50 protein-coding genes and 1 other RNA gene (1 of these 51 running past the window's edge) are annotated in these 57,671 nt (G+C 41.6%); 44 read left to right on the top strand and 7 right to left on the bottom strand.

The annotated features are described in order from the left end of the window. Positions 1 to 332: 332 nt before the first annotated feature. The 21 genes from G631_RS0112235 to G631_RS0112335 all read left to right on the top strand — a co-directional run bounded on the left by G631_RS0112235 (position 333) and on the right by G631_RS0112335 (position 23,304). Positions 333 to 1,106: a methyltransferase domain-containing protein gene (locus G631_RS0112235; protein ID WP_026489696.1), complete on the top strand. Its 774-nt coding sequence runs from the start codon at positions 333 to 335 to the stop codon at positions 1,104 to 1,106. Positions 1,107 to 1,161: 55 nt separating this feature from the next. After that, entirely contained in the window at positions 1,162 to 1,854 is a 693-nt protein-coding gene (locus G631_RS0112240) for a DNA alkylation repair protein (RefSeq protein ID WP_026489697.1), read from the top strand. A gap of 111 nt (positions 1,855 to 1,965) precedes the next feature. Next, the gene (locus G631_RS0112245; RefSeq protein ID WP_026489698.1) at positions 1,966 to 3,057 is read left to right on the top strand and encodes a PTS transporter subunit IIC; all 1,092 of its coding nucleotides are present in this window, start codon (positions 1,966 to 1,968) and stop codon (positions 3,055 to 3,057) included. Between the two features lie 47 nt (positions 3,058 to 3,104). Further along, positions 3,105 to 3,596: a restriction endonuclease gene (locus G631_RS0112250; RefSeq protein WP_026489699.1), complete on the top strand. Its 492-nt coding sequence runs from the start codon at positions 3,105 to 3,107 to the stop codon at positions 3,594 to 3,596. Positions 3,597 to 3,632: 36 nt separating this feature from the next. Continuing rightward, positions 3,633 to 4,475 (top strand): DNA-3-methyladenine glycosylase family protein, encoded by an 843-nt coding sequence (locus G631_RS0112255; RefSeq protein WP_035789794.1) that lies wholly within the window; start codon positions 3,633 to 3,635, stop codon positions 4,473 to 4,475. Between the two features lie 329 nt (positions 4,476 to 4,804). Then, entirely contained in the window at positions 4,805 to 5,884 is a 1,080-nt protein-coding gene (locus G631_RS0112260; RefSeq protein WP_051197213.1) for a GntR family transcriptional regulator, read from the top strand. Positions 5,885 to 5,936: 52 nt separating this feature from the next. Then, positions 5,937 to 7,532, top strand: a complete 1,596-nt coding sequence (locus tag G631_RS0112265) for a xylulokinase (RefSeq protein WP_026489702.1) — start codon at positions 5,937 to 5,939, stop codon at positions 7,530 to 7,532. Between the two features lie 85 nt (positions 7,533 to 7,617). Then, entirely contained in the window at positions 7,618 to 8,313 is a 696-nt protein-coding gene (locus G631_RS0112270; RefSeq protein ID WP_026489703.1) for an L-ribulose-5-phosphate 4-epimerase, read from the top strand. Between the two features lie 164 nt (positions 8,314 to 8,477). Further along, a complete protein-coding gene (locus G631_RS0112275; RefSeq protein WP_026489704.1) occupies positions 8,478 to 9,311 on the top strand; it encodes a transketolase in 834 nt (277 codons plus the stop codon). Positions 9,312 to 9,321: 10 nt separating this feature from the next. Then, positions 9,322 to 10,263, top strand: coding sequence for a transketolase family protein (locus G631_RS0112280; protein WP_026489705.1), 942 nt, complete (start codon positions 9,322 to 9,324; stop codon positions 10,261 to 10,263). A 2-nt stretch (positions 10,264 to 10,265) separates the two neighbouring features. Next, positions 10,266 to 10,925: a ribulose-phosphate 3-epimerase gene (gene rpe, locus G631_RS0112285; RefSeq protein WP_026489706.1), complete on the top strand. Its 660-nt coding sequence runs from the start codon at positions 10,266 to 10,268 to the stop codon at positions 10,923 to 10,925. Between the two features lie 121 nt (positions 10,926 to 11,046). Then, positions 11,047 to 12,162, top strand: a complete 1,116-nt coding sequence (locus tag G631_RS0112290; RefSeq protein ID WP_026489707.1) for a phosphate/phosphite/phosphonate ABC transporter substrate-binding protein — start codon at positions 11,047 to 11,049, stop codon at positions 12,160 to 12,162. Between the two features lie 101 nt (positions 12,163 to 12,263). After that, positions 12,264 to 13,796, top strand: coding sequence for a bifunctional metallophosphatase/5'-nucleotidase (locus tag G631_RS19095; protein ID WP_035789795.1), 1,533 nt, complete (start codon positions 12,264 to 12,266; stop codon positions 13,794 to 13,796). Between the two features lie 64 nt (positions 13,797 to 13,860). Further along, positions 13,861 to 14,736 (top strand): methionyl aminopeptidase, encoded by an 876-nt coding sequence (locus tag G631_RS0112300; RefSeq protein WP_026489708.1) that lies wholly within the window; start codon positions 13,861 to 13,863, stop codon positions 14,734 to 14,736. Between the two features lie 38 nt (positions 14,737 to 14,774). Further along, positions 14,775 to 16,817 (top strand): methionine--tRNA ligase, encoded by a 2,043-nt coding sequence (gene metG, locus G631_RS0112305; RefSeq protein ID WP_026489709.1) that lies wholly within the window; start codon positions 14,775 to 14,777, stop codon positions 16,815 to 16,817. A gap of 201 nt (positions 16,818 to 17,018) precedes the next feature. After that, positions 17,019 to 17,969: an alpha/beta fold hydrolase gene (locus G631_RS0112310; RefSeq protein WP_026489710.1), complete on the top strand. Its 951-nt coding sequence runs from the start codon at positions 17,019 to 17,021 to the stop codon at positions 17,967 to 17,969. Between the two features lie 52 nt (positions 17,970 to 18,021). Continuing rightward, entirely contained in the window at positions 18,022 to 18,441 is a 420-nt protein-coding gene (locus G631_RS0112315) for a GNAT family N-acetyltransferase (protein ID WP_035789796.1), read from the top strand. A gap of 19 nt (positions 18,442 to 18,460) precedes the next feature. Further along, positions 18,461 to 19,324, top strand: coding sequence for a YesL family protein (locus G631_RS20315; RefSeq protein WP_051197215.1), 864 nt, complete (start codon positions 18,461 to 18,463; stop codon positions 19,322 to 19,324). A 26-nt stretch (positions 19,325 to 19,350) separates the two neighbouring features. After that, positions 19,351 to 20,769: a GGDEF domain-containing protein gene (locus G631_RS0112325; RefSeq protein WP_026489712.1), complete on the top strand. Its 1,419-nt coding sequence runs from the start codon at positions 19,351 to 19,353 to the stop codon at positions 20,767 to 20,769. A 199-nt stretch (positions 20,770 to 20,968) separates the two neighbouring features. After that, the gene (locus tag G631_RS0112330) at positions 20,969 to 22,078 is read left to right on the top strand and encodes an ABC transporter ATP-binding protein (protein ID WP_026489713.1); all 1,110 of its coding nucleotides are present in this window, start codon (positions 20,969 to 20,971) and stop codon (positions 22,076 to 22,078) included. A 140-nt stretch (positions 22,079 to 22,218) separates the two neighbouring features. Beyond that, positions 22,219 to 23,304 (top strand): PucR family transcriptional regulator, encoded by a 1,086-nt coding sequence (locus G631_RS0112335; protein ID WP_026489714.1) that lies wholly within the window; start codon positions 22,219 to 22,221, stop codon positions 23,302 to 23,304. A gap of 40 nt (positions 23,305 to 23,344) precedes the next feature. Here G631_RS0112335 and ffs read toward each other — a convergent pair. Further along, an RNA gene (gene ffs, locus G631_RS20740) (signal recognition particle sRNA small type) lies at positions 23,345 to 23,444 on the bottom strand. A 93-nt stretch (positions 23,445 to 23,537) separates the two neighbouring features. After that, entirely contained in the window at positions 23,538 to 23,957 is a 420-nt protein-coding gene (locus tag G631_RS0112340; protein ID WP_026489715.1) for an RrF2 family transcriptional regulator, read from the bottom strand. Between the two features lie 129 nt (positions 23,958 to 24,086). On the opposite strand from G631_RS0112340, the gene tadA reads away from it, so the two are divergent. From tadA to G631_RS0112375, 7 genes are all read left to right on the top strand, one after another. After that, positions 24,087 to 24,626, top strand: coding sequence for a tRNA adenosine(34) deaminase TadA (tadA, locus tag G631_RS0112345; RefSeq protein WP_334291288.1), 540 nt, complete (start codon positions 24,087 to 24,089; stop codon positions 24,624 to 24,626). Then, positions 24,626 to 26,158 (top strand): hypothetical protein, encoded by a 1,533-nt coding sequence (locus G631_RS0112350; protein WP_026489717.1) that lies wholly within the window; start codon positions 24,626 to 24,628, stop codon positions 26,156 to 26,158. The genes tadA and G631_RS0112350 overlap by 1 nt, the downstream gene beginning before the upstream one ends. A 92-nt stretch (positions 26,159 to 26,250) precedes the next feature. After that, the gene (locus G631_RS0112355) at positions 26,251 to 28,539 is read left to right on the top strand and encodes a hydratase (protein WP_026489718.1); all 2,289 of its coding nucleotides are present in this window, start codon (positions 26,251 to 26,253) and stop codon (positions 28,537 to 28,539) included. A 60-nt stretch (positions 28,540 to 28,599) separates the two neighbouring features. Continuing rightward, on the top strand, positions 28,600 to 30,168 hold the full coding sequence (locus G631_RS0112360) for a glycoside hydrolase family 9 protein (protein WP_196803863.1): 1,569 nt from the start codon (positions 28,600 to 28,602) through the stop codon (positions 30,166 to 30,168). 123 nt (positions 30,169 to 30,291) lie between these two features. Continuing rightward, positions 30,292 to 31,080 carry an alpha/beta fold hydrolase gene (locus G631_RS0112365; protein ID WP_026489720.1) on the top strand — a complete coding sequence of 263 codons (789 nt, stop codon included), beginning with the start codon at positions 30,292 to 30,294 and terminating at the stop codon, positions 31,078 to 31,080. Between the two features lie 14 nt (positions 31,081 to 31,094). Further along, positions 31,095 to 32,750, top strand: coding sequence for a Mur ligase family protein (locus tag G631_RS0112370; protein ID WP_026489721.1), 1,656 nt, complete (start codon positions 31,095 to 31,097; stop codon positions 32,748 to 32,750). A gap of 85 nt (positions 32,751 to 32,835) precedes the next feature. After that, positions 32,836 to 34,041, top strand: coding sequence for a D-alanine--D-alanine ligase family protein (locus G631_RS0112375; RefSeq protein WP_026489722.1), 1,206 nt, complete (start codon positions 32,836 to 32,838; stop codon positions 34,039 to 34,041). 95 nt (positions 34,042 to 34,136) lie between these two features. Here the strand turns inward: G631_RS0112375 and G631_RS0112380 are convergent, their stop codons facing one another. Continuing rightward, positions 34,137 to 34,865, bottom strand: a complete 729-nt coding sequence (locus G631_RS0112380; RefSeq protein WP_026489723.1) for a lysophospholipid acyltransferase family protein — start codon at positions 34,863 to 34,865, stop codon at positions 34,137 to 34,139. Between the two features lie 159 nt (positions 34,866 to 35,024). Between G631_RS0112380 and G631_RS0112385 the strand changes: the two genes are divergently transcribed. The 3 genes from G631_RS0112385 to G631_RS0112395 all read left to right on the top strand — a co-directional run bounded on the left by G631_RS0112385 (position 35,025) and on the right by G631_RS0112395 (position 38,141). Then, positions 35,025 to 36,347 carry a dihydroorotase gene (locus G631_RS0112385; protein ID WP_026489724.1) on the top strand — a complete coding sequence of 441 codons (1,323 nt, stop codon included), beginning with the start codon at positions 35,025 to 35,027 and terminating at the stop codon, positions 36,345 to 36,347. A 32-nt stretch (positions 36,348 to 36,379) separates the two neighbouring features. Beyond that, positions 36,380 to 37,165: a dihydroorotate dehydrogenase electron transfer subunit gene (locus G631_RS0112390; protein ID WP_026489725.1), complete on the top strand. Its 786-nt coding sequence runs from the start codon at positions 36,380 to 36,382 to the stop codon at positions 37,163 to 37,165. A gap of 70 nt (positions 37,166 to 37,235) precedes the next feature. Then, a complete protein-coding gene (locus tag G631_RS0112395; protein ID WP_026489726.1) occupies positions 37,236 to 38,141 on the top strand; it encodes a dihydroorotate dehydrogenase in 906 nt (301 codons plus the stop codon). A gap of 88 nt (positions 38,142 to 38,229) precedes the next feature. Here G631_RS0112395 and G631_RS0112400 read toward each other — a convergent pair whose 3' ends face one another. Next, positions 38,230 to 38,859 (bottom strand): hypothetical protein, encoded by a 630-nt coding sequence (locus G631_RS0112400; protein WP_026489727.1) that lies wholly within the window; start codon positions 38,857 to 38,859, stop codon positions 38,230 to 38,232. Positions 38,860 to 39,095: 236 nt separating this feature from the next. Between G631_RS0112400 and ispE the strand changes: the two genes are divergently transcribed. Next, entirely contained in the window at positions 39,096 to 39,965 is an 870-nt protein-coding gene (gene ispE, locus G631_RS0112405) for a 4-(cytidine 5'-diphospho)-2-C-methyl-D-erythritol kinase (RefSeq protein WP_026489728.1), read from the top strand. 59 nt (positions 39,966 to 40,024) lie between these two features. After that, a complete protein-coding gene (locus tag G631_RS0112410; RefSeq protein ID WP_026489729.1) occupies positions 40,025 to 40,477 on the top strand; it encodes a DUF1934 domain-containing protein in 453 nt (150 codons plus the stop codon). A gap of 33 nt (positions 40,478 to 40,510) precedes the next feature. On the opposite strand, the gene G631_RS0112415 is transcribed toward G631_RS0112410, so the two are convergent. Continuing rightward, on the bottom strand, positions 40,511 to 40,987 hold the full coding sequence (locus G631_RS0112415) for a hypothetical protein (RefSeq protein ID WP_026489730.1): 477 nt from the start codon (positions 40,985 to 40,987) through the stop codon (positions 40,511 to 40,513). 212 nt (positions 40,988 to 41,199) lie between these two features. Here G631_RS0112415 and tig point away from each other — a divergent pair, with 212 nt between their 5' ends. The 10 genes from tig (at position 41,200) to G631_RS0112465 (ending at position 52,791) form a co-directional block, all read left to right on the top strand. After that, entirely contained in the window at positions 41,200 to 42,510 is a 1,311-nt protein-coding gene (gene tig / locus G631_RS20320; protein ID WP_026489731.1) for a trigger factor, read from the top strand. Positions 42,511 to 42,569: 59 nt separating this feature from the next. Further along, complete coding sequence (gene asnS / locus G631_RS0112425) at positions 42,570 to 43,955, top strand: asparagine--tRNA ligase (protein WP_026489732.1); 1,386 nt, start codon at positions 42,570 to 42,572, stop codon at positions 43,953 to 43,955. Between the two features lie 165 nt (positions 43,956 to 44,120). Beyond that, the gene (locus tag G631_RS0112430; protein WP_026489733.1) at positions 44,121 to 45,443 is read left to right on the top strand and encodes a C40 family peptidase; all 1,323 of its coding nucleotides are present in this window, start codon (positions 44,121 to 44,123) and stop codon (positions 45,441 to 45,443) included. Positions 45,444 to 45,729: 286 nt separating this feature from the next. Next, positions 45,730 to 47,292, top strand: a complete 1,563-nt coding sequence (guaA, locus tag G631_RS0112435; protein ID WP_026489734.1) for a glutamine-hydrolyzing GMP synthase — start codon at positions 45,730 to 45,732, stop codon at positions 47,290 to 47,292. Positions 47,293 to 47,825: 533 nt separating this feature from the next. Continuing rightward, the gene (locus tag G631_RS0112440; protein ID WP_026489735.1) at positions 47,826 to 48,626 is read left to right on the top strand and encodes a hypothetical protein; all 801 of its coding nucleotides are present in this window, start codon (positions 47,826 to 47,828) and stop codon (positions 48,624 to 48,626) included. 248 nt (positions 48,627 to 48,874) lie between these two features. Then, the gene (locus tag G631_RS0112445; RefSeq protein ID WP_026489736.1) at positions 48,875 to 49,582 is read left to right on the top strand and encodes a hypothetical protein; all 708 of its coding nucleotides are present in this window, start codon (positions 48,875 to 48,877) and stop codon (positions 49,580 to 49,582) included. A gap of 6 nt (positions 49,583 to 49,588) precedes the next feature. After that, positions 49,589 to 50,245 carry a CD3324 family protein gene (locus G631_RS21530; protein WP_330365709.1) on the top strand — a complete coding sequence of 219 codons (657 nt, stop codon included), beginning with the start codon at positions 49,589 to 49,591 and terminating at the stop codon, positions 50,243 to 50,245. A gap of 31 nt (positions 50,246 to 50,276) precedes the next feature. Beyond that, the gene (locus G631_RS0112455) at positions 50,277 to 51,335 is read left to right on the top strand and encodes a phosphotransferase enzyme family protein (protein ID WP_196803864.1); all 1,059 of its coding nucleotides are present in this window, start codon (positions 50,277 to 50,279) and stop codon (positions 51,333 to 51,335) included. Positions 51,336 to 51,686: 351 nt separating this feature from the next. Beyond that, positions 51,687 to 52,124 (top strand): NUDIX hydrolase, encoded by a 438-nt coding sequence (locus tag G631_RS0112460; protein ID WP_242829103.1) that lies wholly within the window; start codon positions 51,687 to 51,689, stop codon positions 52,122 to 52,124. Positions 52,125 to 52,134: 10 nt separating this feature from the next. Continuing rightward, positions 52,135 to 52,791 (top strand): HD domain-containing protein, encoded by a 657-nt coding sequence (locus tag G631_RS0112465; protein WP_026489739.1) that lies wholly within the window; start codon positions 52,135 to 52,137, stop codon positions 52,789 to 52,791. Between the two features lie 298 nt (positions 52,792 to 53,089). Here G631_RS0112465 and G631_RS0112470 read toward each other — a convergent pair whose 3' ends face one another. Continuing rightward, positions 53,090 to 54,187: an alpha/beta fold hydrolase gene (locus G631_RS0112470; protein WP_026489740.1), complete on the bottom strand. Its 1,098-nt coding sequence runs from the start codon at positions 54,185 to 54,187 to the stop codon at positions 53,090 to 53,092. A 44-nt stretch (positions 54,188 to 54,231) separates the two neighbouring features. Beyond that, positions 54,232 to 57,381, bottom strand: coding sequence for a TIR domain-containing protein (locus tag G631_RS0112475; protein WP_026489741.1), 3,150 nt, complete (start codon positions 57,379 to 57,381; stop codon positions 54,232 to 54,234). 184 nt (positions 57,382 to 57,565) lie between these two features. On the opposite strand from G631_RS0112475, the gene G631_RS0112480 reads away from it, so the two are divergent. Beyond that, on the top strand, positions 57,566 to 57,671 hold the 5' end (the start) of the coding sequence (locus tag G631_RS0112480; protein WP_026489742.1) for a hypothetical protein. 878 nt of this gene lie beyond the right edge of the window; only the first 106 of its 984 coding nucleotides appear in the window; the start codon lies at positions 57,566 to 57,568; its stop codon lies off the right edge, out of view.

Below are 57,671 nucleotides of genomic sequence, written 5' to 3' on the forward strand. Positions count from 1 at the left end.
AAACGCTAGATAATTATCGATAATAGCAAATGGCAATAAATAGATTGGCAAAAGTGCAAATTCGAGTTTGTCGGGCTGAAGTTGGCGTGTTATATACGAAGATAATTAAATTAGTATTTACGCGTGCTTATAGCATTGTATATAATATCTTTGTTGTGATAATCTGGATAAACAGATGTCGCATAGGAGGTAATCATGAGAATGCGAGATAACTACTCGGTGCAGTTTTTTGCTAACAGCAGGTTGTACCGAGGTTAATAAGAGTTATTTGCTGTCACATACTGCACCGAACAAATAATGAAGAACAGATTTTTATTTGAAAAGGAGCAGATATGAATACAGATAGAATAAGTGAATTAAGAAAAGAGTGGGAAGCAGAGGAAAAGGTTGCACACATACATGGTTGGGACTTTTCTCATATTCATGATAGATATGAAGAAGAGGATGACCTCCCATGGGACTACAAAAAGATAATTGAAGAGTTTCTTCTTCCTGATATGAAACTGTTGGATTTTGATACAGGTGGTGGCGAGTTTTTATTATCTTTGAAGCACCCATACAAGAACACTGCAGCTACTGAAGGATATGCCCCTAATGTTGAATTGTGTAAAGAGGTTCTCTTACCCTTGGGGATTGATTTCAGACCTTGCGATGATGAGTCTAATATCCCTTTTGCTGACAGCTCTTTTGACATAATGATAAACAGGCATGGAAGCTTTGATCCTGTGGAAGCACATAGACTTCTTAAGCCGGAAGGGCTTTTTATTACACAGCAGGTAGGAGGCAAGAATGACAGAGATCTTGTTGAGATGGTTCTACCGGATGTACCTGCACCTTTCCCCGAACTTGTATTATCAATTCAGAGAAAGAAGTTTGAAGAAGCAGGCTTTGAGATAATAAGGGCTGAAGAAGTTTTTAAACCAATCAGGTTCTACGATGTTGGTGCATTTGTATGGTTTGCGCATATTATTGAATGGGAATTTCCGGGATTCTCTGCTGAAAAATGCTTTGATAAATTACTTGAAATGCAGGAAGTAATTGACAAGAATGGTTATGTAGAAGGTACTATTCACAGATACCTTATAGTGGCAAAGAAAAAAGGCTGATAATGATGAAGCGGTAAGTATAGACTTGCCGCTCTTTTTAAAGGAGCGATAGAGTATGAATATAACAGATTTGCACAAGAAGTTATATGAGTTACAGGATTTGAAGTATCGTGATATGCAGATAAAGATAATTCCGAACATAGATCCGGAGTCAGTAATCGGTGTAAGAACTCCTGAACTTAAGGCTATGGCAAAAGAAATGCTTAAAGCCGGAGATTATATGGCCTTTCTTGGAGACCTTCCCCATAAGTACTTTGAAGAAAATCAGTTACATGCTTTTATCATCTCTGGCATAAAGGACATGGATGTATGTATGGAAGAACTTGAGAAGTTCTTGCCATATGTGGATAACTGGGCTACGTGCGACCAAATGTCCCCTAAGATTTTTAAAAAACACAGAGAAATACTTCTGATACACATAAAAAAGTGGATAACTTCCGGGAAGACATATTCTGTGAGGTTCGGAGTTGGAATGCTGATGGAACACTTTTTGGATGAGGATTATGATCCAAAGTACCCAGAGATGGTCGCTAAGCTAAGAAGCAAAGAGTATTACGTTAACATGATGATAGCATGGTATTTTGCAACTGCGCTGGCCAAGCAATACGAAAGCATCCTACCGTATATAGAAGGAAAACAACTCGATGACTGGACTCATAATAAAGCCATCCAGAAAAGCGTAGAGAGTAGGAGAATTACAGAGGAACAAAAGACATATCTAAAGTCCCTAAAAGTGAGGAAGGCCTAAATTGTATTTGCAATTTTGTGTTTTGTGATATATCTTTTTAAACTTTTATGATATTCTATTTCCTAAAGGTCAGCGGACTGGGGAAAAGAGCTGACAGAAAGAGGGAGTAGTATGAAAGGTTTTAAGGGGTTTTTAAAGAAAAAAGACATTGAGATTTCGTTAAAGAGATACGGGATCGATGCGCTTGGAGCAATGGCGCAGGGACTATTTTGTTCATTGCTCATTGGAACTATCATCAACACAATTGGTAAGCAGTTTAATATTCAGTTTCTGATGAAGACTGTGGCAACAGTAGCTGGCGTAGACTATACAGTTGGCGGGCTTGCTACCGCTATGAGCGGACCAGCAATGGCACTTGCAATTGGCTATGCGCTTCACTGTCCGCCACTAGTTCTTTTCTCAATGATCACAGTTGGATTTGCAGCTAACACACTTGGTGGAGCAGGCGGCCCTCTGGCAGTCTTATTTGTAGCAATCATTGCTGCAGAGTTTGGTAAGGCGGTTTCCAAGGAAACAAAAGTAGATATCCTGGTTACACCACTTGTAACTATTGCAGTTGGTGTGTTTTTCTCATGGCTGATAGCACCACCACTTGGAACTGCTGCTATGTGGATTGGTAATGTCATCATGTGGGCTACAGAGCTTCAGCCATTCCTTATGGGTATTGCTGTATCTGTTCTTGTAGGTATGGCTCTCACACTTCCTATCTCATCGGCAGCTATATGCAGTGCATTTGGACTTGTAGGACTTGCAGGTGGTGCTGCTGTTGCCGGATGCTGTGCACAGATGATCGGATTTGCTGTTATATCTTTCAAAGAGAATAAATGGGGCGGCCTTGTATCACAGGGAATCGGAACATCAATGCTTCAGATGCCTAATATTATTAAGAATCCTAGAGTATGGATAGCTCCAACACTTGCTTCTGCAATTACAGGTCCTCTTGCAACCTGTGTGTTCAAGCTTCGTATGAACGGCCCTGCAGTATCATCAGGAATGGGAACTTGTGGACTTGTTGGCCAGATTGGTGTATATACAGGTTGGGTTTCAGATATTGCAAGCGGAAGCAAGGCAGCAATTACAGCCTTTGATTGGGTTGGACTTATTCTTATTTCCTTTGTTCTTCCAGCAGTTCTTTCTCTTGTGATCCATGCAGGAGTAAAGAAACTTGGATGGGTAAAAGAGGGAGATCTGAAGCTCCAGTAATGGTCTAAACTTCTACTGTTATCTATTTAATAATGGAATTTATATTTATGAATTTGAGTGCAAGTAGTGAAAAAATGATATATGTAACGATAGCCATAGTTGCGGTTGTCCTGCTGGTATTGGCTATTCTGGCAATTATAAAACACATTAAAAATCGTCCTCTTCCAATGGATGAAATGGAGGGCCATGATTTTGAGTACTACTGTGCTGATATTTTAAAGGCCCATGGATTTTTGGATGTGGAAGTCACCAAGGGAAGCGGAGACTTCGGCGCTGATATTCTGGCTGAAAAGGATGGTGTCACCTATGCTGTTCAGTGTAAGTGCTATGACAAGCCAATTGGCGTAAAGGCTGTTCAGGAAGTGTATGCGGGAAAGGCGTATTACGACCGTATGGTCGGTGTAGTCATGACCAATCAGTATTTCACACAGCCCGCAGTTGACCTGGCACAGAAGCTGAATGTAATGCTGTGGGACAGAGGATATGTTGATGCCATGACGGATGAGGATGTTAAGGCAAGACACAAGTTTCAGCATTGAGAAGTGCTAACGAATACTATTTCGGGAATAAAAACTATGATAGTTAGAATAGAAGATGATTTTGATCTTAGGAAAATTGCAGACAGCGGTCAGTGCTTTAGGTTTAACGAATGTGGCGACGGCTACAGCGTTGTAGCTGGTGACAAGTATGTTTTTGTCAGAAAGGCTACTTCTGATGACGACAAAACAGGCGAAACTTTTGAGTTTGACTGCTCTAAAGAGGAGTTCGACACTTTCTGGAAGAACTACTTTGACCTAGACACAAACTATCGCAGGATTCGCGGATTGATAGATGCTAGAGAGGATGAGTATCTTTACTATGCATCTGAGTATGGAACAGGAATCAGAATCCTTCGTCAGGATCCATGGGAGATGCTTATTTCTTTTATCATTTCCCAGAGAAAAAATATCCCAGCCATCAAGGCTTCCATTGAGAAAATCTGTGAGGCAGCAGGCAGGAAGATTGCCACAGACAAAGAAGGGAAAGATGTTTATTCTTTTCCTACACCAGAGGAACTTTCAGCACTTTCAATAGAGCAGCTGTCTGCCTGCAGTCTGGGCTACAGAGATAAATATGTTAAGCAGGCTGCAATGGACGTGGCTAGCGGCGCAGTTAAACTTGATGAGTGGGATAACCTCGATGATGCAGGGCTTATGGAAAAACTCCTTGGTCTTTATGGCGTTGGAGTCAAGGTTGCAAACTGCGAGATACTATTTGGCTATCACAGACTTGATGCTTTTCCCAAGGATGTGTGGATAAATAAGGTGTTAGATATGAAATATCCACAGGGATTTTTGTTCGACAAATACAAGCCTTATAACGGAGTAATGCAGCAGTACCTTTTCTTTTACTCCAGAAGTGAAGGAATGAAAGACTAATAAAGAGTTAGATTTATATAGGAGCGTAGAAGGGTAGAACTTTCTACGCTCCTTTGATTGTTGCGTGGGACCGCAAAGAATCACCAGGAATAGCGCAGAGGTTGGTCAAATTTGTACATATACAACTTGCTAAAATTGTACATATTACTTATTGACGGTGGTTATAGAAAAATATTAAGATGATACCGTGTTGGCGGTGGATTTGGTGCTACTTTGGAAACAAAATACAACTTACATAGATGTAGACAACTTTGCGGGCCCAATCACCAATCAATACAATTAAGAGTTAAATTAATAAGGGTAAATAATCAAACCTTGAGGTAATAGAATTGTCCAAGTATCAAAAAGTAATAGACTGGTTAAATAAATGCATAGATGAAGAAAGTCTTAAGCCAGGAGATAAGATTCCATCGGAGAATGTGCTATGTGAGCAGTTTGGCCTTAGCAGGCAGACTATAAGGCATGCCATTTCCAAGTTGTCAGAAGATGGACTTTTAGAGAGCAGGCGTGGCAGTGGAACCTATGTATCTGATCAGCACGCTGAGGATGGGAATAAATCAGTTGTGGCAGTAGTTACAACTTATGTTGATGACTACATTTTCCCCAGCACCATAAGAGGAATAGAGAGTACATTAAGTGCCAAGGGTTACTCGATGCAGCTGTCTTTTACCAACAATACAACTGGAAGAGAGCAGGAAATTCTGACAGATCTTCTTGAGAGGGATGATGTGGCAGGCGTCATAATGGAGCCTGTTAAGAGCGCCCTTCCTAATCCCAATATGGAACTATACAGGAAACTTCAGGATAAGGGCATGAAGATTCTTTTCCTAAACAGCTTTTATCCGGAACTGCCATTTCCACATGTTTCTATAAATGATGAGGAATGCGCCTACAGAGCGGTAAAGGCCCTTGTTGAGGCAGGTCACAAGAGTATTGGCTGTGTACTTAAGCTCGACGATGGACAGGGAAGAGAGAGATACCGCGGATATCTGAGGGCTATGAACGAATGCGGTTTGTCTTTTACCTATGATCATGTGAACTGGATTGACACCATTGATATCAAGGATGGGAAAAGAGCTCTGTTAAGGGTAAAAGAAAGGCTATCCGGCTGCACTGCAGTCTTTTGCTACAACGATCTGGTGGCGGGGATGTTAATGCAGATGCTGATAGATGGCGGCATGAAGCTTCCGAGGGATATGTCGGTAATTGGTATGGATGATTCTGATATGGCCAAGATAGGCATTGGAGGTATCACCATTTCTTCGATTCCTCATCCCAAGGCAAGACTTGGGGAGAAGGCAGCCCAGAATATGATAAGGCTTATACACAGCACTGGTAATTTTACCAATGCAACGTATGAGTTTGCGGAAAATGTGATCCTTAGAGGATCTGTGACAACAGTCAAGTAAGCAATCGACTTTACATAATAAATTTAACTACATAGAAAAAAGGAGAAAAGGTATGGGAGACGTAAAAAGCTTAATTGCAGAGGGAAAAACACTTCTTGGTATTGAATTTGGTTCAACAAGAATAAAGGCAGTGCTTACAGATTATGAGTACAATCCAATCGCTTCAGGTTCACATTCCTGGGAGAACAGGCTGGATAATGGAATCTGGACATATACACTTGATGATATCTGGACAGGCCTTCAGGACTGCTACAAGAAGCTGGCTGAAGATGTTGAGAAACAGTATGGAGAGAAACTTGTTAAGATTGGTGCCATGGGCTTTTCAGCTATGATGCACGGCTATATGGCATTTGACAAGGATGGGGAGCTTCTTGTTCCATTCAGAACCTGGAGAAATACAATCACAGAGAAGGCTTCAGACGAGCTTACAGAGCTCTTTGGATATCACATTCCACAGAGATGGTCAATTGCACATCTCTATCAGGCAATCTTAAACGGTGAGGAGCACATTTCAAAGATCGATTTCTTTACAACACTTGCAGGTTACATTCACTGGCAGCTTACAGGAGAGAAGGTCCTTGGTGTAGGCGATGCTTCAGGTATGTTCCCAATTGATTCAAAGACTTGTGACTACAACCAGAAGATGCTTGACCAGTTCGATGAACTTATCGCAGGTAAGAACCTTGGATGGAAGATAAGAGATATCCTTCCTAAGTCTCTTCCAGCAGGCGCAGCAGCAGGCACACTTTCTGCAGAGGGTGCAAAAAAGCTTGATCCTACAGGAATTCTTTTATCTGGAATCCCAGTATGTCCTCCAGAGGGTGATGCTGGAACTGGTATGGTTGCAACAAACTCTGTTGGTGTTAGAACAGGTAATATCTCAGCTGGAACATCAGTATTTTCAATGGTTGTTTTGGAGCACAGCCTTTCAAAGGCTTATCCTGAGCTTGACCTTGTAACAACTCCAAGCGGAGAAGAGGTTGCTATGGTGCACTGCAACAACTGTACTTCAGACCTTAATGCCTGGGTTGGACTTTTCAGAGAGTTTGCTGGTGCTATTGGTCAGGATATTGATGACGACACACTTTATGGAACACTTTATAGAAAGGCTATGGAAGGCGACGCAGACTGCGGCGGACTTCTTGCATACAACTATTTCTCAGGCGAGAGTATTACAGGCTTTAATGAAGGAAGACCTCTTTTTGTAAGAAGACCAGATGATAAGTTTAATCTTGCAAACTTCATGAGAACACATCTCTACACTGCACTTGGTGCACTTAAGGCTGGTAACGACATTCTTATGAAGGAAGAAAATGTTAAGGCTGATTTTTTCTTTGGCCAGGGCGGATTCTTCAAGATCAGAGGTGTTGGTGACAGAGTAATGGCAGCAGCCCTTAATACACCAATCAAGCTTATGGAGACAGCAGGAGAAGGCGGCCCTTGGGGACAGGCTATCCTTGCAGGATTCATGCTTCAGAAGGCAGAGGGCGAGACTCTTGAGAAGTTCCTGAATGAAAAGGTATTTAAGTCAGGCAAGGTTGAAACCTTTGAGCCTGTTGCAGAAGATGCAAAGGGATTTGATGAGTTCATGAAGGATTACAATGCTGGTCTTGCAGTTGAGAGAGCTGCTGTTGATAACCTCAAGTGATCACAAAAGAAAAAATATAGTCAATGATGCGTATCTGTGCCATTGATAACAAGTGGCACAGATATGAGATAAGGAAGATGAAGATATGTTAGAAGAACTTAAGAAAAAAGTATATGAAGCGAATATTCTTTTACCCAAGTATGGCCTTGTTACCTTCACTTGGGGAAATGTCAGCGCAATTGACAGAGAGAGCGGTCTTTTTGTAATAAAGCCAAGTGGTGTTGATTACGAGACAATGACTCCTGATGACATGGTTGTTATGGATCTGAATGGCAACAAGGTTGAAGGAAAGCTCAATCCATCATCAGATACACCTACACATGTTGAAATTTACAAGGCATTTAAAGAGGTTGGCGGTGTTGTCCACACACATTCTTCCTATGCTACAAGCTGGGCACAGGCTGGAAGGAGCATTCCATGCTATGGCACAACTCATGCAGATTATTTCTATGGCGAGATTCCTTGCGTAAGATGTCTTACCAAGGAGGAGATAGAGGATGCCTACGAGGAGAACACTGGACACCTTATTGTTAATGAGTTTGAGCGTATGGGAAAAGATCCAGTGGCTGTACCAGCAGTTCTTTGCAAGAACCATGGAGTATTTAGCTGGGGTAAGGATGCTCACGAAGCAGTTCACAATGCTGTTGTTACAGAAGAAGTTGCCAAGATGGCTTACAGATGCGAGGTTATAAACCCAAGAGTTATGCCTGCACCACAGGAACTTCAGGACAAACATTACTATAGAAAACATGGCGCTAATGCTTATTATGGACAGAAGTAAGCAAAATCAGCATACATTTTTTAGCAATTAATAGAGAACTTTGGGCATTAATTAACATAGACCGCATTTTTTTATTATGGTACATTTTATATGCAGTTAATTAGAAATGCGTAATTAATAACTTCGTGCAGCCTTTGGTTGCAGATAGAAAAAGTGGAGGAATTATGACAAACAAAGAATTGCAGAAGATTGCAAACGAAGTCCGTAAGGGCATTGTCACAGCGGTTCACGCAGCAGGTGCTGGTCACCCAGGCGGATCACTGTCAGCAGCAGATATTTTCACATATCTGTATTTTGAGGAGATGAATGTTGATCCACAGGATCCCAAGAATCCTGATCGTGATCGCTTCGTTCTTTCTAAGGGACATACAGCACCAGGCCTTTACTCTGTAATGGCACAGAAGGGATACTTCCCAGTAGAGGAGCTTACAACACTCCGTAAGCTTGGAAGCAGACTTCAGGGACATCCAAGTATGCAGTATCTTCCTGGCCTTGACATGAGCAGCGGATCTCTCGGACAGGGAATTTCAGTTGCATGTGGTATGGCTCTTTCTGCAAAGCTTAACAATAAAGACTACAGAACTTACACACTTCTTGGTGATGGTGAGATTGAGGAAGGACAGGTTTGGGAGGCAGCTATGTTCGCTGGATTCCGTAAGCTTGATAACCTCGTTGTTATTGTTGATAACAACGGCCTTCAGATTGACGGACCTGTTGATCAGGTTTGCTCACCATATCCTATCGACAAGAAGTTTGAGGCATTTAATTTCCATGTGATCAATGTTGATGCTCATGACTTTGACGCCCTCAGAGCTGCCTTCAAGGAAGCAAGGCAGACCAAGGGTCAGCCTACTGCAATCATTGCTCATAGCTTGAAGGGTAAGGGCGTATCCTTCATGGAGGGCCAGGTTTCATGGCACGGTGTAGCACCTAATGATGAAGAGTATGCAAGGGCTATGGACGATCTTAACAAGATCGGCGCAGCTTTAGAGGCTTGAGGAGGTAAACATGAGCGAAGTTAAGAAGATTGCTACTAGAGATAGCTACGGAAAAGAACTTATAGAGCTTGCAAAGGTTAATGACAAGGTTGTTGTCCTTGATGCTGACCTTGCAGCAGCAACAAGAACTGGCTGGTTCAAAAAGGAATTCCCAGATCGTCACATCGATTGCGGTATCGCAGAGTGTAACATGATGGGCATCGCAGCTGGTCTTGCAACAACAGGCATGATCCCATTCGTAAGCACATTTGCTATGTTTGCTACAGGACGTGCATTTGAGCAGGTACGTAACTCAATCGGTTATCCACACCTCAACGTTAAGATTGGTGGAACACATGCAGGAATCACAGTAGGTGAGGACGGAGCTTCTCATCAGTGTAATGAGGACCTTGCACTTATGCGTACAATTCCTGGAATGGTTGTTATGTGTCCTGCAGATGACATCGAGGCAAGAGCCTGTGTAAGAGCAGCAGCTGAGCACGAAGGCCCTGTATACATCCGTTTCGGACGTGCAGCTTGCCCAGTAGTTAACGACAGACCTGATTATAAGTTTGAACTTGGAAAAGGTACTGTACTTAGAGAGGGTACAGATGTTAGTATTATAGCAACTGGTATCGGAGTAGGTTCTGCTCTTGAAGCTGCTGAGAAGCTTGCAGCTGATGGTATCAGCGCAGAAGTTGTTAACATCTGCACTATCAAGCCTATCGACAGAGAGCTTGTTGTAGCAACTGCCAAGAAGACTGGCAAGGTTGTTACAGTAGAAGAGCATTCTGTAATTGGTGGTCTTGGAAGCGCTGTATGTGATGTTCTCTCAGAGGAATGCCCTACAGTAGTCAAGAAGATCGGTATGCAGGACAGATTTGGTGAATCCGGATCTGCAGCAGCACTTGTTAAGAAGTATGGCCTTGATGGTGATGGTGTTTATGCATCAGTAAAGGAATTTTTGAAATAATGATGAATAATATTCTAAGTCCTTCAATTTTATCAGCTGACTTTAGTATTCTTGGACAGCAGATAAGAGAAGCAGATGAGGCTGGAGCCGAGTATATTCATATCGATGTAATGGATGGCATTTTTGTGCCATCCATTTCCTATGGTATGCCGGTAATCAAGAGTATCAGAAAAACAACAGATAAGGTTTTTGATGTGCACATCATGATCACAGATCCTATCAGATACATTGAGGATTTTGTAAAGTCGGGTGCAGATATCATTACCTTCCATCTGGAGGCAACAGACGATGCCATGGCTGTGATAAACAAGATCCATGACTGTGGCATCAAGGCTGGAATATCAATAAAGCCGGGAACACCTGTAGAAGAGCTTGTTCCATATCTTGATAAGGTGGACATGATCCTTGTTATGACAGTTGAGCCTGGATTTGGTGGCCAGTCTTTTATACCTGAGAGTATTGGCAGAGTTAAAAAAGTCAGGGAGATGCTGGATGAGAGAGGTCTTTTGACAGATATTGAGGTTGATGGTGGTATCTATCCTGAGAACGTTGAAAACGTGATGGATGCTGGTGCCAACGTCATTGTATCTGGCTCAGGCGTCTTTAAAGGTGATGTTGCAGCAAACGTTAAAAAGTTTATAAACATATTTCAGAATCGTTGACTGAGATTTTTTATTGGAATATACTTGTCGTAAGAGATGGGGGCTCATGTGGGATACACATGAGCTTTTCTGTTTCTTTTTTACCAGATGATGATTGTTTGATTGCCCAGGAAGGATGAACATGAGAAAAAGAATTCCCGTACTAGTTGCAGGTTTTGTTTCGATTGCCATGATGGCAGCATGTGGTAAGGAAAAAACGGAAGAGTATTCAATTGAATATGGAACAGCAGCTGTAACAGATGTTTCACAACCAGATGTTGCTGCGATTGAAGCGCCCGAGGAAGCTTTGCCTGGTGAAAAAGACATTGATAAGCTTACTGTCTGCTTTGTGCCATCACATGACCCTGGTGAGACAATTAAATCTACAGAGCCGCTCAAGGGCCTACTTATAAATGAGCTTTCCAAAGAAGGCTATAACGTGAAAAGTGTGGAAATTACGGTTGGTTCAACTTATGAGTCAGTTGGTGAAGCTCTGACGGCAGGCACTGTGGATGTGGGCTTTGTTCCTGCCGGGACTTATGTTATGTATGATGAAGGGTGCGACGTTATTCTCACGGCTACAAGAGATGGCCTTTCACTTGATAGCGAAGACCCAAGAGACTGGAACGAGAATAAGCCGACAGAGAGAACTACAGATCAGTGTACCTATTACAGAGGACTTGTGATTGCGGGGCCTTCTAAGGGTGGACGAAAGATTGCTGAAAAAGTCAACGGAGGACAGGAGATACTATGGGAAGACCTGGATGCTTTAAAATGGAGCATAATGGATTCATCTTCTCCTGCAGGCTTTGTTTATCCTTCACTTTGGATACAGCAGAATTTTAATATGCATATTACAGATGTGACCTATGCAGAGGTTTCGGATAATTATGACACTGCTTTTTCAAGGCTTGCAGCTGGTAAAATAGATATTCTTGTTACCTACGCTGATGCAAGACTTGATCAGGAAGAGAAGTGGAAGGAATCCTATGGCAGGACAGATAGCATTTGGGATGAGACTGATGTCATAGGAGTGACTGCAGGAATCTATAACGATACTGTCTGCGTCAGCAAGACATCTCCGGTAATGACAGATGAGCTAAAAGAGGCAATAACCAATGCCCTAATCAATATTGGAAACACTGATGAGGGAAAAGAAGCAGTATCTATCTACAATCACAAGGGCTACACCAGGGCAAGTTCAGAAGACTACGACTCTGAGAGGGCTGCCCAGAAGATGATGATGTCTATGAATTAACAATTCTCTGTACATAATGGATGGATTATTATAATATATCAGAGGGGAAGATATCGGTAGGGATATCTTCCTTTATTCGTTTTATAGTTAGGAGCAAAGAAATGCGTATTATTTTTACTTCAGATACCCACGGTCATGTTTTTCCTGTTAATTATGCCAAGAACAGTCCGGAGAACTCAGGCCTTTTCTGCCTTGCATCACAGATAAAAAAAGATGCAGATACTCTGGTGCTTGACGGAGGCGATTCACTTCAGGGAACACCACTTATGTCATATTACCTTGAGCACAAAGATGAATATGATTTTCATCCTATGGCTGAGGGATTTAATGAAATGGGCCTTGATTACTACACTCTTGGCAATCATGATTTTAACTTTGGCTATGAAGCTATAGCTGATTATGTTTCCTATATGAAGGCCACACTCATAAGTGCAAACGTAGAGGATTTTGGTGGAAAGCTTGGTATAAAGAAAAATGTTATTCACACCATGCCAGATGGAACAAGAGTTGGCATTACAGCAGCAGTTACAGGCTACGTTAACGTGTGGGAACAGCCTGAGCACCTGACTCTTTTAAAGGTTACTGATCCGGTAGAGGCTTTAAAAGAGCAGTATGAGGAGCTAAAGGGTAAGTGTGATCTTACAGTTGCCATTTACCACGGCGGATTTGAAGAGGACCTTAAGACTGGAGCTCTTTTATCTCAGACCACAGAGAATCAGGCTTGCAAGATAGCAAGGGAGACTGGCTTTGATATCCTCCTTACAGGTCATCAGCATATTGCGGTCCCAAGCGTTGTAATAGAAGGCACTCACGGCGTTCAGCCACCCTCTAATGCGCTTAAATACTGTCTTTTAAATATTGACAAAAAGGAACAGGGCTTTGATATAACATCAGATCTTGTTACACTTGATGCGCCAGATGAGAGATGTCAGAAGATACTTGATGCTCATAGCTTTATGGATGAACTCACAGGCAAGATTCAGGTCTGGCTTGATGAACCAATAGGATGTCTGGAAAAAAAAATTGAACCCGAGGGAAAGCTTGATGCTGCCCTAGGCGGGAGTAAAGTCGCAGCTATCTTCAATCAGGTACAGCTAGACTACACAGGTGCTGACTTTTCCTGCACCAGTCTTGCCAATGATCCGCTGGGACTCAAGAAAGAGATTACCGTAAGAGACGTTCTTGGAATCTATCAGTTTGCCAATACAGTTGAGGTAAAAGAGGTAACAAAGGCGGTCCTTAAGGCAGCACTTGAGAGAAGCGCAGAGTATTTTGATTATGATAAAGAGACAGGCGAAGTTACTGTATCAAAGAAGTTTCTCCAGCCCAAGATTGAGCATTATAACTACGACTACTACGCTGGACTCGAATATGAATTTGACCTTACAAGACCTGTTGGAGACAGAGTTGTGAAGCTTAAAAAGCTTGATGGAACTGAGCTTTCAGATACTGAGACTTATACTCTTGCAACCAGTAACTACAGAGCAACAGGTACTGGCGGATACGAATGCATAGGTAATTGCAAGGTTGCCAGAAGCTACTCCGAAGAAATGCCGGATCTATTGATAAACTTTATCCGCAAGAATACTCCAGTTCCAGAAATACATAATTCAATATTTAAGTGCATTCATTAATTGACTTTTACAGGCACAAAAGGCATACTAATATAGAGTAATTATCGATAAAAGAAGGACGAATATGTATAAGAGATTAGAAAGAAACGACCAGTGCTGGTGTGGAAGTGGCAAGAAGTACAAAAGTTGCCACGCTGCTTTTGATGACAAGCTTATTCATTATGAGCATGAAGGCTTCATCATTCCTGACAGAAGTCTTTTCAAAACTGAGAAGGATATCGAGGGAATCAAGAAAAGTGCAGTTATCAATATGGCTGTCCTTGATGAAGTAGGAGATAAGATCCGTGCCGGTATGTCTACACAGGAAATAGACGATATTGTCAACGATGTGACCAAGAAGATGGGAGGCATCCCAGCGGACTTAGGTTATGAAGGATTCCCAAAGAGCGTTTGCACATCTATTAATGAGCAGGTTTGTCATGGAATTCCTTCCAAGGATATTATTCTGAAAGATGGAGACATCATCAATGTAGACTGTTCTACAATTCTTGATGGCTATTTTTCTGATTCATCACGAATGTTTATGATCGGTGATGTTTCTCCAGAGAAAAAGAGACTTGTTGAGGTTACCAAGGAGTGCATGGAAGCTGGTATCAAGGCAGTTATTCCTTGGACACCAATTGGCGATATGGGACATGCGGTTCATCAGCATGCTCTTAAAAATGGATATACTGTGGTCAAGGAAATCGGCGGTCATGGCTGTGGCAATGAGTTTCACGAGGAGCCTTATGTCAGCCATGTCAGCAGACCTGGAACAGGAATGCTCATGGTTCCTGGGATGGTATTTACTATTGAGCCTATGGTCAACATGGGTAGAGATGAGATCTTTATTGATGAAGAAAATGACTGGACAGTATATACAGCAGATATGAAGCCGTCAGCTCAGTGGGAAGTTGAACTTCTTGTTACTGAGAATGGACCAGAGCTTTTGTGCTGGTAATAGAATAGATATTATTAGATTTGAAAGGGTATATAGAAATGCAGAATAAGGGTAAATATTACATTACTACTGCGATTGCTTATACATCAGGTAAGCCACACATCGGAAACAGTTATGAGATCGTGCTTGCAGATGCAATCGCAAGATATAAGAGGAGAGATGGGTTCGATGTTCACTTCCAGACAGGATCAGATGAGCACGGACAGAAGATCGAGACCAGAGCTATCGAGGCAGGATGTGCTTCTCCCAAGGAGTTTGTAGATCAGGTTTCAGATACTATCAAAGGACTTTGGAACCTTATGGATACATCCTATGACAGATTCATCCGTACAACAGATGATGATCATGTCAAGCAGGTTCAGAAGATATTCAAGAGATTCTATAACCAGGGCGATATCTACAAGGGATCTTACAAGGGAATGTACTGTACAGAGTGTGAGGCTTTCTATACAGAGTCTCAGCTTAAGGATGGCAAGTGCCCTGAGTGCGGAGGCCCTGTTCATCCAGCAGAGGAAGAAGCATATTTCTTTAAGATGAGCAAATATGCAGACAAGCTTATTGATTATATCAACACACATCCAGAATTCATCCAGCCTGTATCCAGAAAGAATGAGATGATGAACAACTTCCTTCTTCCAGGACTTCAGGATCTGTGTGTATCAAGAACATCCTTTAAATGGGGTATCCCTGTAGACTTTGATGACAAGCATGTTGTATACGTATGGCTTGATGCTCTTTCAAACTATATCACAGGTATCGGATATGACGCAGATGGCAACAGCACTGAGGATTATAAGAAGTGGTGGCCAGCTGACCTTCACCTTATCGGTAAGGACATCATCCGTTTCCATACTATTTACTGGCCAATCTTCTTGATGGCACTTGGAGAGCCACTTCCTAAGCAGATCTTTGGACATCCATGGCTTCTTCAGGGCGGCGAGAAGATGAGTAAGTCAAAGGGCAACGTTATCTATGCTGATGATCTTGTAAGCCTCTTTGGCGTAGATCCTGTAAGATATTTCGTTCTTCATGAGATGCCATTTGAAAATGATGGTGTTATCACATGGGAGCTTTTAGTTGAGCGTTTTAACTCAGATCTTGCCAACACACTTGGCAACCTTGTTAACAGAACTATCGCTATGAGCAACAAGTATCTTGGCGGCGTAGTAGCTGACAAGGGCGTAGCAGAGGATGTTGATGCAGACCTCAAGGCTGTTGTAACAGGCTGCTACGACAAGGTTGAGAAAAAGATGGATGAGCTTCGTGTCGCTGATGCTCTTACAGAAATCTTTACTCTCTTTAAGAGATGCAACAAGTATATCGATGAGACTGAGCCATGGGTACTTGGCAAGGATGACAGCAAGAAGGATAGACTTTCAACAGTTCTTTATAACCTTGTAGAGTCTATTTCTATCGGTGCAGCTCTTCTTGATCCATTTATGCCTGAGACAGCTCAGAAGATCAGAGAACAGCTTAACGCTGGAGAAAGAGATTTCGATACACTTGGAAACTTCGGTGTTCTTGCAAATGATACTAAGGTTACTGAGACGCCAGAGATGCTCTTTGCTCGTAAAGATCTTAAGGACGTTCTTGAAAAGGCTGCTGAGATCACCAAGAAGCAGAAGGCTGAATTCGAAGAGTCACAGAGAAAAGCTGCAGAGAACCTTGCAAAGGCAGGCCTTGCTCCAGCACCAGCTCCAAAGGCAGAGAACACTTCAGATGAGGATCAGGCTCCTATCGATATCGAGCCTAAGGCTGAAATTGAGTATGATCAGTTTGGTGCTATGCAGTTCCAAGTTGGCGAGATCATAGCATGTGAGGCTGTTGAGAAGTCCAAAAAGCTTCTTTGCTCACAGGTTAAGATTGGAAGCCAGGTTAAACAGATTGTTTCAGGTATCAGGAAGTATTATTCTCCAGAAGAAATGGTTGGTAAGAAGGTAATGGTCCTTGTAAACCTTAAGCCTGCCAAGCTTGCTGGAGTATTATCGGAGGGAATGCTTCTTTGTGCTGAGGATGCAGAAGGTAATCTTGCACTTATGACTCCTGAGAAGCCAATGCCATCAGGCGCAGAGATCTGTTGATAATAAATGTCTCAAAGTCCAAGAATCTCATGCTTGCATGAAAGATTCTTGGACCTTGAGACATAAACACACATGAGGAAAAAGCACGATAGTGCGGTTTCCGAATGTGTGCATGAATTGCGAGAACGAAGTGGAGCAATTCATGTTATTATATATATATAAAAGTATTGTAACTAAACACTTTATGGGGAGGAACTTCAAATGGTTCGCAAAGAGGAACTGACTTACAAATCAAGAGACAGACAATCGACCATTCATGCGATTAAGTGGATTCCTGAGGAAAAGCCTGTAGCACTGCTACAGATCATTCATGGAATGCAGGAGTACATTGATCGTTATGATGAGTTTGCTCGTTTCCTCGCTGAGAAGGGCATTCTTGTTATGGGTAATGATCACCTTGGCCATGGTGGTTCTGTTTCAGGCAACGGCACTTACGGCTTTTTCTGCAAGGAAGACCCAGCAACTGTACTGGTCCGTGATGCTCACAGACTTAAGAAAATGGTACAGGAAGAGTATCCTGGTGTTCCAGTATTTATTCTGGGACATAGCTTTGGATCATTCGTAGCTAGAGAGTATATAACTCGCTACGGCACAGGCATACAGGGTGCTATCATCCAGGGCACAGCATTTATGCCAACAGGAACAGTTAACTCATTATCTTCACTTGTTAACTTCATGCAGGTTATCATGGGAACCAAGTATCGTTCAACCATGATCAACAACATGGCGTTCAAGGGCTACCTCAAGAAGATTCCTAACCCTAGAACCAAGTTTGACTGGCTTTCACACAATGAGGAAAGCATAGACAAATATATTGCTAATCCTATGGACAACTTTGTTTTCACACTTAACGGATTTGGCACAATGGCTGAGCTCCTTAGAAGAGTCCAGGATGTGGGCAAGATGGATGATATTCCTAAAAATCTCCCTATCCTGATCACAGCAGGAAAAGAAGATCCAGTAGGCAATTACGGTGAAGCTCCTGCCAAGCTCTTTGATATCTACAAGAAACAGCTTCAGATCCAGAATGTTGAGCTCAAGCTTTATGATGGAATGAGACATGAGCTTCAACAGGAGATTGGAAGAGAGCAGGTATTTGAGGACCAGTATCAGTGGCTCAAGAAAGTGATCGACAGTGTCGCAAATAGTTGATACATCAAAAATAATGGTAAGAAGTGCTTACCATTCTGATTGGGACGGGGCAATGAAGCTTGCATGGAACACCTTCACAAGATTCGATGCCCCGGATTATTCCCGAGAGGGAATTACCAATTTTCACAAATTTGTTAATGATGAAACATTACGAAAGATGTTTATAGCAGGGCACTACCAGTTGTTTGTGGCTATGGACGGCGATGAATGCGTAGGTATGCTTTCAATAAGAGAAAAAAGTCATATTTCCTTATTGTTCGTGCATGAAAACTACCACAAGCATGGCATAGGAAGTGCTCTGATAAAGTACGTTTCCAGATATGGAATCGAAGAAGAGGGGATAAACAGACTTACTGTAAATGCTTCGCCATATGCTGTAGGTTTTTATCATAAGAGGGGATTTAAAGATCTAGGACCGGAGACTGTTGCCGATGGCATCAGGTTTACTCCGATGGAACTAAAGTTACGCTAAAAAGGAATGGTTTTGTTGTATGGGAAAGTTATTTGATATTGATAGTCCACTTATGCATGCTCTGTCCAAGATTGCAGATATAATGTGGCTGAACATTTTGACACTGATTTTTGCAATTCCGCTTATTGTTGAGCAGATCATGACAGTAGGTTCTTACCTGATCCTTCTTCTAGATGAAGATCCTTCATTGCAGACTTTGTCACTTACACCTTTCAATGTTGTACTGTGGGCATGGATATTTGGAATAGTTTGTTCTATACCAGTAGGACCTGCTCTTACAGCAATGCACTATGTGCTTCTTAAGATTGTAAGAGATGAGGATAGTTACGTTACTAAGTCATTTTTCAAATCTTTTAAGGAGAACTTCAAGCAGGGAGCTATTTTACAGGTAATCCAGTGGATTGCTGGTGGAATCCTGCTTTTGGATTTTATTATCATGTATGCTCAGGGTAATTCACCTGTATACCTTTATGTGGTTATGGCAATTTCCCTAATTTTGTACATGATCTCACTGTATATATACCCTCTTTTATCAAAGTTCGTAAATACAGTACCTGGAACACTTAGAAATGCCGCACTCATGTCTATTATGGCATTTCCTAAGACTATACTTATGACAATTGCCAGTGCGATCCCGCTGGTGATCATATTCTTCTTTGTCCAGAAGGCAGTACCTCTTATGATCCTGTTTGGTGTTGCAGGACCTGGATTCTTACATGCACTTTTGTACAATGGCACATTTAAGCGTTTTGAGCCCAAGGTAGAAGAGATGTCTGAGGAAGAAGAACTTGCAGCAGCTATCAGAAAGATAGATGCGGATGAAACAGAGGCTTCAGAAGAAAAAGAAGAAACACATGAGGCAGAGGAAGCAAAGGAACAGTAATAGGGATCACAAAAAAGAGGTATCCTATGAAAAAGGCGTATCTTCAGTGGCTTATTCCTATACTTGTGTTGTACCTTATGGTGGGTATTACCTGCCTTGTTTTTGGCGAATATTTTAAGAACGAGATCATAGAAACAGAATTATCTTACATGGCAGATCACTATAGAAAGGGTATAAGTGAGACTGACATAGTTATAAAAACAGTCGTAGATTACAATGATGCTACGGCTGTTTATTTTAATGATATAAATTACACAGAGGAAAAAGATAATATTATAAGATACCTCTCATATGTTGCTAAAGATGAGGCGATAAGCATGGTTGTGGTATGTGATTCCAAGGGGAATGGCTACAACAACAGAGGAGAAAATATATCTTTTGCAGGAGAAAAGTTTTTTGAAGAGGTTGTAAACGTATATTCAAACGGTGGAAAAGGCATCTTGCCGGTATTAAAGTCCGGGGTATTCCGGGAAGACAGTATTGCAGTAGTTAACCGTGTGGCGTTTGCGGACGGTGTTAAAGGATATCTTATTTCGTGCGTTGATCCTAATAAGATTTCTAACGAGATATTCAAGTATGAAACCTACTATGACAGAGTTGCGCTTGTTTCTCTAAATGGTAGGATCTTAGCTGGCGCAGAAGTTGGAACAGATTTTTTTGAAAATGAGAAATATAGACTAAACACAGATACGATAAAACTTGGGATTTCGCAAAAGAAGGATCAGATATTAGTAATTGATGGGAAAAGATATATGATAATGGTTCCCTCAAAAGTTACATCAGGGTCCATTATTGCGCTTGTAAGTTTTGACAAAATGGATGCCCACCCAACTATAAAGTATAAAATGGGACAATTTTATAAATTTGTTTTTATTCTTTTACTTAGTACATTTGTTTTTATACTTATGAACTATATTACCCATTACGTTTCCGGGCGCATAAAAAAGCGAATGGAATCAAGAGAAAATGAAAAGAGTAAACGAGATAGATTAACTGGGCTTTATAATGAAAATGGAGTACTTGAAGAGATAAAAAGATATATCATAAACCCGGCAAATAGTAATGGCGGAGTGCTCTATGCTATAAAAACAGAAAGCCTTGATCCTGCAAATTCGGGAAAAGTGACAAGAGAACTTGCAGAGCGTCTTCCAGGTAACTTCAGGGTTTCTGATATTATTGGAAGGGGAGAAGATGGTATTTTTATCATATTCCTCAAGGATATCATGGAACCCAAGGATATCAGAAAGCAGACTGACGAATTACAGCTCTTTCTCTATGATTTTAAAACAGACCTTGGCAGCGATGACATAAAGATAAGAATAAGTGCTGGAAGGGCAATCTACCCCAAAGATGGTTCGGATGCTGCTCAAATACTATCTGCAGCTAGAGCTGCAATGGAAAAATCAAGCAACGATGGCAAAGGTAGTATTTCTTTTTATGAATAATGCAATGGACAAATTGCACAGTGAATTTTTTGATTCTTCGTCAACATTTTGAAATTGTGGAAAACGTATTATTATCTTGGGCACATTGGCTAATGAATGGTAAAATATTTGTGAAATTAGTGAATAGATAATAAACTTTCTAAAAGATATACTCTTAAATAGCATAAACGTATTTGCAAATTAGGAGGAAAATTAAGGTATGGCAAGTTTATCACTTCAGCATGTTACTAAGGTTTATCCTAACGGTTTTGAGGCTGTTAAAGATTTCAACCTTGACATCGAGGATAAGGAATTTATCATTTTCGTAGGCCCATCAGGATGTGGTAAGTCTACAACACTTCGTATGATCGCAGGACTTGAGGATATTTCTTCTGGTACTCTTAAGATCGGTGACAGAGTAGTTAACGATGTAGAGCCTAAGGACAGAGATATTGCGATGGTATTCCAGAACTACGCTCTGTATCCTCATATGACTGTATATGATAACATGGCTTTCGGACTTAAGCTTAGAAAAGTTCCAAAGCAGGAAATCGACAAGATGGTTAGAGAAGCAGCTAAGATCCTTGATCTTGAGAAGCTCCTTGATCGTAAGCCTAAGGCTCTTTCAGGTGGACAGAGACAGCGTGTCGCTATGGGACGTGCTATCGTTCGTAATCCTAAGGTATTCCTTATGGATGAGCCTCTTTCAAACCTTGATGCTAAGCTTCGTGTTCAGATGAGAACAGAGATTGCTAAGCTTCACCAGAGACTCGGCACAACAATCATCTACGTTACACATGACCAGACAGAGGCTATGACTCTTGGTACAAGAATCGTAGTTATGAAGGATGGTGTTGTTCAGCAGGTTGATACACCTCAGAACCTCTATGACAAGCCAGGTAACCTCTTCGTTGCTGGATTCATGGGATCACCTCAGATGAACTTCCTTGACGCTGACGTTGAGGTTAACGGAGACAAGGCTTGCCTCAAGATCGCTGGACAGTCAATCGAACTTCCACCTGCAAAGGCTAAGAAGGTTATCGAGGGTGGCTACGCTGGCAAGAAGGTTACATTTGGTATCCGTCCTGAGGACGTTGATGATTCAGAGATGGTTGTTAGCACATCTAAGGCTGTATTTGAGTCAACAATCAACGTATACGAGCTTCTTGGTGCAGAAGTTTATCTGTACTTCGATCTCGCTGAGTTCCCTATCACAGCTAGAGTTGATTCTCGTACAACAGCTAGACCTGGCGATAAGGTTAAGTTTGCATTCGATGTTGAGAAGATCCACATCTTCGACAAAGAGACAGAGAAGACAATCGCAAACTAATAAAGAGATTTATGTGGACCACACATTTTGTGTGGTCCATTTTTTTCTCATTTTTTGCCTTGAAGTAGGAAAATATTGGGGATTTGCGGTTTAAAGTGTTATGATAGATATGTGAGATAACAATTAAGAAGGAGCAAATTATGATTTCTGCACAGACTATAAGAACAAGTATAGAGGAACTCAGCGCTATTACTAAGGTTGAGCTATGTGTAATGGATTTAGGCGGAGAAGTGGTTGCATCCACAAGTGAGAGAGATTTTCTGGATGTTTCCATTGTTATAAGCTTTGCAAATTCTCCTGTTGATTCACAGGTAATTGGCGATGTTCATCTTTTTAAGATTTTGGATGAGGGAGAACCCGCATATGTTCTTTTGGCCAAGGGAGACAGTGAACATGCCTATATGGTAGGCAAAATAGGAGTAAGTCAGTTGCAGAATCTGGTAGTAGCTTACAAGGAGAGATTTGACAGGAATAACTTTTTCCAGAACCTTCTTCTTGATAATATGCTTCTTATTGATGTATATAACAGAGCAAGAAAACTTAAGATAGAGGTCAGTGTACCTCGCGTGATAATTCTGGTAGAGACCAAGAACACTCAGGATAATAGTGCTCAGGAGCTTTTATCCAGCATGTATGGTCAGCATTCTGGAGATTATGTTACTGCGGTGGATGAGAATAGTGTAATACTCATAAAGAATCTCAGCAGAGGACAGAATTACGAGGATGTTAACAAGATTGCCACTACTATTGTAGATATGATGAATACAGAAGCTATGCTGAATGTAAGAGTATCCTATGGAACGATAGTTGATGAGATCAAGGACCTTAGTAAATCTTTCAAGGAAGCCAAGATGGCACTGGATGTAGGAAGAATCTTTTATGCAGAAAAAAGAGTCAACGCCTATAATACACTGGGCATAGGAAGACTAATTTATCAGCTTCCAGAGAGTCTTTGCAGAATCTTTATTGATGAGATATTTGGTGGGAAAGAAGTTCCTGACGACCTGGATGAAGAGACATTAAATACAATAAATAAGTTCTTTGAGAATAACCTGAATGTATCAGAGACTTCAAGACAGCTTTTTGTTCACAGAAATACACTTGTCTATAGAATTGAGAAACTTCAGAAGAGTTCTGGACTTGACGTTAGAAACTTTGATGATGCTTTGACCTTTAAGATTGCACTTATGGTCATCAATTATATGAAGTATCTGGAGAATCGATAAAAAACGGCTCTGTAAAGGATACATGCACGTTTACTCCTGGCAGAAACAGGCAACCTTACAACACATGGAAGGTTCCACTTAGTGCTGCTTCGTTCCCGACCTGACACGGTTCGCAGATTTCCATTGCATAAGACCCGAGTCTACCCAAGAGGACTGCTACATGCACCCTTTACAGAGCCGCTCTAATAATATACTTGTTTTTGATAATTATTTCAAGTCATTATTGATATTATTTATTTTTTTGAAATAGGGCCCTGGATCAGCTGATCCAGGGTATAACTGTCTATATAACTATTTACTGCGTCATCAAGTCCCTTCCAAAAAGACAGAGATGCACAGGAATCTACCAAAGGACATTCAGACATGCCTTCTGCAGCACATTCTACAGGAGAGAAGTTACCCTCCATAGTTCTAAGGATATCTCCCACAACATATTTAGATGGTTCCTGAGCCAGACGATAGCCGCCTCCTGCACCACGCATACTCTCCAGATAGCCGGCTTTGTTGAGGGTTGCAACTATCTGCTCCAGATATTTAATAGTGATATCAAGGCGGATAGCAATGTCCTTGAGCGCAATATATTCATCACTATAACGGCTGGCCAGATCTGTCATAACTCTGAGCCCGTATCTTCCCTTTGTTGAGATCTTCATAATTAGCCTTTCGATAATACATAAATTTGTCTATAATAATGATATATAATAGCAAAAAATGCCAAGAAATACTACCAAAAGAGTAGGAATTGTTTAAGAAAACGTTTTAGGAAGACAATTTTTATGCAGATGATACCAAAATCTCTGGGGCGTATCAGTACAAAAGGTATGACACCGGAGGAAATAGAAGATGTTAAATATATGAAGGCTGCCATAGCCCAGGCTATGAAGGCCTATAGATTAGGAGAAGTCCCAATAGGTTGTGTTATTGTCTATCAGGGCAAAATAATAGGAAGAGGCTACAATAGACGAAACACGGATAAAACCCCTCTAGCCCACGCAGAGATCACGGCAATCAGAAAGGCAGGTAAAGTTATAAAGGACTGGCGTCTTGAGGATTGCAAATTGTATGTGACATTAGAACCATGCCAGATGTGCGCCGGAGCTATAGTGCAGGCCAGGATCCCGGAAGTTATCATGGCAGCAGAAAATCCTAAGGCGGGATGCGCGGGTTCTGTAATGGATATTTTGAACAATCCGGATTTTAATCACCAGGTAACTGTTAAAAAGGGCATTCTAAAGGAAGAATGCTCCAGAATGTTAAAGGAATTTTTTGTTGAACTGAGAGCTAGGAATAAAGCTGAGAAGGAGCAGAAAGGAAACCTTTAATGAAACAAAGACTGATATCTGTTGCACTGATAATATGCATGTTGCTTGCTGTTTCCTCTTGTGGCAGTACTCCTTTTATTGATGATGGAGTAACTGTGAATACAAGGGAGGAACCAGTGACAATAACTTATCTGACATTAGGGGATAAACCAACTAATGGCGCGACAGAAGAAGTTATAGACAGAATAAATAAAATTCTTTTAAAAAAGTGCAATGCCCGTCTGGATATTTATTATGTGGGTTGGAGTGATTATCTTAATACTTACAATAGAGTCCTGGATGACGGAAAAGTGGATATAGACCTTGTGGGTACAGGTACTGACTGGCTTGATGCCTGGCCCAATATAGTAAAAGGGAATTTTTATCCTATGACCAAAGAAATGCTCAGCACTTTTTGTCCCATGACATATTCTAATGTTTCTGACGATGAGTGGAGAAAATGCTCCTATCAGGGTTCTGTTTATATGATCCCCGAAAACGAATTTACCCAGTGGACTAATCACGGTTTTATCTATCGAGGCGATATCGCTGATGAAGCAGGACTTGGAGAAATAGACAACTGGACTGAACTTACCAAGTATATGAAATATGTTAAAGAGAACAGGCCCAACATGGTTCCGTGGGATACGGACGGAACCAATCAGATAATGGGACTTGGATATCTTATGTCTGCATTTAGATATAATCCAATTTATGAAATAAGCATTTATGGAATCTGGGGAAGTGACAGGGACAATGCCGAAAAAATAATATCTCCTTATTATGAAGGAGATGATTATTTACACTTTGCAAGGCTTATGAAAGAGTGGGATAAGATTGGAGTATGGCGCAAACCCTTAGAAGGGACCAGAAATACTGAAGAAGAATTATATTCAGGTTCAACCGCAATCGATCAGCACCACACCCAGAATTTTTATACAACAATAAAACCAGAAATGGAGATAAACCAGCCTATGTCTGATCTAAGGTTTTACTGGTTTGGCAAGGAAATGGGAAATGTCATGAGAGACAGTATACTTCATGGGGCTACGGCTGTTTATGCAAAGAGTAAGAATCCTGAAAAGGCGCTTATGGTTTATGACACCCTTAGAAATGATGAGGAATGTTACAGGCTCCTTCGCTATGGGATAGAGGGAAGGCAGTATTCGCTTACCCGTGGTGGTGAGATGGAGAAACCAAGCGGATATAATTCACAGAGAGATACTTTTCTTGTAAATTTCTGGTGGGGTAGAAGAGATGATTATGAGCTGATCGACGCTTCTTATTCCTGGAGGGATTACTATGAACTTGTGGATCAGTATGAGAAAGTAGCAGTTAATTACCCTTGGGATGGCTATAACTTTGCAGAAATCGCGTCAGACCCCAGGACAAAAGAGATAATTTCAATCTTTGACAGATACATTCCAGAGATAGCATACGCTCAGTATGATATTCCGGCACAGGATGAAGTAGCTCTTTTCCGGCAGGAGCTAAAGGATGCAGGCTTTGAAGAGGTAACAAAAGAAATACAAAAGATAGTAGATTCATATTAATATTGTCACTACAAAATTGCAGCAATTTATGATATGATAGCGCCAATATAATTGTATACATGTATAAAGTTTAAGTGGTAGGAGGAATCAAGATGGTAACAACATTAGATAAGGGCTGCTTCCTGATAAATGGAACAACAATTGTTCCTGATGATAACAATGCCCAGGCAGAACTTTCCAGTAAGGGAATCACATCATCAAGGGAAGAGGCTAGGCAGAACACCATAGCCTATGGCATTTTGAAGGCTCATAATACATCAGGGAATATGGATAAGCTTTGTGTGAAGTTTGATAAGCTTACTTCCCATGATATTACTTATGTTGGAATTATTCAGACAGCAAGAGCTTCTGGACTTGAGAAATTTCCTATCCCATATGTTCTTACAAATTGCCACAATTCTCTTTGTGCAGTTGGAGGAACAATCAATGAAGATGATCACATGTTTGGACTTACAGCTGCTCAGAAGTACGGCGGAGTATATGTTCCACCTCATCAGGCGGTTATTCACCAGTATGCAAGAGAAATGCTTGCAACTTCAGGGGGCATGATACTTGGTTCTGATTCTCATACAAGGTATGGTGCTCTTGGTACTATGGCAATCGGAGAAGGAGGACCTGAGCTTGTTAAGCAGCTTTTGGGACAGACCTATGATGTTGATATGCCAGGTGTAGTAGCTATCTATCTGGAGGGCAGCCCCAAAAAGGGAGTTGGACCTCAGGACGTTGCTCTTGCAATTATCGGCAAGGTCTTCGGCGATGGCTATGTCAAGAACAAGGTAATGGAGTTTGTAGGCCCAGGCGTCAAGAATCTTAGCGCTGATTTCAGGATTGGCGTTGATGTTATGACAACAGAGACAACATGTCTATCTTCTATATGGCAGACAGACGATACAATCAAGGAATACTATGATATCCACGGAAGAAGTGGAGATTATAAGGAGTTAAGACCAGGAGATGTGGCTTACTACGATGGCCTTGTCAGGGTTGATCTTGATACACTTAACCCTATGATCGCTATGCCATTCCATCCTAGCAACGTTTACGAAATCGCTGAGGTCAACAGGAATGCAGCTGATATTCTTGCAGATGTTGAGAAGCGTGCCAAGGTAAGCTTTGGAGATAAGGTAGAGTTTTCACTTCAGGATAAACTGCGTGATGGCAAATTCTATGTTGATCAGGGAATTATTGCTGGCTGCGCAGGTGGCGGATTTGAGAATATCTGTGCTGCAGCAGATATCCTTAAGGGACGATACATTGGCAATGATAGATTTACACTCAGTGTATATCCTGCTTCAACACCAATTTACATGGAAGTTGTTAAAAATGGTGCTGCAGCTACTATTCTTCAGTCAGGTGCAATCTTAAAGACTGCATTCTGCGGCCCATGCTTTGGTGCTGGTGATACGCCTGCCAATAACGCATTTAGTATCAGACACTCCACCAGAAACTTCCCTAACCGTGAAGGCTCTAAGGTTCAGAATGGACAGGTCGCTTCTGTAGCACTTATGGACGCAAGATCAATTGCTGCAACAGCTGCTAACAAGGGCGTTCTTACACCTGCAACAGAGTTTGACGGAGAATTTAATAAGTATACATATCACTTTGATAGTGATATTTACAAGAACCGAGTATTTGATTCAAAGGGCAAGGCTGACCCTTCAGTAGAACTCCAGCTTGGGCCAAATATTAAGGACTGGCCACAGATGGTTGCTCTTACAGATAACCTGCTCCTTAAGGTCGTTTCAGAGATTCACGATCCTGTAACTACTACAGATGAGCTCATTCCTTCTGGAGAAACCTCATCCTACAGATCAAACCCTCTTGGACTTGCAGAGTTTACTCTTTCAAGAAAGGATCCTGCATATGTAGGCCTTGCAAAAGAGGTATATCAGCAGGAACTTCTGCGTCGTAAGGATGCACCTCTTAATGAAATGAGCCCTGAGACTGCAGCAGCGATAAAGACAGTTTTGGAGAAATTCCCTGAGATAACAAGTGCCAATACTGGTATTGGTTCAACTATATTTGCTGTTAAACCTGGAGACGGATCAGCAAGAGAGCAGGCTGCATCTTGTCAGAAGGTTCTGGGCGGATGGGCTAATATTGCCAACGAATATGCTACAAAGCGTTACCGCTCAAACCTTATTAACTGGGGAATGCTTCCATTTATCATTGATGGGGAGAATCTTCCATTCAAGAATAAGGATTATATATTTGTTCCGGAAATCAGAAAGGCGGTAAAAGAAAAAGCTGAAAGCATCAAAGCTTTTGCTATCGCTGACGGAAAGATGACCGAGTTTGAACTTAAACTTGGAGGTCTTACTGATGATGAGAGACAAATAATCCTTGATGGTTGTCTTATTAACTTTAACCGCGTAAAATAATAATGATGCGGATAAAAGTTTAAGATAATTAGCATAAATGGGTAAGGCATGTTTTCTTATATGAGTGGGACAAAGAGAATAATAGCAGCACTGCTGGTGCTGATAATGGGAAGCGTCGCTGGTTGCGGCGCTTCTTCTGCTGAAAGCAGTGTGGATATAGCAGAACTTACAGGGGCATATCAGACGGAAGGGCAGAGTGTGTCCAAGGTGGATTATGTGGCTCCGGTGCAGCTTCCTAACATACTTGTAGACCAGACGGGGTTTGAGCAGGAATCAGAGAAGGTTGCAATATTCAGAGGTAAGGATCTTCCCAGGACTTTTCAGATAAGAAATCTAGAGACAGGAGAGGTGGCCTTTATAGGTGATGTGGTAAAGGCTGTTCTTGATAAGGAAAGTGGCAAATATTACGGAATTGGAAGGTTTAACAGCTTTAAAGAGCCGGGAACATATGTGATTTATGCTGAACATCTTGGAGAGTCTTTTTCTTTTTCCATAGGAGAGGATATTTATAAGGACGTTTTGGACAGAGCCTGCCAAAAGTACTACACAAACAGATGTGGGATTGCTATTTCTCAGATAGTTTCAGGAGACAATGGACATAGTGCCTGCCATACAACAAAGGCCAGACTTCAGGATAATACAGACACTCTGATCGATGTAACTGGCGGATGGCATATGGATGAGCATGCTGACAGGGATGCACTTATTGGTTCAAAGGTCGTGGAAGAGCTTCTTTTGGCTTATGAGATGAATCCTGAGGCTTTTTCAGACGAAGCAGGAATTCCTGAAAGTGGCAACAAAATTCCGGATATCATTGATGAGATCAGATATGAGGTAGACTGGCTTTTAAAAATGCAGGATGCCAAGACTGGAGGCGTGTACGGAGCAGCCATAACCAAGAGTCAGGGAAATGGAGACATTTTTGCTGCTCCTGTGGAAGTGACATCGGTGTCAATGGATGCGACCATAAGATTTGCAGCTACTATGGCGAGGTTTAGCTTTATTTATCAGCAATATGATCAGGATTATGCGACCATAGCGCTGAGAGCTGCTGACAGGGCCTATGAGAGCTTTTTGATAAATCAGACAGTAGCTGATAATACAGCGGCTTTTAATGCGGCAGCCCAGCTCTACAGAGCGACAGGAAGTGATAAATACAGACAGGCCCTTGATAGCTTTTTTGCAAGGGAGGGCTTTCTCGAAGAGTTTGATACTGACGAAAATGTGTTTGTAGGCGCTGTGACATATCTTTCAACTAATCAGGAGGTGGACAAGGAACAGTGCAATAAACTGATCAAGGCTCTGATGAAAAAGTCTGAGAGGATTGCTGCAAGTGCCACAGAGAGTAGATTTCTGGTGGCAGATGAAACAGAAAACGGGAATTTTGATAGATTACTTGAGGATATAAAATGCCTCTCTATCACTAACCACATAATCCACAACCACGAGTACACAACGATCATAGAAAACCATGTGCATTACCTTATGGGGATGAATCCGTGGTGCATCAATCTTCTTACAGATGAGACGGAGAGAACATTTAAGGATAGTACTGATTTTGGTGGTATCATGAACGATCCTCACAGCGATGCTCTGGTGGTGTTTATGCTAAGCGCTCTTGAGGGATAAAGTCAGGGCCATAAAAGGAATGCAATTGAAGTAATGCAATAGAAGCAATGCCAGTTTTTCCAAACTGATAGTCATGTTATGGAATTTGCATGATATGTAGCCTAGTGATAATATGGATGGGTCATGAATACAATAATAAATGGACTAAATATAAACTATATAGATGAAGGTCAGGGACCACTTCTTATAATGCTCCACGGCTGGGGCTCTAATATTGATCTTTTTGCAGGAGTAATATCTTTTGCCAAGGCCAAGTATCATGTGGTAGCTATGGATATGCCTGGGTTTGGTAAGAGCGATGAGCCTGCAGAGCCTATGAATGTTGATGCCTACGTGGACTTTGTTCTCTCTTTTGTAAAAGAGCTTTATCCAGAGGAAAAGGAAATCATATTCCTTGGGCATTCCATGGGAGGAAGGATCATAATAAAGCTTGCCTCTGGAATACATGATGGCAGAATCAAAACTGATTTTACTATTCCTAAGATAATCCTTACGGATTCAGCGGGAGTTTTGCCAGTTAGGACCAAGGCCCAGAATAGTCGTACCAGGAGATACAAGTTTTACAAGAATCTTATTACAAAGACAGGAATTGTGAAGGTCTTCCCCGGGGCGCTTGATAGACTTCAGAAGAAATTTGGAAGCGCAGATTATGCCGCAGCTTCACCTGTTATGAGAAAGTCGCTTGTTATGAATGTCAATGAGGACTGCACTCCTTATATGCCTTCAGTTACACAGCCTACACTTCTTATCTGGGGTGACCGGGATACAGCGACTCCTCTTTCTGATGGTAAGAAGATGGAAGAGCTTATGCCAGAGGCAGGACTTGCAGTTATAGAGGGAGCAGGACATTATACCTTCCTTGATAATCCATATCTGTACAACAGGATTTTGGGAAGCTTTTTAGGAATATAATTTAGGAGAAGATTATGATTTTGCTATGTACATTGCCAATTCTGGCTATTATGGTTCTAGCACTGAGATATTACAGTCATATGCTGCAGCTTTCCAGCTATCAGTTTCAGGGATATTTCAGAGTTCTTAGATCAGAGAAACTTAAAATGCTGCTACATGTGATGATTCTTGTATTGTCAGTATTGGCTATAGTAGGGCTGGACATGAGAAACAAAGTGCCACTGACCATGATCTGCGGAGTGCTTCTTTTTGCAGATATTGTGTGGCTTGTAGTTTTGTATATTCCAAGAAAAGCCAAGAAGAAGTTTGTTGTTACCAGCAGGGTTAAGAGACTATTTGTAACCTATGGTATACTGAGCATACTTATTCTTGTGGTTCCGCCAGTAATTTCAAAGCTTTCATATGGAGAGACAAGTGAGTTTAACAGCGCGGATCTAAGTGATGTTGCACCTATACTGGTATTTATCATGATGGCAGTGATCTATATGGCTATTCTTCCGCTTATTCCGGCACTTGCTAATCTTATCAACAAACCAATAGAACTTAGGATCAATAAGTACTACATCGACGATGCCAAGAGACTTCTTAGAGAGCATCCAAACCTTCGCATTATCGGAATTACAGGAAGTTTCGGCAAGACAAGCGTTAAGTACTATCTGACAACTCTTTTGTCAGAGGGTTTTTCAGTTCTTATGACACCAGAGAGCTACAATACTCCTATGGGAATTGTCAGAACCATCAGGGAGCATTTGAAGCCAACTCACGAGATATTTGTATGTGAAATGGGTGCAAGACACCTTCATGATATAAAAGAGATCACGGATATTGTTCATCCTGATGATGGAATCCTTACTTCTATCGGATACCAGCATCTTGAGACCTTCCATTCTCTTGATAACATCATCAGCACCAAGTATGAGCTTCTTGATGCAGTTGATGAGAAGATGAAGACTACAGGAGAACCTGCCAAAAAGCATCTTAAGTTTGTAAATGGCGACAATGAGATCATAAGATCCAATATGAAATATCAGGATGCCATCACCTATGGCCTTTTAGAGGGCAATGACTATAGAGCTACAGATATTAAGGTTACTAGTGGCGGAACAACATTTGTGGTAACAGCTCCTGACGGAGAGAGCTGTGAGTTTAGTACTAAACTCGTAGGAAGACATAACGTAGAGAACATTGTAGGAGCTATTGCAGCGGCAAACAGCCTTGGTATTCCTATGAGCAAGCTGAGGATAGCAGTGAGAAGGCTTGCTAGTGTTCCTCACAGACTTGAGCTTAACAAGCACGGTAACGTATCAATCCTTGATGATGCTTATAATTCAAATCCTAATGGAGCTAAGGTTGCGCTTGAGACACTTTCTCTTTTTGAGAACACGGTTAAGATTCTGGTAACACCTGGAATGGTAGAGCTTGGAGCCAAGGAGGATGAGTACAACAAGGAGTTTGGCCGTCAGGCAGCGGCTGTCTGCGATTACATCATTACAGTTGGCGAGAAGAACAGTGCTTCTATAAAGGCAGGTGCCTTGGAAGCAGGCTTTGACCCGGAGAGACTTTTTGTCAAGAATACTCTTTCTGAAGCTACAGCTCTTATGTATGAGATTGATGCTGGAAGAGAGAAAGTCATACTTCTTGAAAATGATCTTCCAGACAACTATAAATGATGATTCTTTGATTTTTTGTTCCAAGAGTGTATAATGTTTGCGGACTTGAGGAAAAATAGTTTTTATAAGTGAAAGAAGGCAAGTTATGAAATTACAGCTGGCAGTTTTATTTGGTGGAAAAAGTACAGAGCATGAGATTTCTATCATCTCAGCTATTCAGGCTATTGGCAGCATCAATAGAGACAAGTACGATGTTATTCCTGTTTACATTACCAAGAACAATGATTTCTATGTTGGTGAAGATGTGGACAAGATTGAAGAATACACACATATTCCAGAGCTTTTAAAGAAGAGCACACAGGTTATATGGGTTAAGGATGGCGACAAGGTAACACTTCAGAGATTTAACAAGAAGCTGTTTGGAAGCAATGTGATCGCGCAGGTTGATATCGCATTCCCTATCGTTCATGGAACAAATGTTGAGGATGGTACTCTTCAGGGCTATCTTGCAACACTTGGACTTCCTGTAGTTGGCTGTGATGTTCTCTCATCAGCTGTTGGAATGAACAAATATGTTATGAAGACAGTTCTCAAGGACAACGGAATTCCTGTTCTTGACTGCAAGTGCTATACCTGGAAGGACTATGAGGATGTTAATTCTCTTGTGGAAAAGATTGAGAAGACATTCGAATACCCTGTTATCATAAAGCCACTTAACCTTGGTTCAAGTATCGGTATCAAGAAGGCAAAAGATAGAGATTCTCTTTTAGAGGCTCTTGATCTTGGCTTTGAATTCTCTAAAAAGATCCTTGTTGAGCCAGCTATTGACGACCTCAAGGAAATCAACTGCTCAGTAATTGGAGACTATGAGGAAGCCAAGGCTTCAGAGTGTGAGGAGCCTGTTAACTCAGATGATATCCTCAGCTTTGAAGATAAGTATATTGGCGGAGCAAAGGGTGGTGCCAAGGGTGCCAAGACTGGAGGCAGCAAGGGAATGGCATCTCTTAAGAGAAAGATTCCTGCAGAGATCAGCCCTGAGCGCAGAGAAGAGATCAGAAAGATGGCAGTAGATGCCTTCAAGTGTCTTGGATGTTCTGGTGTTTCCAGAATTGACTTTATGATCGATAAAAAGACAGATAAAGTATATCTCAATGAGATCAATACTATTCCAGGCTCACTTTCATTCTATCTTTGGGAGCCACTTGGACTTAAGTATACACAGCTTTTAGATGAAGTTATAGAGCTTGCCCTTAAGGCAGACAGAGAGAGCCACAAGATTGTATATTCCTTTGATACTAACGTACTTGAAGGCGTTCACCTTGGCGGCGGCAGCAAGGGATCAAAGATGTAAAAAATACCCAGGTTGGTAGGAAATTCTTACCAGCCTGGGTTTTCTTTTGACTTTTGAAGGGCTAATTGCCTTTTATAGAGTCTTACTATGGAATATTACTGAGCGTTTTTAAGGTAGGTCTGTTCTACAATATCATAAACGAATTTGTCGATGTTCTTTTGATCTTCCTTACTAAGCTCGCCTGGAATAATAGGTTTGCAATACTCGATAGTAACATGGGTACGCTTGATAAATGGCATGTGCTGTTCAAGGATTTCATCGGAGTGGTTTATTACTACAGGGATGATAGGACAGCCAGTCTTCTGAGCAATCTTAAAGCTTCCCTTGTGGAATTCACCTAGAGGAGCATCAGTCTTGTTTCTGGTTCCCTCAGGATAGATGAAGATCGAGATACCATTTTTTACCTTGTCGATAGCGGTAAGGATCATCTCCATACCCTTGCGGATATCCTTTCTATCAAGGAAAAGACAATCCATGTAGATCATCCAGATGTTAAGAAGCGGCACTTTAAGAATTTCTTTCTTGGCAATAAAGCCTGTAGGCGCTGGAACTCTTGGATAAGCAAGAACAATATCGAAGATGCTGCGGTGGTTACCAACATAGAGAACGGCTGTATCCTTGGGAACATTTTCTTCGCCGATGACGGTTCTTTTTACACCGCTGATAAATAAAACCACGTTGAAGGCCCAGCTGACTATAGCAAGTGAGATGGTCTTCTTGGCCCAGGGATTAAACCTGCCGACTATCCAGAGAACACCCTGGATTGGAAGACTAACTATGAGAAACACTGCAACAAATAAAACTGCAAGGATTGAACGTATCATTATAAAGCCTCTTTTCTAAATTCTAAAAATTTCCTTTCCCATTTTCTCATGGATAGATGGAAAATGGAATAGCTTTTTGGGAAAGAGATTTACACAGTCTATAAAGAATGATAAAAATATAAAGAAATTAAAACAAACAGAATGGTTTGGGGAGCGAAAATGCTGATAATAAAGAACGGAACTTTAGTTGATCCGGCAAGCGGACGAAGTGGAATGTATGACATTCTGGTGGACGGAGATAAGATTGCAAGGATAGGAGCCTGTGGAAGTCTTGATGATATGGCCATGGAGGCTATGAGCATGAGCCTTATGGAAGGAACAGATGATACAGGCGCGGGCCTTACTGAGATTGATGCCACTGGATGTGTAGTGGCACCGGGACTTGTAGATTGCCATGTACATTTTAGAGACCCGGGATTTACCTATAAAGAGGATATAGAAACTGGCTCCAGGGCAGCAGCCAAGGGTGGTTTTACCACAGTAGTCATGATGGGTAACACTAATCCACATATGGATAATCCAGATACAATCAGGGATGTGTTAAAGCGCGGAGCAGGAACTGGAATCAAGGTATATACCTGTGGTAACGTCACAAAAGGTATGGAATGCCAGGAACTTGTGGATATGGATGAGCTTATTAAGGCTGGAGCAGTTCTTTTTACTGATGATGGTAAGCCTATCACAGACGATGCACTTATGGAGAAGGCTTGTAAAATGGCGGCAGAGAAAGGCGTAGTAATAAGTCTTCACGAAGAAAATCCAGAGTATATAACCGATAACGGAATCAATGCAGGGGAAGTTGCGCAGAAACTTGGGCTTACTGGATCCCCAAGAGAAGCTGAGATTTCTATGGTAAAAAGAGATATAGAAATAGCAGAGAAGACCGGTGCCGAGATTGTAGTACAGCATATCAGCGCTGCGGAATCCGTGGACCTTATCAGAAATGCAAGGCAAAGAGGTGTCAGGGTTCATGCAGAGGCAACTCCTCATCATTTCACGTTGACAGAGAATGCTGTTCTTAAGTACCTCTCACTTGCCAAGATGAATCCGCCTCTTAGGCTTGAAAGCGATAGACTGGCCATAATAAGGGGGCTTAAGGACAATACAATAGATATGATAGCAACTGACCACGCTCCTCACTCAAGAGATGAGAAGCAAAAAGAGCTTAAAGAGGCCCCAAGCGGTATAACGGGCCTTGAGACTTCTTTGGCCCTTGGTATCAGGGAACTTGTTCAGACAGGCGAGCTTTCTCTTATGGAGCTGTTGGAGAGGATGACAGTAGGCCCGGCCAGGGTTTATGGCCTTGATGCTGGCGTGATCGAAGAGGGCAGGGATGCGGATCTTGTGATCTTTAATCCTGTGGAAGAGTGGGATTTTATCCAGAGTGCTTCTAAATCCACTAACACTCCATTTCTTGGAGAAAGGCTTCCGGGGCGTATACATGCTACAGTCTGCAGGGGCAAGGTGGTTTATAATATCTGAAAATCAAAAATCTGTTAAATGGGAGATTAAGAATGGCAAAGAAGGCAAAAATTGAGGCAAGAGTGCTGAGCCAGAGTATACTGGCAGAGGGAATCTACGACATGTGGCTTGAGACAGAACTTGCTATGGACGCACATCCAGGGCAGTTCGTAGGTGTATATCCCGCCAATAAGGCAACTCTTTTACCAAGACCAATCAGTATATGTGAGGTTGATAAAGAAAAATCCGCTCTTCGCCTTGTTTACAGGGTTGTGGGTTCAGGCACTGCGGAATTTGCACTGTACCAGCCTGGGGACATCATTATGATTCTTGGAATCTTAGGAAATGGTTTCCCTCTTGAAGCGGCAGAGGGTAAAAGAGTCGTAGTAATGGGCGGAGGCATTGGTGTTCCACCACTTCTTCAAACAGCGAAAGAACTGTCACAAAAGGGAACAGAAGTTACAGCGGTTATGGGTTATAGAAATGAAGAGACCTTCCTTTCTGATGATTTTAAGAAATATGCAAAAATGGTCATTGCAACTGAGGATGGAAGCGTAGGAACCAAAGGAAATGTCATTGATGCTATGAATGAAAATAGTGTGGAATGCGATGTAATCCTGGCTTGTGGTCCTATGCCTATGCTGAGGGCAATCAAGCAGTATGCGCAGGACAAGGGTATCAAGGCATATATATCTCTTGAAGAGCGCATGGCTTGCGGCGTAGGAGCGTGCCTTGGATGTGTTTGCAAGACTAAAGAGGTGGATCACCACTCATACGTGCATAATGCCAGAATATGTACTGATGGACCAGTATTTGATGCAGAAGATGTAGAAATATGATGACGTCTGTGGTTATTCGTATATCATATGATTTAGTCAGTATATAGAGGATTTGATTGGAGAATATAACATGAACACACAGGTTGAGATAGCAGGAGTAGAATTCAAAAATCCAGTAATGGTGGGATCTGGGACCTTTGGATCCGGAGTAGAATATTCAGAATTTGTTGATCTTAATAAGCTGGGCGCAGTAGTAACCAAGGGAGTTGCAAATGTGCCATGGCCAGGAAACCCAGTACCAAGGGTGACAGAAGTTTATGGTGGTATGTTAAATGCCATTGGGCTTCAGAATCCGGGAATAGATGTTTTTGTGGAAAGAGATCTTTCTTTTTTGAAGGATTATGATACGAAAGTTATTGTAAATGTCTGCGGAAAGAGCGTTGAGGATTACCTTGAAGTTGTAGAAAGACTTGGGGATGAGAAGAGAGTTGATATGCTGGAGATCAACGTTTCCTGCCCTAATGTCAAAGAAGGTGCTATTGCCTTTGGCCAGAACAAGGATGCGCTTTTTGACATTACTTCCAGAATTAAAAAGGTTGCAAAGCAGCCAGTAATAATGAAGCTAAGCCCTAATGTTACAAGTATTTCAGAGATGGCCAAGGCGGCAGAGGCAGCAGGCGCAGATGCCATCTCGCTTATAAACACTATCACAGGCATGAAGATAGATATCCATAAGAGAAAATTTGCTCTTGCAAATAAGACCGGAGGAATGTCAGGCCCAGCAATCAAGCCGGTTGCGGTCAGAATGGTCTACGAAGCATCCCATGCAGTCAACATTCCTGTTATTGGAATGGGTGGAATAGCAAATGGAGATGATGCTATCGAGTTTATCATGGCAGGTGCTACAGCTGTTGCAGTTGGAGCCATGAATTTCCATGATCCTTACACTACAATGAGAGTTGTAGAGGGCATTGAAAGCTACATGAGAAGATATAATGTAGAAGATATCAATGATCTTAGAGGATGCGTTGAGTAAAAAAAAGGATGTAGGCTGCATATCTACAAATAAACGCAAAGAAAAAGGGAGCGCGGTAAAGCACTCCCTTTTTGATTACTAGCAACCTTTATTCAGTTACTGTCTTCCCTGTCAGCTCATCGAATCCCTTCATTACTGCACTGTAGGTTTGCTCAGAAATATCCGGGAGCTTTCCGCCCCAGGTCTTTTCTGCCTGCGCATAACCCTTTTCGAAGGCCGCTCTCATGCTCTCGAGCTTGTCAGGATCGTCTCCGGCCAAGGCTTTGGCAAAGTCCAGAATACGTTCTGAGGTCTGCTTGACACCCCAGTAACCGTTTTCGGAAATGTCTTCCTGTGCCTGAGCTTTTGTGGCTGCATCTACGGTAAAATCACCCTTTGCAAGGAAACTCCAAATGGAGTCATCGGGATTGTCAGAATTGGCAATTCCATAGTTCTTGGCCTGTTTGCCCATCATTTTATGGACAATGTCCAAAAGTTGCTGCTGACGAATGGCATCATCTGCCTTCATCTGCTGGATGATCTTGGCCCGTTCCGCTTCTTTGGAGGAAACAGTGCTAGTTTTAGAACTATCATCTGATTTCTCGTATACGGCGGCAGCCTCCTGTTTGACCTTAACTTCTTCGTCTTTCTTTTTTTCTTCAACAGAATTAGGATTGACTGATGAAGCATAGGTCGTTGCGATGTTGTTAGTAACCTCGGTAACTCCGTTTACGCCCATATAGAACTCCTTTTCCGCGAGGCTTAAACTACTTCGCTTGAAACGAAACAATAGTTTACCTATCTAGCCTATCGGCTATTTTTCAAAAAACTTTAGAGTTAAAACAAAATTTTTTCAATTTTTTTGTATTTTTTTTCTTGAGTTTGATAATTGCTAGTGAGAAGATGTAAGGGAAATGATGCGGCAAGATTTTATGCGCATTTTCAAATTATTAAAACTGAAAACGGGGATTATTCATGAAATTAGAAAAGAATGCATTTGCAAAGATCAACCTGGGACTGGATGTCACAGGGAAAAGAGATGACGGATACCATATAGTCCGCATGATAATGCAGAATGTAAATATATATGACACACTGACTTTTGAAGATAATGATACTGGAAAAATAATTCTGACAGCCAATTCTCCCAAGATTCCTACTGATGAGTCAAATCTTATCTGCAAAGTCGCAAGACAGCTCCAGAAAGAGTTTGGTATTACCAGGGGAGCCAATATCGACCTGGTAAAAAGAATTCCAGTTGCTGCGGGAATGGCTGGAGGCAGCACTGATGGAGCAGCAGCTTATGTGGCTTTAAATGAACTATGGAATCTTGGACTAGATAAAAAGAAAATGTGTGAACTGGCAGTCAGCCTTGGAGCAGATATCCCATATTGCATAATGGGAGGAACTGCTTTGGCAGAGGGAATAGGTGAGGAGCTTACTACAATTCCTGATATGCCTGATTGTCAGCTGGTTGTGGTAAAGCCTGATATCGATGTATCCACAGGCTGGGTTTACAAGGAGCTTGATAGCAAAGAAATAGAGAATCATCCTGATATAGATGGTATTAGAAAGGCAATTGAACAAGGCAATCTCAAAGAGATGTGTTCACTTATGGGTAATGTCCTTGAACCAGTAACAGCCTCCAAATATGAAGTAATAGGTAAGCTGGAAGCTCTTTTGACAGAGAATGGAGCTGTTAAGGCCATTATGACAGGAAGCGGCCCAACAGTATTCGGAGTTTTTGATGATGGTGGTAACGCCAAGAAGGCTTACAATGCTATCTGTAGAAGTAATCTGGCTTTGCAGATCTTTTTGACAGAGCCAATTAATCCAAATAAATAATGCATATTAACATCAAAGGGGTATGCGCAGCCCGAAACCTTGCGCATGAGGAGAGTATTATGAGAAGAAATGTAGATGTTAATGTTACGGGTATCCATTCAAGGCCAGGAGAGCCAACGGAAAAGATTATTACTACATCCAGAGGTTTTTATGAGAACATGGATGATGGCAGGCGACTGGTGGAATACGATGAGGAGCAGGATGCAGGAAACGGCGTGGTCAAAGTCCACAATAAGGTCTTTATTGCTTCAGATGGAAAGAGTATGGAGATCATAAGAGGTGGAGAGACCAAGAATCGCCTGGAGTTTGGCGAACAGCTTGAATATGATACCGAGTATCTGACGCCCTATGGGGCAATGACCATGAAGGTGGTCACAAACAGTTTTGACTTTAATTCAAGCCACGAAGAGGAGGCAATGAAGGTCATTGCAGAATATGCCCTTGAAATGGAAGGTCAGGTTTTATCAGATTCCATGATAATAATAGAAATAAAAAATGCTGAGGCAGGTTAAACTGTCTCAGCATTTCCGTATCTTACAGATAAATTATTTGACCATCTTGGCGCCGGCCTTTTCCTGAGCCTTAGCAATAAGGTTCTTGAAGAAGCCCTTCTTTTCTTCCTGAACAGGGCCCTTATTAGCTCTAAGTCCCTTGACTTCAGTAACGTAGATTCCACTTACGGAAGCTTTAACTTCCTTTTTAACTGGAACCTTGTCGAAAATTTTCTCATCACAGATAAGACTCATAACTCTGTTACCAACTCTAACCTTGAGAATTGGAAGCTTGGATCTTCTAAGAAGCTTAGGAGTCTGATCAATAACAGCCTGTGGAAGGCCTGCTTCATTAAGTTTCATTCTCTTCTTGTCAATTATCAGCATGCTGACTGTCTGCTTCATGGCATCCAGCTGAACCTGCTGTTCTTCCTGCTTCTTCTGAGCTTTTTTTCCAAAAATAACAAGTGCAACAATCGCAGCAATTAAAATAACTGCAATGACAATAGCAACAATAAGTCCTGTACTCAAAGATAAATCCTCCAAACTAACTAATAATGCCAACTCCCGAAATTAAAAAACTGTTAAATTTCTGTGGCTGTGAACAGAACATATTGTAGCATTCTTTGTCTTTTAAGGCAATAAAATACTTTAATATAAGATAAAGGTGTGGTAGTATAAGTAATATTGTTTTTTAGTATGGAAGCAGTATATACATTTAAGGGTTACGAAGGAGTAATATTATGAAGAAGAAAATAGCAGTGCTACTTGCGGGAGTAATGGTGTGCACTATGTTTACAGCCTGTGGCAAGGATGCAGGAAGCGATGCAGCTAATGAAGAGATAAGTGTTAATGAGGAAGCACTTGCTTCTGCTGCAGCTGACGTTTCAACAGATGGAGAAGACACAGGTCTTACAATTGATTTTGATAATCTTGAGACTTCTACACTTCAGGATATCAAGGCTTCAGATCTTGTTACACTTGGAGAGTACAACGGTATCACAGTTGAGGCAACTCTTGGTGAGGTTACAGAAGAGGATGTTGCGGGCTATATCGAGAACATGAAGTCTTCAAATCCTCCTATGATCGATGTTACAGACAGAACTGTTCAGGATGGAGATACAGTTAATATCGACTATGTTGGTAAGTATGCTGATACTAAGGAGGCTTTTGATGGAGGTACAGCCAATGGTGCAGATCTTGTGATTGGCTCTAACTCATACATCGAGGGCTTTGAGTCAGGACTTGTTGGAGCAGAGATTGGTGAGACACGTGATCTTAACCTTACATTCCCAGCAGATTACGGCGCTGAGTCACTTGCTGGCAAGGAAGTTGTGTTCACAGTAACAGTTAACAGTATCAAGGTTGCTGCAGATGATATTTCAGATGAGTGGGCAGCAGGCCTTGGCATTGCCGATGTTACTACTATTTCTGAACTTGAGGCATATGCTAATAAGACTCTTACAACACAGGCTGAGGATACATACAAGTCAACAATTGAGAATTCAGCTGTTCAGAAGGTTTATGATTCTTGTGCATTTGGTGATATTCCACAGACACTTATAAACAGATACCTTAAGCTTCAGAAGCAGATGCTTGATTATCAGGCAACAATGTATTCATACTACTATGGTCAGCAGCTTTCAGCTTCAGATCTTATTTCTGTTTACATGAATAACGAAGGTTTCGTAGGAACTGCTGATGACTATCTTCAGAGTATTTCTACAGATATGGCCAAGCAGTACCTTATGTTCCAGGCAATTGCTGATGAGCAGGGTATTACTATAACAGATGAAGATATTGATACTTATCTTAAAGAGGCTTATGAGAATGCTTCTACTACATCTTTCAGCTCATATGAAGAGTACAAGGCTTCTCTTGATCTTGAGACATACAGAGAGGGACTTATGGCTGACAAGGCTGTAGAGTTTATCGTTAATAATGCTAATGTAGTTGCTGCACCAGTTGAAGCTACTACAGAGACATCTGCCGAGGCATCATCTGAGGCTTCTGTAGATGCCGCAGCTGAGAGTTCATCAACAGTTGCTGAATGATCAGGCAATTTTGATAAATAAGCTATTTAATAGCAATTAGAAAACTAAGGAGAGAAAAGATGAGAACTAAAATTAAAGAGCTGTTCAGAAATACTTCTGAATTTGCTTCCAAAGAAGTGACCATCTGCGCTTGGGTACGTACTAACCGCGCACAGGCACAGTTTGGATTCCTTAACGTAAATGACGGTTCATTTTTTGAAAATCTTCAGGTCGTTTACGATCAGGAACTTAATAATTTTGAGGACATCTCCAAGATAAGAGTTGGTTCCAGCGTCAAGGTCAGTGGAAAACTGGTACTTACTCCAGATAATAAACAGCCTTTTGAAGTAAAGGCAACAGCAGTTGAACTTCTCGGTGACTGCCCAGAGAACTATCCAATTCAGCCAAAGCGTCATACAAGAGAGTACCTTCGTACTGTGGCTCATCTTCGTCCACGTACAAACCTCTTTAGCGCTGTTTTCCGTATCAGAAGTGTTGCTGCAATGGCAGTTCATACTTACTTCCAGGATAGAGGATATCTCTATGTACATACTCCTCTTATCACAGGCGCTGACTGTGAGGGATCAGATCAGATGTTTAAGATCACTACCTTCAACATGAATGATCTTCCAAAGACTGAGGATGGCAAGGTGGATTTCAGCAAGGACCTCTTTGGCAAGCAGTCTTTCATCACTGGATCAGGACAGCTTCAGGGCGAGACATTCGCTATGGCTTTTGGTGATATCTACACATTTGGTCCTACATTTAGAACAGAGAACTCTAATACTCAGACACATGCCAACGAGTTCTGGATGATTGAGCCTGAGATGGCTTTCTGTGATCTTCAGGGACTTATGGATATCGAAGAGGAAATGCTCAAGTTCGTAGTTAAGTATGTTTGTGACAAGTGTCCAGAAGAGATTGATTTCTGTGACAAGTTCGTATCCAAGGGACTCAAGGACAAGCTTAACGCTATCGTAAACGCTGAGTTTACACGTATCAGCCATCATGATGTTATCGACATTCTCAAGAAGGCTGATGTTAAGTGGGAGTTCGAGCCAGACTACGGCGAGGATATTGCTAAAGAGCATGAGAAATACATTGTTGATTACTTCAATGGTCCAGTATTTGTAACAGACTGGCCCAAGGATATCAAGGCATATTACATGAAAGTCAACCCTGACAACAAGACAGTTGCAGCTGTAGACCTTCTTGTTCCACAGGCTGGAGAGCTTATGGGTGGTAGCCAGAGAGAAGAGAACCTCGACAAGCTTATCGAGAGAATGGATGAGATGGGCGTAGATAAAGAGGGTATCGACTGGTATCTTGACACTAGAAGATACGGCGGCTGCATCCACAGTGGCTTCGGTATGGGCTTTGAGCGTCTTATCATGTACTTAACTGGAGTTGAGAACATCCGTGACGTAATTCCTTATCCTAGAACACCTAGAAACTGTGAATTCTAATTTATTAGGGCACCCCGCGTGGGTGCCCTTTTGATTGTGCTCCGCTAAGGATGCGCATACTGTTCTATATGGCTTTGTTGTTGAAACTGATTTTGGGATGTCATAATATATACTTAGGGTATTTTTTAGCAAAAGCCTAAAATAGAGAGGACAAGGGGGATAGGTATGAAAAAAAGGAAACATATTCTTTTTAGAATAATAGCTATAGCTCTTGTTATGTCTTTTTTCATGGCGGAGCCAGCAGCAGTATATGCCAAGACTAGTGAGGAACTAGAGGCTGATCAGAAAAAGCTTGAGGAAGAAGAAAAGAAGCTTGAGAAGCAAAAAAAGGATCTGGAAAAGCAAAAGACCGATAGTCAGAATAAGTTAAATAATGCAAACAGCCAGATAGGAACCATCTCAGAAGCCCAGGGTGAAACTCAGGAAGCTATTGATGAGACAAATGGTGAGCTTGTAGGACTTATGGCTGATATTGAGCTTATCAAGGAAGATATATCCGCCAAGGAAAAACTGATTGAGCAGACACAAAAAGAGTATGACGCTGCCAAGGCACAGGAAGAAACTCTCTATGCAGCAATGGTTCAGCGTGTTAAATATATGTATGAAAAAGGTGATTTTTCATATGTTCAGATTCTTTTGACGGCAACTAGCTATTCAGATGCTCTTAATAAGGTGTCTTACGTAGAGCAGCTGTATGAATATGACAGGACTAAACTTGCGGAATACGTAGCGGCCAAGAAAGCAGCAGAGGCCTATGGTATACAGCTTGAGGCTGAGAAGTCTGAGCTTGAAACATCCAAGTATGAGCTGGAGGAAGAGCAGAAGTATATGGAAGAGCTGTTGGCCCAATATAAGGCTAAATATGCTGATTATGAGGTCAAGCTTGCCAAGGCCAAGCAGGACGCAGCAGTATATACAGCTCAGGTTAAGAGCCAGCAGTCCAGCATTGCGAGCCTTCAGAAGCAGATTGAAGCCAAGCAAAAAGAGGTGGATGCAGCCAAAAAGGCTACCAATGATGCCAAGGCTGCAGAGCAGACTGCAAGCGCACAGACGGATGGAAACGGAGATGGCTCAGGATCTGGTTCCGGATCTGGAAGTTCAGGTGGAAACTCTGGCGGATCCAAGAGCTATGCAGCTCCAGGCAGTCTTTCCGGAGCTAATATTGCAAGCTACGCATGTCAGTTTGTAGGTAATCCTTATGTACCTGGTGGAACAAGCCTTACAAACGGAGCAGACTGCTCAGGATTTGTACAGTCAGTGTATAAGGCCTTTGGAGTATCGGTACCTCGTACATCATGGGCACAGGGAAATTACGGAAGAGAAGTTTCGTATTCAGATGCACAGCCAGGTGACGTTATCTATTACGGCGGACATGTTGGAATATATATAGGCGGTGGGCAGATTGTACATGCTAGCACGCAGAAGACTGGAATCAAGTATTCACCTGCAACTTACAGATCAATCATTACGGTTAGGAGATTTATTTAAAGAGATCTTGCTTGAAATTATCGACATTGGAAGTGATTATCACAGTATTTGTGAAATAAATTTCAGACATATTTTGATGAGATTGTGATATTATGCTAGTGTGCTGAGGTAATAAAAATTTACCCAATTGCTTATATTTAATTAAAGATGAGCAAGTCAGCGCATTAAGACAGTTTATATATATTTAGACTGAGTTATGGTATTATGTGAGAGATTGCTTTGAATATCTTTGAGCAATCGGAATTTGTTAGTAGTTTTTCTATAATATTGGAAAGGTAGATATTTAATGGCGGCAGAGGAAAAGGTTATAGTCATTGACTTTGGCGGGCAGTACAACCAGCTGGTGGCACGAAGAGTCAGAGAATGTAACGTGTACTGTGAGATTTATTCATACCGTACACCAATTGATCAGATCAAAGCGATGAATCCTAAGGGAATCATCCTTACAGGAGGCCCAAATTCCTGCTATGAAGAGGGAGCACCTACTTATACCAGGGAACTTTTTGAACTTGGAATACCGGTTCTTGGACTATGCTACGGCGCTCAGCTTATGATGCATGTTCTGGGAGGCAAGGTTGAGAAAGCTCCAGTTCGTGAGTATGGCAAGACAGAGACTTTCATTGATGGTTCCAAGGAAGCTCTTTTTGCAGGAGTTGAAGACAAGACTATAGTCTGGATGAGCCATTTTGACTATATCAGCAAGGTTGCTCCAGGATTTGAGATTATAGCTCATACAGCAGATTGTCCTGTTGCTGCTGCGGCCTGCGAAGAAAAGAAGCTCTATGCTATCCAGTTCCACCCCGAGGTACTTCACACCGTTAAGGGTAAAGAGATACTTCATAACTTTGTGCGCGGAATCTGTCAGACAGCTGGCACATGGCGCATGGATTCCTTTGTTGAGAACACAGTTAAGGAAATCCGAGAGAAGGTCGGCGATGGTAAGGTTTTACTTGCTCTTTCCGGCGGTGTCGACTCATCTGTATTGGCAGCTCTTTTAGCCAAGGCTATTGGTAAGCAGCTTACATGCGTGTTTGTAGATCATGGTCTTCTTCGTAAGAATGAGGGAGATGAGGTTGAGGGCGTATTTGGCCCTAATGGTAATTTTGATATCAATTTTATCCGTGTTAATGCGGCAGATAGATACTACGCTAAGCTCAAGGGTGTAGAAGAGCCTGAGCGCAAACGTAAGATAATCGGTGAAGAGTTCATCAGAGTATTCGAGGAAGAAGCCAAGAAGATTGGAACAGTAGACTTCCTTGCTCAGGGAACTATTTATCCAGATGTTGTAGAATCAGGACTTGGCGGCGAGTCAGTTGTGATCAAGTCACACCACAACGTTGGCGGACTCCCGGATTATGTTGATTTCAAGGAAATTATCGAACCACTTCGCTCATTGTTCAAGGACGAGGTTCGTAAGGCTGGACTTGAACTTGGCCTTCCTGAATATCTTGTATTCCGCCAGCCATTCCCAGGTCCAGGCCTTGGAATTCGTATAATAGGCGAGGTTACAGCTGAGAAGGTTCGAATCGTTCAGGATGCAGATTATATCTATCGTGAGGAACTTGCAAATGCTCATAAAGAGGGCATTTGTCCAAAGCTTCCTGACCAGTATTTTGCAGCCCTTTCCAACATGCGCTCTGTCGGTGTAATGGGTGATGAGCGTACCTATGACTACGCAGTAGTCCTCCGCGCTGTAGAGACCATCGACTTCATGACTGCTGAGGCTTCTGAGATTCCTTTTGAAGTATTGCAGAAGGTGATGAGCAGGATCATCAACGAGGTCAAGGGCGTTAACCGCGTAATGTACGACCTTACAAGTAAGCCACCAGGAACTGTGGAATTAGAATAAAATAACGAGTGTTATTGTAATGGGCCCTGGAAGCGCATATACGCGACTTCTAGGGCTTTGTTGTTATACTGGCTGAATTCGTCAGAGTCTAATCCTTAAGGCATAACCGTATGGGAATCAATACGGTTAGAAATCTCTTTACTTTTTTTCTGTGTTGTTATATATTGTCACTTGTATTTCAAGATAGTTCTTTTCAAAGTTCGTTTTGAAATGGCTGTTCTTTCTGGGACAGCTTGGTAATTCCCATAATAATAGATAAAGAAGGGGCAAAAGAAGACGGCTTACGTGAGCAGTGGCTTTTTTGAGCTACTATTCGCGTATTGACATGCATGATATTCATGGCATCTACGTGAGATGTTGCTCTTGATTCTTGTGGTCCACGTAGAAATAAGTAGATATCTGGAAAATTTACGTGAGGAAGGGCCGGTTAACAAGAGTGTATCACGTAGAATGCCTGAATATCAGTGCAGCACTACGTGATAATAGTCAAAAGATAAAGTAGAGTCACGTAGATCTGAAAAAGGAGTTTGGTGATGCAGGATTACAAGGAAGAATTGGAAAAACAAATACAGGAGATAGATGCTCTAATAACCCAAATTGATAAGAAGGCGTTAAGGGTAAAAAGCCTGAACAATTGTGGTATTGCAATAAGTAAGAGTAACGGGAAAGACCAGTATTACTGGGTAGACAAGCTTGCACAAAAGCGGAAGTATGCGAGAATCGAAGAAATGGACAAGCTGAAGAAGGTGGCACAGCGAGATTATGAAACGCTACTTAAAAAGAAGCTTGTAAAAATCAGAAATGATATTTGGGAGTTTTTAAAGCTCTATGATATAAAGTCACTTGAAAATGTGTATATGGGCATGGCAGATGCAAGGAAAAAGCTTGTTACACCGATCATTGAACCTCTGGAAATATATGTTGAGAATTGGAAGAAAGAAATCTACGAGCCGATGGGAATTAATGAAAGTGTTACAGAGTTTTTTTCAAACAATGGAATAAGGGTAAGATCAAAATCTGAGCTGATAATAGCCAATATGCTGGAACAAAGTGGTATTCCATACAGGTATGAATACCCACTTGCACTTAAGGGCATGGGAGCTGTAAGACCAGATTTTACATGCCTTAATATCCGAACTAGAAAGGAATATATCTGGGAACATTTTGGAATGATGGATAACATAGCTTATGCAAACAAGAATATAGTTAAGATAGAGGCATATGAGCAAAGTGGATATTTTCTGGGGAAAAATATGATCATGACATTTGAGACTTCTCAACATGCCATCAGTTCTAATATAATAAAGGCTATGATTAAAGAATATCTAGTTTAGCAGGTTATGGCGCAATTCAACTTGAGGGATAAATGTCCATATAAAATGCCGGGAGGATAGCAGTTTTGGAAGATTACAGTAAACAACATAAGAAAGCCTGAGTTTACAGCGATAGCAATAAAGCGGTGAGTAAAGTTTTGTTATAACCGTTCTTTCTATATGAAGCTGCTGGGGTGGCTGTTATCATTCTTTTTGTAAGGCGCCGATACAAGTAACAGGAAATAAGCAGATACGAAAGGATGATAAAAATGAACAGAGATATTTTTATTAAAAACCTGACCGGAGACCGGATAGAGATGAGCCCCAAGGGAAGATGTGCTAATGAACTTTCCGTGGAAGAGTTTGAAAAAGGATATGAGAAGTTTTTCGAAATGATCTTTGAGATTGCCGATACGGATGTTTCCTCCATAACCGGATATGGGGAATTCAACGAAGACAATAAAGCCCCCTTTGCCACATTCGAGGAATTTGTCCGTGAGACCTTTAACGAGGATCAGGAGGGCTACTGGCACAACTGGACGCAGATGTTTGAGACGACGTTTCTCAAGAAGGACTATTTCGACAAGATCTACGCGAAGATCATGCAGTATGCACCCTACTGCGAGGGGCAAAGGTTCCTTGCAAACAACAACACCTTCTTCGTCAACATGATCGTCGACGATGCAGGCAAAGCATACTGCGCAGACTGGGGACGTGCCGGCATCATGGACTTCCTTATGGATTTTGCAATCCTCGATTTGAATAAGCCCTATCTCCTGGTTCCGGAAAAACTGTATGAGTATGCAAAAAGAAATAATATAGATATAAAAAACTATAAGGAACGTTTTCTGTGCATGGCGTATTTTAAGGGACTGCACACACTCATGTGGCATGCTTCCATCGACGATCTGGAGTCCTGTGAGTCCATTACCAGATCCATAAACGAATTGGAAGAGCGCATGAACAAACTGGTCTGATCAAAAATGAAATATGAAAATGCCAAGGATATTCTCCCCGCAAGTCTTTTGAAAGAAGTGCAAAAGTATGCGGAAGGAAAAGCTATTTATATACCCAAGTGCGAAAAAACTAAAGGCTGGGGAGAAGCATCCGGATATCGTGAAAAACTGAATAAGAGAAATGCCCTCATCTGCAGCAGATATGCTGCAGGTGCCGGCATCGTGGAACTGGCTGAAGATTTCTACCTGTCTCCGGAATCAATCAAAAAGATCGTATATGGTAAGAAGATAAAGCTTCCCGTGTATTCCCCGAGCATTTACTCTGCAAAGCAGTATTCGGATGCAGGCGTAGGTGAAGAATGGGTAAGGATATATCTGGAGAATGGAGGACTGGAAACACCTGACGGGGAGGAGTTTTTCCTGTCTGAACTGGTAAAGATACCCCTTCGGCTTATAGAAGATGATGCAGATGTGATCATAAATAAAAAATCGGATGGATACACAGATGTACCGTTGATCGCTCTATTTGAGGGACACAGATTCAGAAGTTACTGTGGAGAAGAAAATCTTGCTTTGCTGAGAAAGGAAAAGAAGAACGCTCACTGGGCTTTTATTTTCGTGAGCCACAAGGAGTACAGTTACTATCTTAACAACTTCGGCAAGCAGTTTCAGAGAGGAACATAATTACCTGGAAAAAAGCGTGGAGGAATGCGTATTGACAAATGTTTTAGAGAAGGCAAAAGTCATTTATGATTTAGAGAATTATGAGTTTGAACAAGTGGGCGGACATGACGGCGGAAGAAACCTCGTCTATGTCTGCAAACAAGAGGAAGAAAAGAAATGCGTATTAAGAATATCCGCGCTTGGTGACAGGACGATGGAGGAATATGAGGCAGAGACGGAATTCGTGCATTACCTTGCGAAAAACGGTGCATCCGTCGCGGATGTGATTCCTTCGAGGAGCGGAAAACTCGTGGAACGCATGCAGGTAAAACCTTCGGTGATCGGTTTAAGCGAGGCTGCTGATGGAGCAGAAGGGGATGCGGAATGCTTTGTATCTTTGTTTGCGTATGCTAAAGGAATCCTTCTCAGCAAAAACGGATATCATTACAGAGATGGGGCACCGCTTTCCGAGCTGTTTTACAACATGGGAAAGACCATCGGAGCGATTCACAGGCTCTCGAAGCAATATCGGCCGATACACCAAAGGCAACAATATTTTGACAAGTACAACATGGAGTATGTCGATAAGGTGATCCCTGATGCTTATGCGGAGCTGAAGGCGGCCATTGCGGATCGCCTGGAGAGGTTCAGGACGCTCCCCGTGGATCCGGAGAGCTATGGCCTTGTACATTTTGATTTCAGCGACGGGAATTATCACGTGGATTTCAGTGACGGCGCAATTACGACCTTTGATTTCGACAATTGCATCTATTGCTGGTACATGTTTGACCTTGCACATCTTTGGACGCATGGCGTTGGCTGGTGTCAGTGGATGCCGGACGGAGAAAATCGCCTGGCCTACATGAATGAAGAGTATTTTGCGACCATTTTAGAGGGTTACCGGAGTGAGACAACGGTTTCCGAGGAGCTGTTGGAAAAGCTTCCGCTCTTTATCGACATGGTGCTGATCGAAGGCATTGTGGACGAGTTTGAGGGCGCCGCCAGGGAAGGTGAGGAGCCGGACCCGGAGGACGTGGAAGATTACGTAAAGTGCCTGATGGAAGCCATTCCATACGCAGGCATAGGAGTAGACTTAAAAAGGTCTTGTTAAGCTAATGAATAGCTTAGCAAGGCCTTTTCAATCTTGAGACCGTAACGATCTCCAATAGCAAAGAGCGTATGTTTAAGTCCGGTGAAAGAGTCGATATCAGGAACCTTCAGGGCATTAGGTTCGATTGATAGTGACGGGGGTGTGCCACGCTTCAGTTATATGTCATTAATGAAAAAACATATCTATGAGGATTCAGTAACATTTGGTATAGTAAATTTTGTATGCACTTGAGTAAGTTGATGCGTTTGTGCAAGTCGGCTTGCACTTTTATACTCAGATGATTTGCGGGACAGTGTCCCGTAAATGCGAGGGAGGGATGCTTATGATGGAAAACTAAATAGGATTGATGGAATGACATTAGTACGTGGGGAAGAAGTCCCAAATGGAGTTTTTCACCTTGTATGCGAAATTATAGTAAGACATGTCGATGGTACTTATTTGCTTATGCAAAGAGATCCCAGAAAACATCTGGGCGGAATGTGGGAAGCCACGGCAGGAGGGTCTGCGCTTCAGGGAGAAGATCCGATGACCTGTGCATTAAGAGAACTTTCTGAAGAAACAGGGATTATAGCGGATAAGCTTACGGAAGTCGGCCGTGTGTTACATCACCTACATAAATCAATATATGTAAACTATCTGTGCGAGACAGATGCTGATAAAAATAGTGTGGTATTACAGGAAGGTGAAACATCGGCATATAATTGGGTTACGGCAGAAGAACTACGCTCAATGCCCCGCAATGAACTGGCAACACAGAGGATGCTTAATTTTATTGAAGAACTGAAATGAGGGACGGAATATGTTAAAACATAAGCTAATAGAGCAAACTGAAGATTTTTTGAAAAAGGCTTTTGAGGATTCTTTATATCTGAACGCTGAGGAGCATTTATCGGGCAAAAAATATCGGTTAGAGCATACCTACAGGGTGGCCAATATAGGTCTTGAGATTGCGAGAAAAGAAGGATTTGATGAAACAGAGATGGTAATAGCCTGCTTGCTTCACGACATTTCGTATTGTGAGGATTTCGGAGAGAACGGCTGGATCGAACATGGAAGACGGGCAGCGCAACTGGCTCGCCCATTTCTCGCGGGGCTGGGCCTGCCAGAAGATCGAGTAAACGATATCTGCTATGGAATAGCTATTCATGTAGATGACAAAGCAGATTTTGAAGGAGAAAGAACGCCTTTTGCGCTTTCTGTGGGTGATGCTGACAATATCGATCGCTTTGATGTTTACCGCATTCATGAGATTCTCAGTCATGACGGCTTTCTTGGAATGGAATACGAACAAAAACGTGATTACGCCCAAAAGCGTCTTGAAAAGCTTCGTGAGATCATAGATATGCCTTTGGGAACGAAAGCAGCAGAGGAACTTTGGAAATCCCGTCTGTCTTTCTACATACAGTTTTTTGAAAAACTTGTCAGCCAGATAGAAAACAGTAAAAGAATTAAATAGAACATAAGTAACAGACCTTGAAAAGGACTAACGAGGCTCCTTTCCAAGGTCTGTTCTAAATGAACTGGTGACAAATTGTAACCAGTTGAAAATGAAAGCTCAGGATGGGAAAATGAGGTTGACAGATGTTGCTAATGCGGAGCAGCTGCCGGAGAAGCAAGAACTGCTGTTGAAAAGAGAACCGGCAAGCCTGTAATAACCAGCAAGAACGCAAATGAATTACAGAACCTGGTCACCGGTTTGATAGAGGATATCGGAAAATCCGATGACCAAGAAGACAATAATAAAGATTCATAAATCAGTTTTCAAGATTTTTAAGAAACTCTTTTACATCAGCACAAAATTCCTGAGGAGCAGCCATATGTGCGTCGTGTCCACATTTATCGATCACATACATATGCTTTTGAGGCGCTGTTATTGCATCATAGTATTCCGTGGTCTTGTCAGTAGGGCATACCCAGTCCTCTGACCCTGAAATAAAGCAGACTGGAACATCGTAGTCTAAAGAGTCCTCGTAAACACTAAAGCTCATGACTGTGTCAAACAAAGGCTTGTTAAGCTCTACAAAACTACTTATATTGCCTAACTGCTTTGAAAACCATTTTAGATCATCTATGTTTGCATAAGGCGAAAACAATGCTAGCCCTACCTGACCTGACTCTTTTTCCACAGGATGATACTTGGATGTGTGATTTCTCAATGCTATAAGTGTTGGAATTCCTGGATCTGCACAAAAATCCTTGAAAGCATTGTCCATATCTGTAGTGTCATCTCCCGCCAGCTTGGCCTTAGAAACAGCATCGTGGTAACTGTATATATCAGCATCTTCCAGGGAAACAAGCTGCTCAATTCCGATATATGCCAATACCTTGTCGGGGTGCTGTTTCACATAAGTACTCCCTAGTGCAGTACCATAAGAATGCCCCATTATTATCACTTTATCCTGGCCAAATCTATCACAAGCATATGTAACAAGGGCATCTAGATCCTCAAGCGCCTGATCAAAGGACACCGTCTCATTGCTTGGGTCTTTATCTATATTTCTATAATATGTCCTTCCACATCCTCGCTGATCCCAGCCAATAAAAGTGTATTCATCAGTAAGATAATCAGAAAAACAATAAGTTATGAAAGTATCTGGTCCTGCCGGCCCTCCATGAAGATATATGACTACAGGATTAGAGTTATCCACTCCCATCATCATTACATACTGCTTCTGACCATTTATATCTATGTAAGTAGTCTTATTGACACCGTCTTTATACATGATCTTGTGATGTGCATAATTAAAGCCCCTGAGTATCACTATGGCCAAAATGCACACGAGAATTATTGCTGCAATAGCTATTACTATAAATTTTAATATTTTAAGCAGAATGTTTTTAAGTGTTTTCATGTTGTTTCCTGTTCCTTTAGTGCTTCTCTAACTCAAAAGCATAATCATCCAATTCCGTACATTGACTTCTGCTCCTTGGTCATTTCGATTCCCTGCAGAAGGCCCTTGGTTTTATCAATAAGTTCATCTACTGTGTAACGCTTGAAATATCCAACCTGTGTTTCGCTAGATGAATCTTCATAGCCGTATACAATAAATGCTTCTGTAGAGACGTCATAACCCAAGCACGAAGGAATAGCTGCTATCTCAGTCCAAGTGTCAAGTTCGAAGACATCCATAAAACCTCCTGCATATGCAAAGAGAAGGTTATTTTCTGCGTCAACAACTATCTTGTCATTACTCGTTCTAGAACCATTTGAGTACGCTGAAAGATCACTTTTGCCGATAAATTCGCCTGTTTCGACGGAATATCTGTATAGAGAACCGTTTTTATATGCAACTATCAAAAGAGCCTGTGAATCCTGAGGATTATAGAAATCCATAACAAGTGGCACCAGATTCATGCAGGAAATCTCTTTTACAGATTCTCCTTCACTATTTATCAGAACAATAGTATGGTCGTCACTAAATGCAAATAAATCTGATGCAGGATCATAGGAAGATAGTGTTGTGCCATTCCAGTTTTCAGGAAAATGAATGGTTTTTATATCACCAGTAGATGCATTTACTAGTACGTCAATTTCTTTAAACTGTAAATAAACAGTATCTAACTCAGGAAAGTAATTGAGGTTTTTAAAATATTTGTTTTCAAGGCCGGAGATAGGAGTAACGGCAACTTGATTATCTGTAACATCTATTACTCCTATACCAGGTATTTCCTCCGATGAGTCATAATAGACTATCTTTGATCCATACATGACAAAAGATTCCAGTTTAAAAGAGCTATCTAAACTCTTAAACTGTTCAGGGGTGCGTTTTTTTACATCCTTGGTCAGGATATTGATATTAAATATCTTTGTTAATGTGTCACCATCTTCTTTAACGTTTCCAACAATAAAAAGATTGTTGTCGTACTTTCCAAGTATGTTACAGTCGTAAGAGGAAAGGCCTTCTAGCACTACACTACCAAGATATTTCTTTTCATCGATGTCATATAAGTGCAGAAGCGAGTTATCACCATCACCATTGACTATAAGTGCCAAAAGTGAATCATCCATATAGCGGCAGTCATCACTTATATATCCAAACTTTGGTGAGTTTTCAAAGAGCTGAAACTCTTCATCATATACTTTATTGGCATAGTAGGTAATGGAAGGACTGAGAGTCTGGTGTGTATATGCACCGCTCCTTGTCAAGGCAGCACTAGACAGGTCATCGCTGAATCTTTCGTAGATGCCAATTCCTGATGTGGAAAGTCCATCCTTTTGCATGGCAATGTTTCCCTCTTTTGTTACATAGCAAGGAATGCCATCGTTATCGTTATCACTTGCATCTATGATCGAGTCGCCAGTGTTGTCTCTAGCAATAAGCTCACCTGTTTCTGAATCCCAGATTTCACAAATGTTTCCAGAAAAATAGGCAACGGAGCCATTTGCCATGGGAAGAAAGCCGGAGTTGAACATAACATTGTTACAGACAAAATCATTCTCCCAAATGGTAGAAAGATCTTCTGAATTACAACAGTATATTTGGGTGTGATCCTCTGTTACATAAGTGTAGTTGTACATGCGTGTACTACTGTCTAAGGAGCCTTTTGACATATCCCAGCAAGAGATGTAAATGTTGTCATTGATCCATTGGATATGATTAGCCAAATACTGGTCTAGCGGCTTTTCTATAGTTTCTTCTGAGAGAAGATCATATTCAAATAAACTGTATACGGTATTACGGTTATCATCATACTGACTGGTAGCCAGGGCAAGCCTATTACCATCATCAGATAGTGCGTAGCTTGAACAATACTTATCAGCGCTAATGGAATCACGGGCTTCTTCAAAGATATATTTATCACTTAAAAGAGAGCCATCATTTATGTTAAATTCCAATATTTCACTTTTAAAATTACAGGCGATAAAGCTTTCATTAGAGCGCTTTAGGTAGGAAGCATCTGCAAAACTGCGATTAGTGTATTCATAGTTCCAGCGTTCGCTACCGTCTGCAAAATCGTATACAGAAAAACTGTGATCTCTGGCCACTATGAGAGTTGATGGGTCAAAGAAAAAGAAGTTACTTGTCTCATCATCAGTCTTGATTGTACGTAGAAGTTCCTTGTGAGTTTTTGTATCCCAGGCCATTACAACTCCGGAGGAATCCTTAGCAGCAAGGACAGTCTCGTCTGATGAGAGTTGAAATTTGTTTATATTTCCTGGCATCTGATAGTCCCAGGCAGCAGCCACGTTGGTTCCGGAAGGAGCCACATAAGCATATGAAGAATCAGTGATTGCCTTAAGCGCTTCGGGCGTAACTGGCATATCGTCATTTTCATCCTGAGGAAGAGCAGCAAGAGCGAGCTGCATAGCTTCAATCCTATTTTCGTTTGCAAGCTGTTTGCCAGATTCGTTGGAAAGGTATCTGGACTGGTTTTCCAGAGAGTGGATATAGTTTTTGTGGATAAGTCTGCTGGTGTAAAGAGTATATCCAGCAAAACCAATAACAAGGGCCATAGCAGCTGCAAAAATAGCTGATAGTCTTCGAATCTTGTACTGACGCTGTCTGTTCATTAGTTCATCGTAGGAACAGCCAATGAGAGTTGCAACCAGACGTGGAAGCTCCTCTGATCTTGCTTTTTTAATGGGAAGCCTGTAATCGCAGGATAAGGGCTCAAGCGGAACTTCTACTGTTTGTGAATTACCATTCTCGTCCTGAAGAGTCTTTTTATCTGATAAAAGAATTTGCGGAATAACTTCAAATGGTTCTCCATCCGCTAGGACTGTAAGAATTTGATTCTTAGTGTGATTCTTAAGGAAAGTCTCTATCTCTTTTTCTACCCAGGTGGATTTTCTGGTGTTAGTTGAGCAAATAACTATGAGATACTCAGAATTTTCCAGAGCGCTTGAAATGGTATCGTTAAGATCATTGGTAATAGGAAGCTCATCTTTGTCCCTGAAAATACGGTCAATTCTCCTGCGCCCAGTGGATTCCTGTATGTTTTGTGGAATATGAAATCTTTCAAGGCCTTTAATGATCTCCTCTGCAATCTTATTGTCTAATTCTGCGTGTTTGTAGGAAATAAACGCATTGTAATGGTTTATCATAGCCTGATTCCTTTCAAAATAATGACCTGATAATGATAACACAAGGAAAAGAGTTTATAAATTCTTAACTCTATTTAATAAAGCGTTAATAGTTATGGTACATAAAATGGTGTAGCATATTTATCAGTGAAAAAATGTTTCACAGGATTTCACAATTTTCTTATGACGGAGGGACGATAGTATTATGAAAAGGCGGTTTGTAAGAAAGATGTTTGCAATGATCGTTACAGGAATCATGGCAGCAGCTTTGGTTACAGGGTGTGGAAGTGAGACGGCTCTTGAGGGGGAGT

Origin of the sequence: Butyrivibrio sp. XBB1001, from assembly GCF_000424505.1 — a bacterium.
In the GTDB taxonomy this organism is placed as follows: Bacteria; Bacillota; Clostridia; order Lachnospirales; family Lachnospiraceae; genus Butyrivibrio.

What these genes read in the sequence shown, in the direction of transcription:
- G631_RS0112235 (WP_026489696.1), top strand. Translation starts at nt 333, where the DNA reads ATGAATACAGATAGAATAAGTGAATTAAGAAAAGAGTGGGAAGCAGAG.
- G631_RS0112240 (WP_026489697.1), top strand. Translation starts at nt 1,162, where the DNA reads ATGAATATAACAGATTTGCACAAGAAGTTATATGAGTTACAGGATTTG.
- G631_RS0112245 (WP_026489698.1), top strand. Translation starts at nt 1,966, where the DNA reads ATGAAAGGTTTTAAGGGGTTTTTAAAGAAAAAAGACATTGAGATTTCG.
- G631_RS0112250 (WP_026489699.1), top strand. Translation starts at nt 3,105, where the DNA reads ATGAATTTGAGTGCAAGTAGTGAAAAAATGATATATGTAACGATAGCC.
- G631_RS0112255 (WP_035789794.1), top strand. Translation starts at nt 3,633, where the DNA reads ATGATAGTTAGAATAGAAGATGATTTTGATCTTAGGAAAATTGCAGAC.
- G631_RS0112265 (WP_026489702.1), top strand. Translation starts at nt 5,937, where the DNA reads ATGGGAGACGTAAAAAGCTTAATTGCAGAGGGAAAAACACTTCTTGGT.
- G631_RS0112270 (WP_026489703.1), top strand. Translation starts at nt 7,618, where the DNA reads ATGTTAGAAGAACTTAAGAAAAAAGTATATGAAGCGAATATTCTTTTA.
- G631_RS0112275 (WP_026489704.1), top strand. Translation starts at nt 8,478, where the DNA reads ATGACAAACAAAGAATTGCAGAAGATTGCAAACGAAGTCCGTAAGGGC.
- G631_RS0112280 (WP_026489705.1), top strand. Translation starts at nt 9,322, where the DNA reads ATGAGCGAAGTTAAGAAGATTGCTACTAGAGATAGCTACGGAAAAGAA.
- rpe (WP_026489706.1), top strand. Translation starts at nt 10,266, where the DNA reads ATGAATAATATTCTAAGTCCTTCAATTTTATCAGCTGACTTTAGTATT.
- G631_RS0112290 (WP_026489707.1), top strand. Translation starts at nt 11,047, where the DNA reads ATGAGAAAAAGAATTCCCGTACTAGTTGCAGGTTTTGTTTCGATTGCC.
- G631_RS19095 (WP_035789795.1), top strand. Translation starts at nt 12,264, where the DNA reads ATGCGTATTATTTTTACTTCAGATACCCACGGTCATGTTTTTCCTGTT.
- G631_RS0112300 (WP_026489708.1), top strand. Translation starts at nt 13,861, where the DNA reads ATGTATAAGAGATTAGAAAGAAACGACCAGTGCTGGTGTGGAAGTGGC.
- metG (WP_026489709.1), top strand. Translation starts at nt 14,775, where the DNA reads ATGCAGAATAAGGGTAAATATTACATTACTACTGCGATTGCTTATACA.
- G631_RS0112310 (WP_026489710.1), top strand. Translation starts at nt 17,019, where the DNA reads ATGGTTCGCAAAGAGGAACTGACTTACAAATCAAGAGACAGACAATCG.
- G631_RS0112315 (WP_035789796.1), top strand. Translation starts at nt 18,022, where the DNA reads ATGAAGCTTGCATGGAACACCTTCACAAGATTCGATGCCCCGGATTAT.
- G631_RS20315 (WP_051197215.1), top strand. Translation starts at nt 18,461, where the DNA reads ATGGGAAAGTTATTTGATATTGATAGTCCACTTATGCATGCTCTGTCC.
- G631_RS0112325 (WP_026489712.1), top strand. Translation starts at nt 19,351, where the DNA reads ATGAAAAAGGCGTATCTTCAGTGGCTTATTCCTATACTTGTGTTGTAC.
- G631_RS0112330 (WP_026489713.1), top strand. Translation starts at nt 20,969, where the DNA reads ATGGCAAGTTTATCACTTCAGCATGTTACTAAGGTTTATCCTAACGGT.
- G631_RS0112335 (WP_026489714.1), top strand. Translation starts at nt 22,219, where the DNA reads ATGATTTCTGCACAGACTATAAGAACAAGTATAGAGGAACTCAGCGCT.
- G631_RS0112340 (WP_026489715.1), bottom strand. Translation starts at nt 23,957, where the DNA reads ATGAAGATCTCAACAAAGGGAAGATACGGGCTCAGAGTTATGACAGAT.
- tadA (WP_334291288.1), top strand. Translation starts at nt 24,087, where the DNA reads ATGATACCAAAATCTCTGGGGCGTATCAGTACAAAAGGTATGACACCG.
- G631_RS0112350 (WP_026489717.1), top strand. Translation starts at nt 24,626, where the DNA reads ATGAAACAAAGACTGATATCTGTTGCACTGATAATATGCATGTTGCTT.
- G631_RS0112355 (WP_026489718.1), top strand. Translation starts at nt 26,251, where the DNA reads ATGGTAACAACATTAGATAAGGGCTGCTTCCTGATAAATGGAACAACA.
- G631_RS0112360 (WP_196803863.1), top strand. Translation starts at nt 28,600, where the DNA reads ATGAGTGGGACAAAGAGAATAATAGCAGCACTGCTGGTGCTGATAATG.
- G631_RS0112365 (WP_026489720.1), top strand. Translation starts at nt 30,292, where the DNA reads ATGAATACAATAATAAATGGACTAAATATAAACTATATAGATGAAGGT.
- G631_RS0112370 (WP_026489721.1), top strand. Translation starts at nt 31,095, where the DNA reads ATGATTTTGCTATGTACATTGCCAATTCTGGCTATTATGGTTCTAGCA.
- G631_RS0112375 (WP_026489722.1), top strand. Translation starts at nt 32,836, where the DNA reads ATGAAATTACAGCTGGCAGTTTTATTTGGTGGAAAAAGTACAGAGCAT.
- G631_RS0112380 (WP_026489723.1), bottom strand. Translation starts at nt 34,865, where the DNA reads ATGATACGTTCAATCCTTGCAGTTTTATTTGTTGCAGTGTTTCTCATA.
- G631_RS0112385 (WP_026489724.1), top strand. Translation starts at nt 35,025, where the DNA reads ATGCTGATAATAAAGAACGGAACTTTAGTTGATCCGGCAAGCGGACGA.
- G631_RS0112390 (WP_026489725.1), top strand. Translation starts at nt 36,380, where the DNA reads ATGGCAAAGAAGGCAAAAATTGAGGCAAGAGTGCTGAGCCAGAGTATA.
- G631_RS0112395 (WP_026489726.1), top strand. Translation starts at nt 37,236, where the DNA reads ATGAACACACAGGTTGAGATAGCAGGAGTAGAATTCAAAAATCCAGTA.
- G631_RS0112400 (WP_026489727.1), bottom strand. Translation starts at nt 38,859, where the DNA reads ATGGGCGTAAACGGAGTTACCGAGGTTACTAACAACATCGCAACGACC.
- ispE (WP_026489728.1), top strand. Translation starts at nt 39,096, where the DNA reads ATGAAATTAGAAAAGAATGCATTTGCAAAGATCAACCTGGGACTGGAT.
- G631_RS0112410 (WP_026489729.1), top strand. Translation starts at nt 40,025, where the DNA reads ATGAGAAGAAATGTAGATGTTAATGTTACGGGTATCCATTCAAGGCCA.
- tig (WP_026489731.1), top strand. Translation starts at nt 41,200, where the DNA reads ATGAAGAAGAAAATAGCAGTGCTACTTGCGGGAGTAATGGTGTGCACT.
- asnS (WP_026489732.1), top strand. Translation starts at nt 42,570, where the DNA reads ATGAGAACTAAAATTAAAGAGCTGTTCAGAAATACTTCTGAATTTGCT.
- G631_RS0112430 (WP_026489733.1), top strand. Translation starts at nt 44,121, where the DNA reads ATGAAAAAAAGGAAACATATTCTTTTTAGAATAATAGCTATAGCTCTT.
- guaA (WP_026489734.1), top strand. Translation starts at nt 45,730, where the DNA reads ATGGCGGCAGAGGAAAAGGTTATAGTCATTGACTTTGGCGGGCAGTAC.
- G631_RS0112440 (WP_026489735.1), top strand. Translation starts at nt 47,826, where the DNA reads ATGCAGGATTACAAGGAAGAATTGGAAAAACAAATACAGGAGATAGAT.
- G631_RS0112445 (WP_026489736.1), top strand. Translation starts at nt 48,875, where the DNA reads ATGAACAGAGATATTTTTATTAAAAACCTGACCGGAGACCGGATAGAG.
- G631_RS21530 (WP_330365709.1), top strand. Translation starts at nt 49,589, where the DNA reads ATGAAATATGAAAATGCCAAGGATATTCTCCCCGCAAGTCTTTTGAAA.
- G631_RS0112460 (WP_242829103.1), top strand. Translation starts at nt 51,687, where the DNA reads ATGACATTAGTACGTGGGGAAGAAGTCCCAAATGGAGTTTTTCACCTT.
- G631_RS0112465 (WP_026489739.1), top strand. Translation starts at nt 52,135, where the DNA reads ATGTTAAAACATAAGCTAATAGAGCAAACTGAAGATTTTTTGAAAAAG.
- G631_RS0112470 (WP_026489740.1), bottom strand. Translation starts at nt 54,187, where the DNA reads ATGAAAACACTTAAAAACATTCTGCTTAAAATATTAAAATTTATAGTA.
- G631_RS0112475 (WP_026489741.1), bottom strand. Translation starts at nt 57,381, where the DNA reads ATGATAAACCATTACAATGCGTTTATTTCCTACAAACACGCAGAATTA.